Here is a 55,894-nt window from a genome sequence, read left to right as displayed (position 1 = left end):
GAAGGATGATCGATCGGGAAAGCGCGTCGTCCACCGGGCTCTTCATACTTCATTAATCTCTTTGAATGAGAGTCTTCAGTGTTTGTGGGTGGGCATTAGCCGGGTTCCTGGCATCGGGCAACCGACCCCCAGCCCATGGCGCTTTTCCCCGATTCCCACTCCGCCGATTCATCAGGCTTTTTCAAAGGCTTGATCCAGTCGGCGCGGCTTATCCTCACAGTTCGCCCGGAAGCGCGGAAGCGGCCCACAGCGGGCGGGAATGTGGATGGAATCCCCGGTCATCCCCAGCCGCCCCTTGCCAGCGTCCTGTGCGCATGTCTTGTTCCCAGCCTATGCACAGCCCTGTGGATGGCTCCGTGACCGACAGCGCCCGACCGGCCGAGAACTACTACCACCTGCATCTCGTGTCGGATTCCACCGGCGAGACGCTGATCAGCGTCGCCCGAGCCGCCGCGGCGCAATACAGCGGCATGAAGCCGATCGAGCACATCTATCCGCTGGTGCGCACCCACAAGCAGCTCGACAAGGTGATCGGCGATATCGACGAATATCCCGGCATCGTGCTGTACACGCTGACGGAACCGGAACTGCGCAACCGGCTGAAGGCCTATTGCCTCGACAACGGCATTCCCGTGCTTTCCGTGCTGGCGCCGGTGGTGCGGCTGTTCCAGGCCTATCTCGGCGGCGTGCCGACCCCCCGCGTCGGCGGTCAGCACCAGCTCGACGGCGAATATTTCCGCCGCATCGACGCGATGAACTTCACCGTCATGCATGATGACGGCCAGCACACCGAAGGGCTGGAAGCGGCGGACGTGGTGCTGCTCGGCATTTCCCGTTCGTCGAAGACGCCGACCAGCATCTATCTCGCCAATCGCGGCATCAAGACCGCCAACATCCCGCTGGTGCCCAACATCCCGGTCCCGGCGGGGCTGTCGGAGCTGAAGAGGCCTCTCGTCGTCGGCCTGGTGGCGAGCGCGGAACGCGTGGTCGAGATCCGCCGCAACCGTCTGATGGGATTGAACGCGGCCCAGCCCAACGATTCCTATGTCGACCGCGAGTCGGTCGCCGAGGAGATCGCCTTCTCGCGGCGCCTGTGCGCCCGCCATGGCTGGCCGGTGATCGACGTCACCCGGCGCTCGATCGAGGAAACGGCGGCGGCCATCATCGGGCTGCTGCAGGAACATCGCCGCAAGCTGGCGGAGGACAGGAACTGATGCCGGAGCGCGACAGCCGGGACGCCCCATCCCTGTGGCAGGGCACCGATGCGCTGGTGCTCGCTTCCAAGAGCATTGCCCGCCTGTCGCTGCTTGCCGCGGCGGGGCTGCCGGTGGAGACCGTCGGCATCGAGGTCGACGAGCGCGGCATCGAGGCACGGCTGCTGCAGGAAGGGGCCTCGCCCGCCCGGATTGCGGTGGAGCTTTCCATGGCCAAGGCGCTTGCCGGCAGCGCGCTGCGCCCGGGGCGCCTCGTCATCGGCGCCGATCAGACGCTGGCGCTCGGCGATGAACGCTTCCACAAGCCGGCGGATCTGGAGGCAGCCGCCCAGCAGCTGCGGCGGCTCGCGGGCCATACCCACGCTCTGCATTCGGGCGTCGCGGTGGCGCTCGATGGCGCCATCGTGTTCCGCACCGCGGAATCGGCGCTGCTGTCGATGCGCGAGCTGAGCGACAGGGCGCTTGCCGCCTATCTCGCCGAAGCGGGGCCGTCGGTATCCTCGAGCGTCGGCGGCTACCAGCTGGAAGGCCTCGGCATCCATCTGTTCGAGAAGGTGGCCGGCAATCACATGGTGATCCTCGGCCTGCCGCTCATTCCGCTGCTGGCCTTCCTCCGCGATCGGGGAGATCTGCTTTGACGCGTCACGTCGCGGTCATCGGCCATCCGGTGGCGCATTCGCGCTCGCCGCTGATTCATGGCCACTGGATCGCCGAGCACGGCATCGACGGCAGCTATGACCGGCGCGACGTGCCTCCCGCCGATATCGCCGGTTTCCTCGCGGATTTTGCCGCCAGCGGCCTTGTCGGCGCCAATGTCACGGTGCCGCACAAGGAAGCGGCCTTCGCCGCCGCGCAGCAGCGCGATCCCGTCGCGCAGGCGCTGGGCGCGGTGAACACGCTGTGGCTGGCGGATGGCCGGCTCCATGGCGCCAATACCGATGTGCACGGCTTCCTTGCCAATCTCGACACCGCGGCGCCGGAATGGGACCGGGCGCTCGACGAGGCGGTGGTGCTGGGGGCGGGAGGGGCGGCGCGGGCGATCGTCTACGGCCTGCTCAGCCGCGGCATCGGCCGCGTCACCGTGGCCAACCGTACCTTGTCGCGCGCCGAGGCGTTGCGGGCACAGTTCGGCGACCGGGTGCTGCCGGTGGATTGGCGCGATCTCGCCGGCACGCTGCCGAGCGCGCGGCTGCTGGTGAACACCACCTCGCTCGGCATGAAGGGCCAGCCGCCGCTCGATATCGACCTGTCGCTGCTCTCCCCCGATGCGGTAGTCACCGATGCGGTCTATGTGCCGCTGGAAACGCCCCTGCTGCGGGCGGCGAAGGCCCGCGGCTTGGCGGCGGTGGACGGGCTCGGCATGTTGCTGCACCAGGCGGTGCCCGGCTTCGAGCGCTGGTTCGGCGTCACCCCGCAGGTGACGCCGGCGCTGCGGGCGCTGGCCGTGGAGGATCTGCGTGCCAAGGGGCAACTTGCTTGATCGCGGCGACGGAGGACAACGCCGGCGTGCCGTTGTTCCGGCTAGGCCTCACCGGCTCGATCGGCATGGGAAAGTCGACGACCGCCGGGCTGTTCCGCGAGCTCGGTGTGCCCGTCCATGATGCCGACGCCGCCGTGCACGCCATCTATGGCGATGAAGGCGTCGCACCGGTGGAAGCCGCCTTCCCCGGGGTCGGCGTCGATGGACGGATCGACCGGGTGAAACTCGGCGCGCGCGTGCTGCACGATGCCGAGGCGATGAAGCGGCTGGAGGCCATCGTGCATCCGCTGGTGCGCCGGCGCGAGCAGGCCTTTCTGGAAAAGGCGCGGCTCGCCAGTGCTCCGCTCGCCGTACTCGATATCCCGCTGCTCTACGAGACCGGCGCGGAGGCACGCGTCGATGCGGTGGCCGTCGTCTCGGCGCCGACGGCGGTGCAACGCGAGCGGGTGCTGGCGCGGCCGGGCATGACGGAAGAGAAATTCCGGGCGATCCTTGCCCGTCAGGTTCCCGATTCGGAAAAACGGCGGCGCGCCGACTTTGTCATCGACACCGGAAGCGGTATCGAGGCGACCCGCAAGGAAGTGGCGGCGCTGGTCCGCCGGCTGACCGCAGCACAGGAGCGACGCGATGCGTGAGATCGTCCTCGACACCGAGACCACCGGCCTCGACCCGCTGCGCGGCGACCGGCTGGTCGAGATCGGCTGCGTCGAGATCTTCAACCGCATCCCGACCGGCCAGAATTTCCACGTCTACATCAATCCCGAGCGCGACATGCCGGTCGAGGCGTTCAACGTGCACGGGCTGTCGGCGGAGTTCCTCTCCGACAAGCCGCTCTTCGCGCAGGTGGTGGACGATTTCCTCGCCTTCATCGGCGATGCGCCGCTGGTGATCCACAACGCGTCGTTCGACATCGGCTTCATCAATGCCGAATTGTCGCGGACCGGCCGGCCGCCGCTCACCTTCGATCGCGTCGTCGACACGCTCGCCCTGGCGCGGCGGCGTCATCCCGGCGCGTCGAACCGTCTCGACGACCTGATGGCGCGCTACGGCATCGACGGTTCGCGCCGTACCAAGCATGGCGCGCTGCTCGATTCCGAATTGCTGGCGGATGTCTATGCCGAACTGGCCGGCGGTCGGCAGACGGCGCTGGGCTTCACCGTGGCCGAGGCGGTGGTGGAGGTGACGGCGGAAGGACTTGAGCCGGTCACGCTGGCGCGGCCGGCGCCCCTGGCGCCGCGCCTGTCGGAGGCGGAGACCGCCGCGCATGCCGCTTTCGTGCGGACGCTGGGCGAGGCGGCGATCTGGAACGACTATGCGCCGCCGCCGCAAGCGGACCAGCCGGGCTGACGCCCGGCTGCCTCTTCCCTCAGGAAGCGAGCACGTTGCTCGGCTGGGTCTTGGCCATGCGCTGGCGATACAGCGTCACGAAATCGACCGGGTCGATCATCAGCGGCGGGAAGCCGCCATTGCGCACGGTGTCGGCAACGATCTGCCGCGCGAAGGGGAACAGCATGCGCGGGCATTCGATCATGACGAAGGGATGCACCGTCTCCTGCGCCACGTTCTGGGCGCGGAACACGCCGGCGTAGAGAAGCTCCAGCGCGAACAGCGTCTTGTTCTGGATCTCCGCCTTCACCTCGATCTTCAGCTCGACCTCGTACTCGCCCTCGCGAACCGGGCGGGCGTTCACGCCGATCTGGATGCCGATCTGCGGCTGGCCCTGGGGCGCCAGCGATTCCGGCGCGCCGGGATTCTCGAAGGACAGGTCCTTGATGTACTGGGTCAGCACATGCAGGGTCGGCATGGCGGGGGTCGCGTCGTTCTCGGCCATTATGGTCTCCGTGCTCCGCCGTCCGGCGGCGCCTCGCGTCGGCGGGATGCGCTGCAGCGTCGGCATGATGCTGACGGCAGGGCCTGAAGGGCGAGAGTGGCTAACACGGTTGCCACCGGGTCACAAGGCGGCTCCACTTGAGGCTTGCCCGAAACCCGCCGTACTGCGGCGCGACTTTGCCGCGCGCGGGTCATGCTCTACTCTTTCATCGAATTGTCGGATAAGGACCTGAACACGATATGGTGTCGCTAGGTCAGCTTGCGACGCGCGGAGACTGGCGAAATCGCCGGGACGACGTAAATAGCCTGTAGGACGTCTCCCAAGTCGGGCGGGCGGCCGCGTGACACACCCATCGCTCCCGGTCCGCCGGAGCGACGAGCAACGGCGAAAAGCGAAGTGTTCGATATCTACACGATCATATTCCTGGCGCTGGCCGTCTTCATCTTCATCCGGCTGCGCAGCGTGCTCGGCCAGCGGACCGGTCGCGAGCGCCCGCCCTATGATCCCTATTCGCGTCGCGATGCCGCCAAGGCGCCGGCCGGGGTCGAGTCCGGCGCCGACAAGGTGATCAATTTTCCCGATCGCAAGGGCGATCCGGCGGGTGCGCCGGTGCCGGCGGAACCGGCCGACGAATCGGAGCCAGCGCCGCCGCGCTGGGCCGGGGTCGCCGAAATCGGTTCGGCGGTCGCCAATGGCCTCGATGCCATTGCCGCCCAGGACCGCGACTTCGACGCCAAGCATTTCGTCACCGGCGCGCGGGCGGCCTATGAGATGATCGTCGTCGCCTTCGCCGAGGGCGATCGCTCCACCCTGAAGGACCTGCTGGCCAAGGACGTGTATGACGGCTTTGCCGCCGCCATCGCCGAGCGCGAGCAGCGGGGCGAGAAGATGGAGACCCGTTTCGTCGGCATCGAGAAGGCGGATCTGGTCGAGGCGTCGGTGAAGGGCCGCACCGCGCAGATCACCGTGCGCTTCCTGTCGCAGCTGATCTCGGTGACGCGGGACCGCAATGGCCAGACGGTCGACGGCGACCCGGAAATGGTGGCTGACGTCACCGATGTGTGGACCTTCTCCCGCGATCTCGGCGCCCGCGATCCCAACTGGAAGCTCGTCGCAACCGAGGCGGCTTCCTGATACGCTAGCCGGGTGCCTGCATTCGCTCCCATCCTTCGGCCCCTGCTGATCGCGGGACTGGCCCTGTCGTCGCCGGCCGCGCATGCCGGGAGCGCGCCGCCGCCGCCGCTGTTCGGGGAGGCGGCGGTCGAGCCGCTGCGTTTCGCCGATCTTCCGGGCTGGCGAGACGACGATCCGCGCGAAGCCCTCGCCGCGTTTCGCCGCAGCTGCGGCAAGATCCGCTGGGGCCGCGATCTGGTCGAGCCGCCGCGTCCCGTCTTCACCGCGCTCAAACGCGTCTGCCGGCACGCGGGGCGCCTGCCGGCGCGGCCGGGCGAGAGGCAGGCTCGGGCCTTCTTCGAGCGGGAATTCCGACCCCTGCGCGTGGTTCCGCTTGATGCCCCCCAGGGCTTCCTCACCGGCTATTACGAACCCGAGGTCGCCGGCTCGCCGGTGCGGACCGACGACTATGCGACCCCGCTCTATCGCCGCCCGCCGGACCTCATCCTCGAGGCGCCGCCGCAGAATGGCGTCCCCGCCAATCGCGGCAAGGCCTTCCGCGAGGAAAACGGCGCGCGCGTGCCCTATTACGACCGGGCCGCCATCGAAGAGGGCGCGCTGGCCGGCAAGGGGCTCGAGGTCGTGTTCATCCGCGATCCGGCCGATGCCTTCTTCGCGGCGATCCAGGGCTCGGTGCGCGTCCGGTTGCCGGACGGCCGCTTGCTGCGCCTGAACTATGACGGCCATAATGGCCAGCCTTATACGCCGGTCGGCCGGATTCTCGTGGAGAGGGGCATCGTCCCACGGGAGAAGATGTCGATGGATGCCATCCGCGCCTACATCGCCGCCCATCCCGAGGAGGGACGGGCGCTGATGCGCGAGAACCGTTCCTACGTCTTCTTCCGCGTTGCCGACCAGCTGTCGGACAAGGACGGTGCCGTCGGTGCCCAGGGCCTGCCGCTGGTGGCGGAGCGGTCCATCGCCGTCGACCGGCGCATCCATGTCTACGGCACCCCGGTCTTCATCGATGCCGAGTTGCCTCTAGCGGCGGAGGGGGCGTTGCAGCCGTTCCGCCGGCTGACCATCGCGCAGGACACCGGCTCGGCGATCATCGGCCCGGCGCGCGCCGACATCTTCTTCGGCGCCGGCAGCGAGGCGGGCTCGCTCGCCGGCCGTATCCGGCATCCCGGCGACTTTGCCGTGCTGGTCCCGCGCGCGGTGGACCCGTTCCGCCCGCATCCGGCCCCGCATCCGCCGCGCCGCCCGACGGACATCTCCGGTCAATGAGCGCCGAGGATCCGCCTCCCCGCTCCTCCCGTCGCCGCAGGGGGCTGGCGGCCAAGGAAAAGGCCTTGTGGGAGCACGTCACGCGCTCGGTGCGCCGGCTGCGCCCGGAGCCTCCGGCGGCGGCGAAGCCGGCCCCCGACTTCAAGGAGTTGCTCGGCGAGGAGGAGCCGAAGCCGGCTTCCCCGGCCCCGGCGCCGTCCAGGCCCGCGGAACGGACCCGTCTTCCCGCCCCGCCGCCGCTGGCGCCGCTGGAGCCGAAGCTGCGGCGGCGCCTGTCGCGCGGCGCCGAGGTGGATGCGCGGCTGGATCTGCACGGACTGACGCAGGCGGCGGCGCATCACCGGCTGGCGGCCTTCCTGCGTTCGGCACAGGGACAGGGCCATGCGGTGGTGCTGGTGATCACCGGCAAGGGAGGTGGCCCGGCAACGAGTGGGGCGTCGCCGCTTTTCGGCGAGGGCGAGCGCGGGGTGCTGCGCCGCCTGGTGCCGCAATGGCTGGCGGAGCCGGCGCTGCGCCAGATCGTCATCGGCTTCGAGACCGCGAGCCGCGGCCATGGCGGCGAGGGCGCGCTCTATGTGCGCCTGCGCCGGGTGCGGGAGGTCCGGCGATGACCCCCTTCGGCCGCCGCATGCGGGAGATGCGCGCCGAGCGCGGCGTGACGCTCAGCCAGATGGCGGAGCAGATCGGCGTCTCCCCCGCCTATCTTTCGGCGCTGGAGCACGGCAAGCGCGGCCAACCCACCTGGCTGATGCTCCAGCGCATCATGGCCTATTTCAACGTCATCTGGGACGAGGCCGAGGCCTTGCGGATGCTGGCCGACATGTCCGATCCCCGCGTGGTGGTCGACACCGCCGGCCTGTCTCCCGAGGCCACCGAGCTCGCCAATCTGCTCGCCCGCGAGATCGCTACCCTGCCGCAGGAAGCGGTGGCGGAATTGCTGGGCCGGCTCAAGATCCTGAGCCGGCCCGGCTAATCCCCGGCTGATTCACGTGAAACCGCGGCCTACAGGATGAACCGGCTGAGATCGGCGTTCTGCGCGAGATCGGCGACGCGCTCGCGCACATAGCCGCCGTCGATCGTCACCACCTCGCCGGAGCGGTCCGGCGCGGTGAAGGAGAGATCGTCCAGCACCCGCTCGATCACCGTCTGCAGGCGGCGGGCGCCGATATTCTCCACCGTGGCGTTCACCTCCACCGCGAGGTCGGCGATGGCCTCCACCGCATCCTCGGTGATGTCGAGCGTCACCCCCTCGGTACCCATCAGCGCCACCGACTGCTTGACCAGGCTCGCCTCGGTCTCGGTGAGGATGCGCTTGAAATCCTCGCGGGTCAGCGCCTCCAGCTCGACGCGGATCGGCAGCCGGCCCTGCAGTTCCGGCAGCAGGTCGGAAGGCTTCGACACATGGAAGGCGCCGGAGGCGATGAACAAGATGTGGTCGGTCTTCACCGGCCCGTGCTTGGTCGAGACCGTGGTGCCTTCGATCAACGGCAGCAAATCGCGCTGCACGCCCTCGCGCGAGACGTCGGCGCCGCCGCGCCGCTCGGAGCCGGCGATCTTGTCGATCTCGTCGAGGAAGACGATGCCGTTCTCCTCCACCGAGCGGATCGCCTCCTGCACGATGGCGTCCTGGTCGATCAGCTTGTCCGCCTCTTCCGAGAGCAGCAGCGGGTGCGCGTCCTTCACGGTGACGCGGCGCGGCTTGGAGCGGCCGCCGAAGGCCTTGCCGAGCATGTCGCCGATGGAGATCGCGCCCATCTGCGCGCCGGGCATGCCGGGAATCTCGAACATCGGCATGCCCTGCCCGCCGCCGGACGCCACCTCGACCTCGACTTCCTTGTCGTCGAGCAGCCCGTCGCGCAGCTTCTTGCGGAAGCTCTCGCGGGTGCCCGGCGAGGCGCCGGCACCGACCAGGGCGTCGAGCACGCGTTCCTCGGCGGCCAGATGCGCCTTGGCCTCGACATCCCGGCGCTTGGCGTCCCGCACCAGGCCGATGCCGATCTCCAGGAGGTCGCGGGCGATCTGCTCGACGTCCCGGCCGACATAGCCGACCTCGGTGAACTTGGTGGCCTCGACCTTGAGGAAGGGCGCGCCGGCCAGCTTGGCGAGACGGCGGGAGATCTCGGTCTTGCCGACGCCGGTGGGGCCGATCATCAGGATGTTCTTCGGCAGCACCTCCTCGCGCAGCTGGCCTTCCAGCTGCTGGCGGCGCCAGCGGTTGCGCAGCGCGATGGCGACCGCCCGCTTGGCCTTGTGCTGGCCGACGATGTAGCGATCCAGTTCCGAGACGATTTCGCGGGGCGAGAAATTGTTCATGGGGTCAGGTCCTCTCGGCAGTCCGTGGCGCCGGGCGCACGGCGCCGATCCGGTGTCGGGCGGGAAGTGTCGATGGCGCGGGGCCGGCGATGCCGGGCTCAGGCGATGTCGAGCGTCTCGATGGTGAGGTTGCCATTGGTGTAGATGCAGATGTCGGCGGCGATCTCCAGGCTCCGGCGCACGATCGCCTCCGGGTCCTGCCCGCCATCGGCGAGCGCCCGGGCCGCCGCCAGCGCATAGTTGCCGCCCGAGCCGATGGCGGCGATGCCGTTCTGCGGCTCCAGCACGTCGCCGGTGCCGGTGAGGACCAGGGTGATCTTGGCGTCCGCGACGATCATCATCGCTTCCAGCCGGCGCAGATAGCGGTCGGTGCGCCAGTCCTTGGCGAGTTCGACGGCGGCGCGCTGCAACTGGCCGGGATACTGCTCGAGCTTGGCCTCGAGCCGCTCGAACAGGGTGAAGGCGTCGGCGGTGGCGCCGGCGAAGCCGCCGATGACGTCGCCCTTGCCGAGCCGGCGCACCTTGCGGGCATTAGACTTCATCACCGTGGCCCCGAGCGTCACCTGCCCGTCGCCGCCAATGGTCACGCGCTTGCCGTCGCGCACCGAGACGATGGTGGTGCCGTAGATGGTGTCGGGGGAATGCTGGGTGGGAAAGCCGCTGCTGTTCATGAAGGACTCCGGGACAGAGCCCTTACTTAGCTACGAGCGGCGGTTTCGCAACAGCCGCGTTCCCGCCCATGCCGGCGGCCGGGACGAGGCCCGCCAGCACGATCAGCCCGCCCGCCAGCAGGAAGGCGTCGCTGGAGAACAGGGTGAGCAGGCTGGTGAGCAGGCCGGCGACGAACACGCACAGCGCGACCCCGGCATTGGCGATGCCGAGCGCCCAGCCGCGCTCGCTCTCGTCGACGCAGGAGGAGATGGCCGCCAGGAGCGTGATGAAGGCGAAGATATTGGTGAAGGTGGACAGGAAGGCGAAGGCGATCTGTCCCCAGGCCGGCACCGGCAGGGAACTCGCCGCCACGAACAGCCCGCACAGGGCGAGGCCGATCAGCGTCACCGGCCGGTCGCTGGCGAACCGCGCCCGCAGCGCCTTGAATCCCCAGGCGGAAGAGACCACGCAGCCGATTCCCATCACCATGGAGAACAGGCCGAGCCCGGCGGTGGAGAAGCCGTAGGAGGCCTGCATCTCGACGAGGATGAAGGTGTAGTAGATCAGGAAGCCGAGCTGGAACAGGAAGAAGGCGGCGGCCGGCCGCTGGATGGCGGGCCGCTCGCGGAGGCGGGCCAGCAGGCGGAAGGGCTGCTTCCAGTCGAGCTGCAGGGCGCGGCGGACCTCGTCGCTCGCGAAATGCGCCCGGCGCAGCAGCGCGAGGGTCACGAGGCAGAGAGCCAGCGCGAGGCCGAGCGGCAGGCGGAAGTCCCAGTGGCCGAGCACGCCGCCGATCGCCGGCCCGGCCACCATGCCGAGCGTGTTGACCAGCACCACCTGCGCCATGGCGGCGCTGCGCTGGTCTTCGGGGGCGGCATCGACCACCGACGCCTGGGCGATCGGCGCCGTGCCGGCCATCAGCCCGCAGGCGAGGCGGCCGAGGAAGAACAGCCAGAGATGGCCGATCTCCAGCGCCGCCCACATCAGCCCGTAGCCGGCGGCGAGGCCGCCCATGCAGATCATCAGCGTCCGCCGGCGGCCGAGCGCATCGGACAGGTCGCCGAGCAGCGAGGCGCCGAAGAACATGCCGATCGGAAACAGCGCGAAGGCGAGCGACAGCAGGGCGTCGCGGGTCGCCGGCGCATAGGCCTGCGCCACCCAGCCGCCGCCGAACAGCGCGACGATCAGCGGGTACATCAGCCCGAAGGAGAAGATGTCGATGAAGACGGCGAGGAACAACGGCGCGCGGGCGCGCAGCGCAGCGGAATCCATGGGCTCGCTCCGGGATGGCGAAAAGCGATGATGACGGCAAAGTGGAAGCCCTGCCAGCCCCTTGGCGGGCGCGGGCGGCTTTGGGTGGCGCCGGGCCGGCAATGCTGCTAAGACGCCGGCTCTTCCGGGAGCCCGATCATGCGTAAGGCGTCCATTACCCGCGCCACCAAGGAAACAGATATCCGCCTCGCCGTGAACCTCGATGGTACCGGCAAGGCGTCGATTGCCACCGGCGTGGGCTTTTTCGACCACATGCTGGACCTGCTCGCCCGCCATTCGCGGATCGACATGGAGGTGGCGGCGAAGGGCGACACGCATATCGACTTCCATCATACGGTGGAGGATGTCGGCATCGCGCTCGGGCAGGCGGTGCGCCAGGCGCTGGGCGACATGCGCGGCATCACCCGCTATGCCAGCCTGCATATGCCCATGGACGAGACGCTGACCCGCGTCGCGCTCGATATTTCCGGCCGGCCCTTCCTCGTCTTCCGCACCGACTTCGCCGTGGCGAAGATCGGCGAGTTCGACACCGAGCTGGTGCGCGAGTTCTTCCAGGCCTTCGCCATCCATGCCGGCGTCACCCTGCATGTCGAGACGCTGTACGGCGCCAACGCCCACCACATCGCCGAGAGCTGCTTCAAGGGGCTGGCGCGGGCGCTGAGGACGGCGGTGGCGATCGATCCGGCGTCGGCGGGCGAGATCCCCTCGACCAAGGGCAGCCTCGGCGGCTGAGGCCGGAAGGACGGACGATGGCTGTGTGGACCGTATTCGAGCCCGAGGAGACCGTGACCGGCGAAGCCGGCTGGTCCGAGCGGGTGGTGCTGGTGCGCGAGGCGTTCGCCTGGCGGGCGCTGTTCTTCGCGCCGCTGGTGCTGCTGGCGAACCGGCTGTGGCTGGCGGCCTTCGCCTATGTGGTGATCGAGGCGGCGCTGCTGGCGGCTTATGTCAGATTCGAGCTCGGCACCGGCTTCCTCGCCGTGCTGCTGATCCCGCATCTGTTCGTGGCGCTGGAGCTGCCGACGCTGCGGCGCCTGAAGCTCGTCCGCCTCGGCTTCGAGGAAGCCGGGGTGGTGAGCGCCGATGGCGCCGAGGCCGCCGAGCGGCGCTTCTTCGAGACGCGGCTCGGCGGGAGCGTCGCGCCCGGCCCGGTGCTCGGCCTGTTCCCGGAGGCGGTACGTCGATGAACGATACGGTGGCGCTGATCGATTACGGCTCGGGCAACCTGCATTCGGCGGGCAAGGCGCTGGAGCGCGCCGCCCGCGAGAGCGGATCCGGCGCCCGGGTGGTGGTGACGAGCGATCCCGAGGTGGTGCGCCAGGCCGATCGCATCGTGCTGCCCGGCGTCGGCGCCTATGCCGATTGCCGCCGCGGCCTCGATGCGGTGGACGGCATGGTCGAGGCGCTGAACGAGGCGGTGATCGCGAAGGGCCGGCCTTTCCTCGGCATCTGCGTCGGCCTGCAGCTCATGGCGACGCGCGGCCTCGAGCACGGCGTGACGCCGGGCCTGGGCTGGATCGCCGGCGACGTGGTGAAGATCGTGCCGGGCGACGCGGCGCTGAAGATCCCGCATATGGGATGGAATGCGCTGAACCTCCGGCGCGCGCACCCGCTGCTCGACGGCATCCCCACCGGCGCGGAAGGGCTCGATGCCTATTTCGTGCATTCCTATCATCTCGCCGCGGCGCGGGAGGACGAGCTCGTGGCGACCACCGATTATGGCGGCAAGGTCACCGCGGTCGTCGCCCGCGACAACCTCGCCGGCACCCAGTTCCATCCCGAGAAGAGCCAGCGCCTCGGCCTCGCTCTGCTCGCCAATTTCCTGACGTGGACGCCGTGATCCTCTTTCCCGCCATCGATCTCAAGGACGGCAAGTGCGTGCGCCTGCAGCAGGGCGACATGGCACGCGCCACCGTGTTCAACCACGATCCCGCCCAGCAGGCGGCTGAATTCGAGGCGCAGGGCTTCCGCTACCTGCACATCGTCGATCTCGACGGTGCCTTCGCCGGCAAGCCGGTGAACGCCGAGGCGGTCGACCGCATTCTCGAGGCGGTGGGCATGCCCGTGCAACTCGGCGGCGGCATTCGCGACCTCGCCGGCGTCGAGGCGTGGCTGGGCAAGGGCGTCACCCGCGTCATCCTCGGCACGGCGGCGGTGCGCGACCCGGCCTTCGTGAAGGAGGCGGCCCGCCGCTTCCCCGGCCGGGTGGCGGTCGGGCTCGACGCCAAGGACGGCCGCGTGGCGGTCGAGGGCTGGGCGGAGACCTCCGACCTCGGCGCGCTCGAGCTGGCGCAGCGTTTCGAGGATGCCGGCGTCGCCGCCATCATCTACACCGACATTTCCCGCGACGGCCTGCTGAAGGGGCTCAATCTCGACGCCACCATCGCGCTGGCCGAGGCCATCTCGATCCCGGTGATCGCCTCCGGCGGCCTCGCCTCCATAGAGGATGTGAAGGCCCTGCTGGAGCCGCGCGCGAAAAAGCTCGAAGGCGCCATTACCGGCCGGGCCCTCTATGACGGAAGGCTGGATCCGCGCGCCGCGCTGGCGCTGGTGGCGGGGGTCTCGGCGTGAGCGGCGATTCCCTGCTGAAGGTCCGCGTCATCCCCTGCCTCGACGTGAAGGACGGGCGGGTGGTGAAGGGCGTGAAGTTCGTCGACCTGCGCGACGCCGGCGATCCGGTGGAGGCCGCCAAGGCCTATGACGCCGCCGGCGCCGACGAACTCTGCTTCCTCGACATCACCGCCAGCGTCGAGGCGCGCAGCACGCTGATCGACGTGGTGAGCCGCACCGCCGAGCAATGCTTCATGCCGCTCACCGTCGGCGGCGGCGTGCGCACGGTGGAGGATATACGTGCGCTGCTGAATGCCGGCGCCGACAAGGTGTCGATCAACACCGCGGCGGTGAACCGGCGGGAATTCGTGCGCGAGGCGGCGGAAAAGTTCGGCGAGCAGTGCATCGTCGTCGCCATCGACGCCAAGAAGGTGTCGCAGCCCGGCGAAGAGGATCGCTGGGAGATCTTCACCCATGGCGGGCGCAACCGCACCGGCATCGACGCGGTGGAGTATGCCCGCGAGGTGGTGGCGCTGGGGGCGGGCGAGATCCTGCTCACCTCCATGGATCGCGACGGCACCGGCGAGGGCTTCGACCTGAAGCTGACCCGCGCCGTTTCCGATGCCGTCACCGTGCCGGTGATCGCTTCCGGCGGCGTCGGCACGCTGGACCATCTGGTGCAGGGGATTCGCGACGGCGGGGCGAGCGCGGTGCTGGCCGCCTCGATCTTCCATTTCGGCACCTTCACCATCGGGGCCGCCAAGGACCGCCTCGCCGAGGCGGGCCTGCCGGTGCGGCGGGGCTGAGGAGGCCGGGGATGAGCAAGGCGAACAAGGACGACCGGCGCGTGACCCTGGACGATCTGGCCGATATCGTCGCCGAGCGGGTGGCCGGCGGCGGTCCGCCCTCCTACACCCGCTCGCTGGTGGAGAAGGGCGTCGCCAAATGCGCCCAGAAGCTCGGCGAGGAAGCGGTCGAGACCGCCCTGGCGGCGGTGGCGGCTGATACCAAAGCCGTCGTTTCGGAGAGTGCCGACCTCCTCTACCATCTCGTGGTGCTGCTCCATGCGCGGGGAATTTCCCTCGAGGACATCTATGCGGAGCTGGGTCGTCGTACCGCCCGTTCGGGCATCGAGGAAAAGGCGTCGCGTTCCGCCGGCTAGCCGCTCCCGCAGGGTGGGAGGCTGCCGGTATCCGACGAGGCGTGAACGTGGTATACGGTCGACCAACGTCCGGCAGGATCACGCCCGGACGACGACGGCATATGCCGTCCCGGGGAAACGCAGTCCATGGACATGAAGCTCGACCGCAGGGGGCTGTCCCCCTTCCGCAACTTCTCGCGTGCCGAATGGGCGGCGCTGCGCGCCGACACGCCGCAGCCGCTCACGCCGGAGGAGATCGCCCGGCTGCAGGGCCTCAATGACCGGCTGTCCCTGGCGGAGATCGAGCAGATCTACCTGCCGCTGTCGCGGCTCTTGTCCATCTATGTCGCGGCGACGCAGAAGCTGTTCCGCGCCATGCAGAAGTTCCTCGGCCCGGAGCAGGCCGGCAAGATGCCCTACATCATCGGCGTCGCCGGCTCGGTGGCGGTGGGCAAGTCGACCACCTCGCGCGTGCTGCAGGCGCTGCTCGCCCGCTGGGCCAACACCCCCAAGGTGGCGCTGGTCACCACCGACGGCTTCCTGCTGCCCAATGCGGTGCTGGAGCGCGAGGGGCTGATGCAGAAGAAGGGCTTCCCGGAAAGCTACGACCTGCCGGCGCTGCTGCATTTCCTCACCGACATCAAGGCGGGCCGGCATCCGGTGACCGCGCCGGTGTACAGCCATTTCAACTATGACGTGACGCCGAATGAGCGCGTCGAGGTGGACCAGCCCGACATCCTCATCGTCGAGGGGCTGAACGTGCTGCAGACCAGCCGCCCGCCGAAGGACGGCCAGGGCATCCCCTTCGTGTCGGACTTCTTCGACTTCAAGATCTATATCGACGCCGACGAGGCGATCCTGGAACGTTGGTATGTCGAGCGCTTCATGCGGCTGCGCGAGACCGCCTTCCGCGATCCGGCCGCCTATTTCCACCGCTATGCCGGCATCTCCGGGACCGAGGCCGACCAGACCGCCCGTTCCATCTGGCGTTCGATCAACCTGGTGAACCTGCAGGAGAACATCCTGCCCACGCGCCAGCGCGCCGACCTCATCCTGCACAAGGGCGGCGATCATGAGGTGGAAGCGGTGGCGCTGCGCAAGCTCTGAGGGCGTGCAATGGCCTCTCTTCCGCTCGAACTCGCGCCGGGGTGCCTGTGGTGGCAGGGCTATCTCGACCGCGCCGCGCAGGAAGCGCTGGTCGCCGATATACGCGACGTGCTCAGGGCGGCGCCGCTGTTCACCCCGCGCATGCCGCGCACCGGCAAGCCGTTCTCGGTGCGGATGTCGAATTGCGGGCCGCTCGGCTGGGTGTCGGACGAGGCGGGCTATCGCTACCAGCCGCTGCATCCGGTGACCGGCGCGCCCTGGCCGCCCTTCCCGGCCGCGTTGCGGCGGGCATGGGAAGAACTCGCCGGCACCGACCTGTCTCCCGAAGCCTGCCTGATCAACTGGTACGACCGCGAGGCCCGCATGGGGCTGCACCAGGATCGGGACGAGCAGGAATTCGCGGCGCCGGTGCTGTCGCTCTCGCTTGGCGATACCGCGATCTTCCGCATCGGCGGCACCGGGCGCCGCGACCCGACCCGCTCGATCCGCCTCGCCTCCGGCGATGCGCTGCTGCTGTCGGGGCCGAGCCGGCTGGCCTTTCACGGCATAGATCGTATTGTGGCGGGCACCTCGACGCTGCTCGGCCAGCCGGGGCGCATCAATCTGACGTTACGGCGCGTGCATCCGGCTCGCGGGGAGCGGGAAGCGGCGCTATGAGCAGACACACAATCCAAAGCTTTCCCATGGAAGGACATGCCATGCGCCGCCTCGTCCGCGCTGTCGTTCTGATCGCCGCGCTGGCCGGCTCTCCTCTCGCGGCACTGGCGGAGCCGGTTTTCCCCAATGACGGCTCGGTCGGGATGCAGCCGCCGGAGGGCATGACGCCCATCCCCGGCGTGGCGGGTTTCGAGGACCGTGCCGCCAAGGCGGCGATCGTGGTGATGGAAGTACCGCACGGCGATTTCGACACCATCGTCAAGACCTTCAACCGCGAGACGCTGCAGCAGCAGGGCGTGACGGTCGAGGGGCAGCGCGAGATCGCGCTCCCCGATGGCGGGCGCGGGCTGGTGCTGACCGGCTACCAGAGCGTCGGGGCGGTCGCCCTCAAGAAGTGGATCATGCTGGCCGGCGGCAAAAGCCAGACGGCCCTGGTGACCGCGCAGCTGCCTGAAGAGAGCTCCAGCCGCTATTCCGACGCCGCCATCGAGGCGACCCTGGCCAGCGTGGTGTTCCGCGCGCCGCCGACCCAGGAGGAGATGCTGGCGCGGCTGCCCTTCACCTTCCAGTCGCTGGAAGGTTTCAAGGTCATGCGGGTGCTCGGCAATTCGGCGGTGCTGCTGGTGAAGGGCGAGGAAGCGGCGCCGCAGGAGGGGCGTCCGATCTTCATTGCCGGCGTCGTGCCGGGCGAAGTCGGCGAGAGCGAACGCGAAAGCCTTGCCAAGCGGGCGATCGCCTCGGTGCCGGGCGTGCGCGACCTGCGGGTGGAGCGAGGGGGCCCGTTGCGCATCGGCGGCCAGCCGGGCATCGAGATCGTCGCCAATGCGGCGGACCTGCAGACGGGCAAGCCGATGAAGGTGGTGCAGTGGCTGCGTTTTGGCCGCACCAACTATATCCGCATGGTCGGCGTGCTGCCGGCCGACGATTTCGCCCGCGATTTCGACGGGCTGCGCGCGCTGCGCGACGGGCTGGAGCCGCGCTGAGGCGCCGCTCCAGCACCCACAAGGCCGGTCAGTTGGACGTGTTGCCCTGGGCGTCGGCCGGAGCGGCCTTCGGGCCGCCCTTGGAGACGCCGACCAGCGCCGGGCGCAGCACGCGCCCGCCAATGGTGTAGCCGGGCTGGATCACCTGCACCACGGTGCCGGAGGGCACCTCGGCATTCGGCACCTCGAACATCGCCTGATGCAGGTTGGGGTCGAACTTCGTGCCTTCGGCCTCGATCCGGGCGACGCCGTGCTTGGCCAGCGTCTGGTTGAGGCTGCGCGCCGTCAGCTCGATGCCGTCCAGCAGCGTCTTCAGCGTGCCCTCGGCGCCGGCGCGGGCGTCGGCGTCGATGGTGCCGAGCGCGCGCTCGAAATCGTCGGCCAGCGACAGCACGTCGCGCGCAAAGCCGGTGATGCCGTAGACCTTGGCGTCGGCGACCTCGCGTTCGGCACGGCGGCGCACATTGTCCGCCTCGGCGAAGGCGCGCAGGAACTTGTCCTTCAGGCTGGCGATCTCCGCCTCGTAGCGCTCGCGCTCGGCGGCGAAGCCATCCTCGCCATTCTCAGTCGCGCCGACGGTCTCTTCGCTCGGCGTACCGGCGACCTCGTCGGAAGCGTCCGCCGGCTTGCGGTTATCTTCGGTCATGACTGCCTCGTCGGGGGAAAAGGATTCCGGGCGCGGAGCGCCGCGGTCGCCCGCCATATCGGGTCGCGGCGGCAAAAAATCAAGCCGCGTCGAAATCCGGGCGGCCCAGGACCCGGCTCACCACCCGGGCGGTGAAATCCACCATCGGCACGATGCGCGCATAGTTGAGCCGCGTCGGGCCGATGACGCCGAGCACGCCGACGACCCGGCCCTGCCCGTCACGATAGGGTGCCACGATGGTGGAGGAGCCCGACAGCGAGAACAGGTTGTTCTCCGAGCCGATGAAGATGCGCAGCCCCTGCGCGTCCTGCGCGCGTCCCAGAAGATCGACCACCTCCTGCTTGGCCTCGAGGTCGTCGAACAGCCGGCGCACGCGCTCGAGATCCTCGATCGCCTTGAGATCCTGCAGCAGCCGGGTCTGGCCGCGCACGATCAGCCGCCGCTCGGCCTTGTCGCCGCCCGACCAGGAGGCGAGGCCGGCGGCGACGATGCGCGCGGTGACCTCGTCGAGCTCGGCGCGGTGGGCGGCCAGCGTCCGCTCCACCTCCGCCCGCAGTTCCGAGAGGGTGCGCCCGCGCGTGCGGGCATTGAGGAAATTGGTCGCCTCGACCAGGGCGGAGGGCGGCAGGCCGGCCGGCAGCGGCACCAGGCGATTCTCCACCTCGCCATCTTCCGAGACCAGGATCAGCAGGGCCCGCGAGGAATCGAGCGGCACGAATTCCATGTGCTTCAGCCGGGTGTCGCTCTTGGTCGCGGTGACGACGCCGGCGCCGCGCGACAGGCCCGAGAGCAGGTTCGAGGCTTCCGCCAGCACGCCCTCGACGGTCTGCCCCCGCGCGGCGGCCTTCACCTGCACCTCGATGGCGTTGCGTTCCTCTTCCGAGACGTCGCCGATCTCCAGGAGCGAATCGACGAAGAAGCGCAGCCCCCGCTCGGTCGGCAGCCGCCCGGCGCTGGTATGCGGGGCGAAGATGAGGCCGGCCGCCTCGAGATCGGCCATGACGTTGCGCACCGAGGCCGGCGACAGCGTCATCGGGATGAGGCGCGAAATGTTGCGCGATCCGGCCGGCTCGCCGGTGGCGAGATAGGTTTCGACGATCTGCCGGAAAATCTCCCGCGACCGCTCGTCGAGCTTGGCGAGGGAGGGAGAGGTGGAAGCGAGGATCGGGTCGAGAGGCATGGTCGTGCGCAACCGCCAGGGGACGTTTCATGTGAAACCTATAATCGGTGTTCGCCCCGGGTGGTTCAAGGCGCGGCGTTATGCGCTTGCGGTCGCGGGGCGCTGCCCCTTACAAGGAGCGCCCGAAGGCCGGCGCCCGATCGACGGCGCCTGCCGCCTGCGAGCCGATGTCCGTCTCGCCCGGAACTGCCTCATGGAGACTTCGACATGCGTCCCTCCCGCCGCGCCCCCGACGAGATGCGGGCCGTCAGCTTCGAGCGCGGCGTGCTGCGTCACGCGGAAGGCTCCTGCCTGGTGAAGTTCGGCGAAACCCATGTGCTGGTGGCGGCGACGCTGGAGGAGCGGCTGCCGCCCTGGCTGAAGGGGCAGGGCCGCGGTTGGGTCACCGCCGAATACGGCATGCTGCCGCGCGCCACCCATGAGCGCACCCGCCGCGAGGTGACCGCCGGCAAGCCGTCCGGCCGCACCATGGAGATCCAGCGGCTGATCGGCCGCTCGCTGCGCACCATCGTCGATCTCGAAAAGCTGGGCGAACGGCAGATCACCGTCGATTGCGACGTGATCCAGGCCGATGGCGGCACCCGCACCGCCGCCATCACCGGCGCCTGGATCGCGCTGCATGATTGCCTCGGCTGGATGAAGACGCGCGGCATGCTGCCGGCCATTCCGCTGCGCGACCATGTCGCGGCGGTGTCCTGCGGCATCATCGACGGCGAGCCGCGCCTCGACCTCGACTATGCCGAGGATTCCGACGCCGGCACCGACTGCAATTTCGTGATGACCGGCTCCGGCGGCTTCGTCGAGCTGCAGGGCACGGCCGAGAAGGTGCCCTTCACCGAGGAGGAGTTCAACGCCATGCTCGCCCTCGCCCGCAAGGGCATCGGCCGTCTGGTCGATCTGCAGAAGCTGGCGGTGGCCTGAGCCATGGACGAGGACCGTCACGCGCATCGCCGCCTCATCGGCAAGGTGGTGATCGCCACCCACAATCCCGGCAAGCTGATCGAGATGCGCGGGCTGATGGAACCCTATGGCGTCGAATTGGTCTCGGCCGGCGATCTCGGCCTGCCCGAGCCGGAGGAGACCGGGCTCACCTTCGAGGAGAACGCCCGCATCAAGGCCCGCGCCGCCTGCGAGGCGACCGGCCTGCCGGCCTTCGCCGACGATTCCGGCCTGTGCGTCGAGGCGCTGGGCGGGGCGCCCGGCCTCTTCACCGCCCGCTGGGCGGGGCCGGACCGTGACTGGGGCCACGCCATGGCCAGGGTCGAGGAGGAATTGCGCAAGGTCGACGCTCTCGATTCCGCGCAGCGCCGCGCCTATTTCATCTCCGCGCTCTGCGTCGCCTGGCCGGACGGTCATGTCGAGGATTTCGAAGGCGTCGTCTCCGGCGAGATGATCTGGCCGCCGCGCGGCGACAGCGGGCACGGCTACGATCCGATGTTCCTGCCGGACGGCTCCAGCCGCACCTTCGGCGAGATGACCGGCGAGGAGAAGCACGCCATGCCGCCGCTCGGGCGCGGCGGGTCGCACCGGGCGCGCGCCTTCATCAAGCTGGCGGAAGCCTGCTTCGGAGCGCGGTTTGATTGACAGGGCCGACAGGGCGCCGCCGCCGGTCGATCCCGGCTTCGGCGTCTATGTGCACTGGCCGTTCTGCAAGGCCAAGTGCCCCTATTGCGACTTCAACTCGCATGTGCGCCACGCCCCGCCGGACGAGGCGCGGTTTGTCGCCGCCTTTCGCGCCGAGATCGCGCATATGCGGGCCCGCACCGGGCAGCGGCGCACCCAGAGCGTGTTCTTCGGCGGCGGTACCCCCTCGCTGATGGCGCCGGCGACGGTGGAGGCCATCCTCGACGCGATCGATGCGGCGTGGCCGCTCGATGCCCGCGCGGAGGTGACGCTGGAGGCCAACCCGACCAGCGTCGAGGCCGGGCGCTTCCGCGGCTATCGCGCCGCCGGCATCAACCGCGTCTCGCTCGGCGTGCAGGCGCTGGACGATGCCTCCCTCAAGGCGCTCGGCCGCATGCACAGCGCCGCCGAGGCGCTGGAGGCGGTCGCCATCGCCCGCTCGGCCTTCGAGCGCTCGTCCTTCGACCTGATCTATGCCCGTCCCGGCCAGACGCCGGAAGATTGGGCGCGGGAGCTGAACCGCGCCATCGCGGAAGGCTGCGAGCATCTCTCGCTCTACCAGCTCACCATCGAGGACGGCACGCCCTTTGCCGCGCTCTATCGTGCGGGCAAGCTGAAGACGCCGGAGCCGGACGTCGCGCGCGCCCTGTGGGACGTGACGCAGGAGACCACCGCCGCCGCCGGCCTGCCCGCCTACGAGATTTCCAATCACGCCCGCCCCGGCGCCGAGAGCCGGCACAACCTGCTGTACTGGCGCTATGGCGAATATGCCGGCGTCGGGCCCGGCGCGCATGGCCGGCTCGACACGCCGGAAGGACGGCGCGCCACCTCGACCGAGCGCGGGCCGGAGGCGTGGCTGGAGCAGGTGGAGGCCGGCGGACATGGCCTGGTGGTCGATGAGGGATTGAGCCGGCCGGAGCAGGCCGACGAATATCTCATCATGGGCCTGCGCCTGGCGGAAGGTATCGACCGCCAGCGCTTTGCCGCCCTGTCCGGCCGCGATTTCGATGCGGGACGGGTGGCGGCGCTGATCGGCGAGGGCATGCTGGAAGAGCGCGCCGATGGCCGGCTGCGGGTCACGCCGCAGGGATTCCCGGTGCTCGACGCTATCGTCGCCGATCTGGCGGCGTAGTCCCGCCGTCAGATCCCCTGCTCGGCGAAGCTGCGCGGCGCCGGGCTGGCGATCTGGGTGCTGCCGCTGGCGATGCGCATCACCGCGAGGCCGCGCTGGTTGGTGCCGTCGGCGCGGAAGCGGAAAATGCCGTCTATGCCGCCGAAGCCCGAGGGATTCTGGATCGCGGTGTCGTTCAGGCCGGCCTCGCCGCCGGTATTGACCAGCGCCGCCATCAGCGACACCGCGTCATGGGCGAGCGTCGCGGTGCGCACCGGCTTGCGGCCGAAGCGGGCCTCGTAGCGCTGCGAGAAGGCGCGGAACCCGGCCGGATCGGGGGCCGCGAAGAGGCCCCCCTGCAGCTGCGGCGCGTTGAGGAGGGTCGGGCTGTCCCACAGGCCGGTGCCGATCAGCTGCTTGCCGGAGAGATTGATCCCCGCCCCCGACATCGCCTGCAGGACCTGCGGCACGGCCTCGCCGGAATCCGGCAGGAACAGCGCATCCGCCTGCGCCGCCGAGGGCGCGATGCGGCGGGCGGCCTCGGCATAGTCGCCGGCATTGCCGGGCGCGTAGCGCTCGAGGCCGACCACCCGGCCGCCGGCGGCCGGCACCGTCTCGCGGAAGGCGGCCTCGACCACCGAGCCATAGGCGTTGTCCGGCAGCATCGCGATATAGGCGCGCCGGCCGCTCGACGATGCGTAGCGCACCGCCCGCACCACATCGGTCTGCGGCAGGAAGGAGAGCAGGTAGACGCCGCGCGTCGCCACATTGGTGTCGGTGGAGAAGCCGACCAGCGGCACGTTGCGCGAGCGGGTCACCTGGCCGGCGGCGGCGACGGTATGGGCGAAGAGCGGGCCGATGACGGCGCGAGCGCCCTCGTCCATCAGTTGCTGGGCCGCGGTCTGGGCTCCCGGGCCGGTGCCGCCGTCATCCTTGACGATGAGCTGGATATTGGCGCCGGTGAATTCGGCGATCGCCATGTCCGCCGCGTTCTTCAGCGATTGCGCGGCGACGGCGGCATTGCCGCTGGCCCCCAGCGGCAGGATGAGGCCGATGCGCACCGTGCCGGTGCCGAGGACATTGGTCGGCTGCGCCGGTACCGCCGGTGCCGGGGGCAGGGCGGCCTGGGGAGGCGGCGAATCGGGTATCGAACCGCAGGCGGCGAGCGTGGCGCTGCCGGCCATGAGCAGGAAGCCGCGACGGCTGTGGCGAAGGGCGGCGCGGGCGCCGAGCTGTGCCGGTTTACGTGGCTCGGTCATCGCCTCATCGGGTGGCTGAGCGGGTATGTTCTCCTCTTGTAGGATGCCGAGGGGGCGCCTGTCACCCGCCGTGCCCCGGCATGGCACGCAAAAATGCCGACATATCCCCTTCCGGGCGACGATGCGGGCATGACGGCGCCGCGCGCGGCTTCTAGAATGGCGGCGCAATGACCCAGCCTTCCGCCGCCCCTGCGCGAACCTTCCGCCTTGCCGGCCAGAACGTGCCGGCGCCGCGCCCCGATGCGGGGCTGCATGTCGTGGCGACGCCGATCGGCAATCTCGGCGACGTGACCCTGCGCGCGCTGGAGACGCTGGCCGGCGCCGATCTCGTCGCCTGCGAGGACACGCGCGTCACACGGCGCCTGCTGGATCGTTACGGCATCGAAACGCCGCTCGTCGCCTATCACGACCACAACGCCGCCAGCATGCGCCCCCGCCTGCTGGCGCGGCTGGAGGAAGGTGCGGCGGTGGCGCTGGTGTCGGATGCCGGCACGCCGCTGGTCTCCGATCCCGGCTACAAGCTGGTGGAAGCGGCCATCGAGGCGGGGTTCCGCGTCGTGCCGATCCCGGGCGCCTCGGCCAGCCTCGCGGCGCTGGTGGCGGCCGGCCTGCCGACCGATCGCTTCCTGTTCGACGGTTTCCTGCCGCAGAAGGGTGGCGCCCGCCGCAGCCGCATCGCCGAGCTGTCGACCATCCCGGCGACGCTGGTGCTCTATGAGAGCGGCCCGCGCCTGCCGGAGAGCCTCGCCGATCTCGCCGCCGGGCTCGGGTCGCGCATGGCCGCGGTCTGCCGCGAACTCACCAAGACCTTCGAGGAGGTGCGGCGCGGACCGCTCGCCGAGCTGGCCGCGCATTATGCCGAGGCCGGCCCGCCGCGCGGCGAGATCGTGCTGGTGGTCGGCCCGCCGGCCGATGTGGAGACCAGCGACGCCGACATCGATGCCGCCTTGCGCCGGGCGCTCGCCAGCCTGTCGCTGAAGGATGCCGCCGCCACCGTCGCCGCCGCCACCGGCCGTCCGCGGCGCGATGTTTATGCGCGGGCGCTGGCCCTGCAGGCGGCAGCCGACGAATGACCCAGCCGAAGCCGACGGCGTTCTCCCGTGGCATGGATGCCGAGGACGCCGCGGCCAGGCTGCTCGCGCGGCAGGGCTTCGACGTGCTGGCGCGGCGCGTGCGCACCCCGCGCGGCGAGATCGACCTCATCGCCCGCCGCGGGAATCTGCTGCTGTTCGTGGAGGTGAAGGCGCGCGCGGGCCTGCGGGCGGCGGCCGAATCGCTGCTGCTGCGCCAGCGCCGCCGCATCGCCGCGGCGGCGGAGGTCTATCTCGCCGCCCATCCCGAGCTTGCCGGCCTCGACATGCGGCTCGATGTCGTCCTGCTGGCGCCGGGCCGGGCGCCGGTGCATCTGCCGGGTGCCTTCGAGGCGGAATGACGATGCGCCCGCCCCGCTTGGCGGCGCCGGGCACGAGGCGGTAAACAGGGAGCGAACGCCGCCCGTGCGGCCCCTCCTCCCTTGGGACGTCAGCATCCATGAGCCTCAACGTCGCCGTCCAGATGGACCCGATCGACCGCATCAACATTGCCGGCGATTCGACCTTCGCCCTCATGCTCGAGGCGCAGGCGCGCGGGCATGCGCTGAGCTATTACACGCCCGACACCCTCGCCATGCGCGACGGCGAGGTGTTCGCCACCGTGCAGCCGGTCGAGGTGCGCGACATCAAGGGCGACCATTTCACCCTCGGCGAGAAGCGGCGGGTGCGGGCCGACAGCTTCGACGTGATCCTCATGCGCCAGGATCCGCCCTTCGACATGCACTATGTCACCGCCACCCATCTGCTGGAGCGGGTGCATCCCCGGACCCTGGTGGTGAACGACCCGGCGCATGTGCGCAACGCGCCGGAGAAGATCTTCGTCACCGAGTTCCCCGAGCTGATGCCGCCGACGCTCATCACCCGCGATCTCGAGGAGATCAAGGCGTTCCGCGACGAGTTCGGCGACATCGTGGTGAAGCCGCTCTACGGCAATGGCGGCGCGGCGGTGTTCCGCCTCACCCGCGACGACCTGAATTTCGGCTCGCTCTACGATTTGTTCGCCACCACCTTCCGCGAGCCCTGGGTGGTGCAGCGCTTCATCCCCGAGGTGACACAGGGCGACAAGCGCATCATCCTGGTGGACGGCGTGTTCGCCGGCGCGGTCAACCGCGTGCCCAGCGCCGGCGATTTGCGCTCCAACATGGTGCGGGGCGGCGCGGCGCGGGAAACCGACCTGACCCCCCGCGAGCGGGAGATCTGCGCGGCGCTCGGACCGTCCTTGAAGGAAAAGGGGCTGCTGTTCACCGGCATCGACGTGATCGACGGCAACCTCACCGAGATCAACGTCACCTCGCCCACCGGCATCCGCGCCATCCGCCGTCTCGGCGGGCCGGACATTGCGGCCCTGATCTGGGACGCGATCGAAGCCAAGCGCAGCTGACCTGACAAGGCTACGGCTGAGCGAAAAAGGCGCCGTCCGCCGGACGGCGCCTTTCCGGGCAAATGAGGGTCAGTGCACGCTGACCATGACGAGCTCGTTCTGCATGGCGCTGGCGATGGCCGCTTCCCGGCTGTCGGTCAGCATCATCGGCGTGCCGTCGGCGGCATGCAGGGTGAACAGCTTGAGGCCCGGCTGCAGCTGCGCCTGCGGGAACAGGCGGCTCGCCTCCTCCGAATCGATGGGGCGCACATAGGCGATGTGGCCGCCGCCGAGGCTGGCGAAGTCTTCCGTCGTCAGGGCGCCGGGCGCGCCGTCGGCGGTGGGGTGGAGAGTGAATTCGTTGGTCATGGTCCGCGACTCCTTCCGTAGCTGTCGAGACCGGCTCGGGGCATGATCACTCGTCGGTTGCTATGGCGATACGCCTGACCACCCGTTCCGGTTCCGGCCGGATGAGATCAACCGAGAGAAGACCGTTCTTCAGTTCGGCGCCGATGACATGCATGCCCTCGGCCAGCACGAAGGTGCGCTGGAACTGCCGGGCGGCGATGCCTCGGTGAAGAAAGGTCCGCTGTGGCTCCTCGGCCTGGCGGCCGCGGATGACGAGTTCCTTTTCCTCGAGCGTCACATCCAGCTGGTCGCGGGCGAAGCCGGCGACCGCCAGCGTGATGCGCAACCGTTCCGGCTGGCCCGGTACGGCGATGCGTTCGACATTGTAGGGCGGATAGCCGTCCGAGCCCTTGGCGACCCGGTCCAGCGCCCGCTCCACCTCGTCGAACCCGAGCAGGAAGGGGCTCGACAGCGTGGGAATGCGCGACATGCTCCCAAAGTCCTTGTCCGAAGCGACTTTGCAGTGTGGGACCCCCTGGGGGCATCCCGTTGCTTCGAGATATGGGAAGGCCGCATCGCGGCGCAAGGTGCCTCGCCGCGCTGCCGGCAAAGATCGCGCGGCTCCGGGCCGGCTCAGGCGGCGTAGCGCTCGCCGTTCATGCCGAAATGGCCGAGATAGCGCGGGTCGATGCGCTCGATCGGCAGCACCATCAGCACGTCGGTGGTGCCGAACTGGCGATCCACCACCGCATCCTGGCCGATCTGCGCGCCGAGGCGCAGATAGCCCTTGATCAGCGGCGGCACCTCGTTGAGGGCCTTCCTCGCGTCGAGTTCGTCCTTGGCCAGCGTACCCATCGCCGAGGCGCGGCCGGCGCGGGCGCGCACGCACCATTCCGGGTCGGAAGGGGCGAAGTGGTGCAGGAAGGCCAGCGGCCGCTGCAGCGCCGTGAGGTCGGTTCCCTCCAGGCTGGCGCAGCCGAACATCACGTCGATGCCGTGCTGGCGGACATAGGCCCAGATGCCGTGCCAGAGCAGCTCCACCGTCCGCTTGGTGCGATAGGAGCCGAGCACGCAGGAGCGGCCCAGCTCCAGGAAACGGCGGTGCGGATGGCGGGCGAGGAGCGGCGCGATATCGAACTCGCCGGCGGTATAGAAGCCGCCATGGCGCAGGGCGATCTCCTGCCGCAGCAGCCGGTAGGTGCCGACCACCGTCGGTACCCGCCGGCCGCGGACCAGCCGGCAGGCATCGTGATCGATCACCAGGAGATGGTCGCAAATGGCGTCGAAGCCGTCGAAGTCACGGCGCGCGAGGCGGGCGGCGGCGCTGGGCAGGGCCGACATTTCCTCGTAGAACACCTGGTAGCGCAGGCGCTGCGCGCGTCGCACGTCGGCCGCGGTGCGCGCGAGCCGCACTTCCAGCGAGCCGATGCGGCCGAGGCTCTCCGGTCCCGGGGCGGCCCGGGTCTCGCGGTGGCGCAGCCCGGAATAGGAGCGCAGCGCCGGCATCAGGCGCGAGGGAGCCAGCGGCCCGGCCATGCGCCGCATGGGCGCGGCGATGTGGGGAGCGAGCGCCATGGGCAACACCAGACGCAACGCCGAAGCGAAGGCGTTCGGCGAGGGGCCGGCCGGGTCGTCAGCGTAGTAACGTGTCATGGCGTTGCCCTGAAACTCTCGGGTAACATAGTTTCAGGTGACGACAGAATCACGCTTTTCCAACGGCGATGTGACAGTAGGTCGCCTGGCGGATCGTTGGCGCGGGCGGGCATTGCGCGGTGGCACGCCCGGCGAGGGCGCCTTGGTCGCTATGGCCGGAAATATCCCTTTATATCAAATGATTGGGATTTATCGCCGATAGTGATTAGTCGGCTTATAAATGCCGACAAGGATCAAGCCGCTCCAGATCGGTCGGAATGCCGGGCGGTGTCTGCGCCGGCCGCGCGGCCCCGATCGAAGGCAGCAGCCAAGCACCGTCCCGCCAGCCCGCGTGATGTCACATCGCGTCGGTCGTGATGTCCGCGCCGCTGGCTGTCCGCGCAAGGCCGCCCATCCGTCGAACAGGCAGGGAATCCCGCGGGCGCGCATCCAACGCCCCGCAACCCGGCCGGCCGGGTTGCGGGGCGTGCCCATGTACCGGGACGATGTCCGCGGGGAATCAGTGTGTTTCCCAGTCCCGCTATTCTCGCTCGGTCCTTCTCTTCCTTGTCGACCTCGATGGAAACCCACCTGCCATCTGTCCGCTGCACCGCTCCGGTCTCCCCAAGACCGACCCGAGCGGCAGCATGTGTGCCTTCCAGACGGGATGTCAGGTGCGGTTTTCAGCTTGGCCGTCGCCGTGGGGCGGTCGTCCGGGATCGGCCGAACGGGTCTTTCGCGAGGAAACGAGGCGGCGTCCGTACCTCCGAACCCCGGACGACCCGGCCGAGCGTTGCAGCACCCCGGTGATAGCCGCGCGCCGAGGGACGCATGATGCGGGCAGCATCGGCCGGCAAGGCCGCGCCGCCGGTGTCGGGCGAGGCGATCTCCTCGATAAGCGTCCCTGCGGCCTCGGGGGGGCGGCTTGCTCCCCGCGTTACGCTGCCGCGCTCGTTCGGTCGGCACCGACGCGATAGGCGAGCGCCTCGGCGACATGGGGGGCGTCCCACCGTCTCGGCGCCGGCGAGGTCGGCAAGCGTGCGGGCCACCTGCAGCACCCGGTGATAGCCGCGCGCCGAGAGGCGTATGATGCGGGCGGCATCGGCCGGCAAGGCCGCGCTACCGGTGTCAAGCGAGGCGATCTCCTCAATAAGCGTCCCTGCGGCCTCGGGGGGCGGCCTTGCTCTCCCGTTTTACGCCGCCGCGCTCGCCCGGTCGGCGCCGACGCGATAGGCGAGCGCCTCGGCGATATGGGGGCGTCCCACCGTCTCGGCGCCGGCCAGGTCGGCAAGCGTGCGGGCCACCCGCAGCACCCGGTGATAGCCGCGCGCCGAGAGGCGCATGATGCGGGCGGCATCGGTCAGCAAGGCCGCGCCGCCAGTGTCGGGCGAGGCGATCTCCTCGAGCACCGGTCCGGCGGCCTGCGCGTTGGTGGTGAGGTCCGGCCGTCCGAGGGCGGCGAAGCGCTCGGCCTGGATCTCCCGGGCCGCGGCCACCCGCCGGGCGACGGTGGCGCTCGATTCCGCCGGGGCCGGCCGCACGAGATCGACCGCGGAGACGGCGGGCACGTCGAGATGCAGGTCGATGCGGTCGAGAAACGGCCCGGACAGGCGGGCCTGGTAGTCGGCGGCGCAGCGCGGCCCGCGCCGGCAGGTGAAGCCCGGCTCGCCGGCGCGCCCGCAGCGGCAGGGATTCATCGCCGCCACCAGCTGGAACCGCGCGGGATAGGTGACGCGGTGATTGGCGCGGGCGATGAAGGCATCGCCGGTTTCCAGCGGCTGGCGCAGCGCGTCGAGCACCGAGGGCTGGAACTCCGGCAATTCGTCGAGGAACAGCACGCCATTATGGGCGAGCGACACCTCGCCGGGCCGAGCGCGGTTGCCGCCGCCGACCATCGCCGCCATCGAGGCGGAATGGTGGGGGGCGCGGAACGGCCGCCGGTCGGTGAGCGCGCCGGAGTGCAGCGTGCCGGCCACCGAGGCGATCATCGAGACCTCCAGCAGCTCCGCCGGCGACAGCGGCGGCAGGATCGAGGGCAGGCGCTGCGCCAGCATCGACTTGCCGGCGCCGGGCGGCCCGGAGAACAGCAGGTTGTGGCTGCCGGCGGCGGCGATCTCCAGCGCCCGGCGGGCGGTTTCCTGCCCGCGTACCTCGCAGAGGTCCGGCAGCGCGGCGCCGGCGGTCTCCAGCCGCGGCTCCGGCCGCGTCAGGCGCTGCCGGCCGGTCAGGTGGCCGACCAGCTGGATCAGCGAGGAGGGCGCCAGCACCGGCATGTCCGGGCTCGCCCAGGCCGCCTCCTGCCCGCAGTCGGCGGGGCAGATCAATCCATGGTCGCGGGCATTGGCGCCGATGGCGGCCGGCAGCACCCCGGCCACCGCGGCGATCCGCCCGTCGAGCGCCAGTTCGCCGACCACGGTGAAGCCTTCCAGCGCCTCGGCCGGCACCGCGCCGATCGCCGCCATCAGCCCGAGCGCGATCGGCAGGTCGTAATGGCTGCCCTCCTTGGGCAGGTCGGCGGGGGCGAGATTGACGGTGATCCGCTTGGGCGGCAGCGCCAGGCCGGAGGCGATCAGCGCCGCGCGCACCCGTTCCTTGGCCTCGGTGACCGCCTTGTCGGCCAGCCCGACCAGGTTGAAGGCCGGCAGTCCCGGGCTGACCTGCACCTGAACGTCGACGGGCCGCGCCTCGATGCCCTCGAACGCCACTGTCGCCACGCGCTGGACCATGGAACTCCCGATCACGTCTTCGCGCGGGCTCGCCTGCCTTCCCGCCTCCGGATACCTCACTCTACGGCACGGAAGCGGCACGTCAAGAACATTAAGGGAACATGACGATCGGATCCGGCCGTTGCCGGTGGGATATCGTGTGTGTTCGATAGAACCTTTCTATCAAGGCACGGAACACCGGAATTGATTTCCGTCAAGTCAGGCACGATGTTCTCCATTGGAAAACTTTAAAAGAAGGTCCGGGAGAAGATGCCGCACTACGAGCCCTGGAGCGAGGAACGGGCGGAAGCCGTCATCGGCGAGTTCGCTCATCTCGAAGGCCCGCTCATGCCGATGCTCCACGCGGTGCAGGAGACCTTCGGCTATGTGCCGGACGCCGTGGTGCCGATGCTTGCCGAGCGCCTGAACGTGTCCCGCGCGGAAGTGCACGGCGTGGTGACCTTCTATCACGATTTCCGGCATGAGCCCGCCGGCCAGCACGTGCTGAAGCTGTGCCGCGCCGAGGCCTGCCAGGCCGCCGGCGGCGATGCGCTCGCCGCCCATGCCGAGCACAAGCTCGGCTGCAAGCTCGGCGAGACCACGGCGGATGGCCGCGTCACCGTCGAGCCGATCTACTGCCTCGGCCTGTGCGCCACCGCCCCTTCCGCCATGCTGGACGGGCGCATCGTCGCCCGCCTCAACGAGCGTCGCCTCGACGCGCTGATCTCGGAGGCGCAGTCGTGAGCACCAACTCCGTGACCGTTCGCATCTACGTTCCCAAGGACGCCTGCGCCATCGCCTGCGGCGCCGACGAGGTGGTCGAGGCCATCCAGGCCGCGGCGCTCGCCCGCAAGCAGCCGGTCGAGATCATCCGCACCGGCTCGCGCGGCATGCTCTGGCTGGAGCCCCTGGTCGAGGTCGCCACCCCCGAGGGCCGTATCGCCTACGGCCCGGTGGAGGAAGGCGACGTCGCGGGCCTGTTCGACACCGGCTTCCTCGCCGGCGGCGCGCATGCGCTGCGCATCGGCCGGCCGGAAGAGCACCCCTTCATGGCGAAGCAGACCCGGCTGACCTTCGCCCGCTGCGGCATCGTCGATCCCACCTCCTACACCGATTACGTCGCCCATGGCGGCTATAAGGGCCTGGAGCGCGCGCTGGCGCTCGGTCCGGTCGGGATCATCGAGGAGGTCAAGAAGTCCGGCCTGCGCGGCCGCGGCGGCGCGGGCTTCCCCACCGCCATCAAGTGGAAGACGGTGGCGGACGCCAGGGACGACCGCAAATACATCGTCTGCAATGCCGACGAGGGCGATAGCGGCACCTTCGCCGACCGCATGATCATGGAAGGCGATCCCTTCGAGCTCATCGAGGGCATGACCATCGCCGGCATCGCGGTGGGCGCCACCAAGGGCTACGTCTACACCCGCTCGGAATATCCGCACGCCATCGCCGCGATGGAGAAGGCGATCGAGGTCGCCCGCCAGCACGGCATGCTCGGCATCAACATCGCCGGCTCGACCCACAGCTTCGACATGGAAGTGCGCATGGGCGCCGGCGCCTATGTCTGCGGCGAGGAAACCGCGCTGCTGGACAGCCTCGAGGGCGGCCGCGGCACGGTGCGCGCCAAGCCGCCGCTGCCGGCGCACAAGGGCCTGTTCCAGAAGCCGACCGTCATCAACAACGTGCTGTCGCTGACCGCGGTGCCGCACATTCTCGCCGATGGCGGCGAGTTCTACGCCAATTTCGGCATGGGTCGCTCGCGCGGCACCATGCCGATCCAGATCGCCGGCAATGTGAAGCATGGCGGCCTGTTCGAGACCGCCTTCGGCATCACCCTCGGCGAGCTGATCAACGACATCGGCGGCGGCACCGCTTCCGGCCGCCCGGTCAAGGCGGCGCAGGTGGGCGGCCCGCTCGGCGCCTATGTGCCGACCTGGCAGTTCGACCTGCCCTTCGACTACGAGGCCTTCGCGGCCAAGGACGCGCTGATCGGCCATGGCGGCATCGTGGTGTTCGACGAGAGCGCCGACATGGTGAAGATGGCCCGCTTCGCGATGGAGTTCTGCTCGGTGGAGAGCTGCGGCAAGTGCACGCCCTGCCGCATCGGCTCCACCCGCGGCGTCGAAGTGATCGACCGCATTGTCGCCGGCGAGCGCCGCGAGAAGAATCTCGAAGTGCTCAAGGACCTCTGCCAGACCATGAAGCTCGGCTCGCTCTGCGCGCTCGGCGGCTTCACGCCCTACCCGGTCCTGAGCGCCCTCACCCATTTCCCCGAAGAATTCGGCGACACGCCCCGTCGCCTCGAAGCCGCTGAATGAGGAGGACTGACCATGTCTCTCGTCCATGAGATCGACTACGGTACGCCCGCCCCGAAGACCGACAAGATGGTGACGCTCACCATCGACGGCGTCGAGGTCACGGTCGCGGAAGGCACCTCCATCATGCGCGCGGCGATGGAGATGGGGACGCAGATCCCCAAGCTCTGCGCCACCGACATGCTGGACGCCTTCGGCTCCTGCCGCCTCTGCCTGATCGAGATCGAGGGTCGCAACGGCACCCCGGCCTCCTGCACCACGCCGGTGGCGCCGGGCATCAAGGTGCATACCCAGACGCCCCGTCTCGCGCAGCTGCGCAAGGGCGTGATGGAGCTCTACATCTCCGACCATCCGCTGGACTGCCTCACCTGCGCCGCCAATGGCGACTGCGAGCTGCAGGACATGGCCGGCGCGGTCGGCCTGCGCGAGGTGCGCTACGGCATGGAGGGCGCCAACCACTTCGCCCCCACCTCCGAGCTCGTCATGCCCAAGGACGAGTCGAACCCCTATTTCACCTATGACCCGGCCAAGTGCATCGTCTGCAATCGCTGCGTGCGCGCCTGCGAAGAGGTTCAGGGCACCTTCGCGCTGACCATCTCCGGCCGCGGCTTCGACAGCCGCGTGTCGCCCGGCCAGTCGGAAGCCTTCCTCACCTCGGAATGCGTGTCCTGCGGCGCCTGCGTGCAGGCCTGCCCGACCGCCACCCTCTCCGAGAAGCGGCTGATCGAGATCGGCACGCCGGAGCACTCGGTGGTCACCACCTGCGCCTATTGCGGCGTCGGCTGCACCTTCAAGGCGGAGATGCGCGGCCAGGAAGTGGTGCGCATGGTGCCGTGGAAGGAAGGCAAGGCCAATCGCGGCCATAGCTGCGTGAAGGGCCGCTTCGCCTGGGGCTATGCGATGCACAAGGATCGCATCCTCAACCCGATGATCCGCGCCAAGGTCACCGATCCGTGGCGGGAAGTGTCGTGGGAAGAGGCGATCACCCACACCGCCAACGAGCTGAAGCGCATCCAGGAGGCCTATGGCCGCCGTTCGGTGGGCGGCATTACCTCCTCGCGCTGCACCAACGAGGAAGCCTACCTCGTCCAGAAGATCATCCGCGCCGGCTTCGGCACCAACAATGTCGATACCTGCGCCCGCGTCTGCCACTCGCCGACCGGCTATGGCCTCAACCAGGCCTTCGGTACCTCGGCGGGCACGCAGGACTTCGATTCGGTCGAGGACAGCGACGTCATCCTGGTGATCGGCGCCAACCCGACCGACGGCCACCCGGTGTTCGGCTCGCGCATGAAGAAGCGCCTGCGCGACGGCGCCAAGCTGATCGTGGTCGATCCCCGCCGCATCGACCTGGTGCGCTCGCCGCACATCACGGCCGACTTCCACCTGCCGCTGCAGCCCGGCACCAACGTCGCCATCGTCACCTCGCTGGCGCATGTCATCGTCACCGAGGGCCTGGTCAACGAGCCCTTCGTGCGCGAGCGCTGCGACTGGGACGAGTTCCAGGATTGGGCCGAGTTCGTCGCCGACGAGCGCCACTCGCCGGAAGCGGTGGCGCAGTACACCGGCGTGCCGGCCGAGCTGATCCGCGGCGCCGCCCGCCTCTATGCCACCGGCGGCAATGCCGCGATCTATTACGGCCTCGGCGTCACCGAGCACTCGCAGGGCTCGACCACGGTGATGGCGATCGCCAACCTCGCCATGGCGACCGGCAATATCGGCCGCCGCGGCGTCGGCGTGAACCCGCTGCGCGGCCAGAACAACGTGCAGGGCTCCTGCGACATGGGCTCGTTCCCGCACGAGCTGCCCGGCTACCGCCACATCTCCGACGACGCCACCCGCGCGACGTTCGAAGCCATGTGGGGCCGCCCGCTCGACGCCGAGCCCGGCCTGCGCATTCCCAACATGCTCGACGCCGCCGTCGAGGGCACCTTCAAGGCGATCTACATCCAGGGCGAGGACATCCTGCAGTCCGACCCCGACACCAAGCATGTCGCCGCCGGCCTCGCCGCCATGGAGCTGGTCGTCGTGCAGGACCTGTTCCTGAACGAGACCGCCAACTACGCCCATGTCTTTCTGCCGGGCTGCACCTTCCTCGAGAAGGACGGCACCTTCACCAATGCCGAGCGCCGCATCCAGCTGGTGCGCAAGGTGATGGCGCCGAAGAACGGCTATGGCGACTGGGAAGTGACGCAGATGCTGGCCCGTGCCATCGGCATGGACTGGAACTACACCCACCCGTCCGAGATCATGGACGAGATCGCCGCGCTGACCCCGACCTTCGCCGGCGTGTCGTTCAAGCGCCTCGACGAGCTCGGCTCGGTGCAGTGGCCGTGCAACGACGCGAACCCGGAAGGTGTGCCGATCATGCACATCGAGACCTTCGCGCGCGGCAAGGGCAAGTTCGTCGTCACCGAATATGTGCCGACCGACGAGCGCTCCGGCGCCCGCTTCCCGCTGCTGCTCACTACCGGCCGCATCCTCAGCCACTACAATGTCGGCGCGCAGACCCGCCGCACCGACAATGTCGCCTGGCACCCGGAGGACCTGCTGGAGATCCACCCGCACGATGCCGAGCAGCGCGGCGTGCGCGACGGCGACTGGGTGCGCATCGACAGCCGCGCCGGCTCCACCACCCTGCGCGCGGAGATCACCGACCGCGTGGCGCCGGGCGTCGTCTACACTACCTTCCACCACCCGACGACCCAGGCCAACGTCGTCACCACCGACTTCTCGGACTGGGCGACCAACTGCCCCGAGTTCAAGGTGACGGCGGTGCAGGTCGCCCGCTCCAACGGGCCGTCGCAGTGGCAGGAAGACTACGACGCCTTCGCGCGCCAGAGCCGCCGCATCGCCGTCGAAGCGGCGGAGTGATAGCATCGGCTCATGATCGATCCGGCTGTTCGCGTTTCTCGTCTCGCCTGCACGCCCAGGGGCGTGCAGCGGGGCGAGCGCGTGATCCCCGAGGAGACGCCGGTCGCCATCGTCCATAACGGCTCCACCTATGCCGTGATGATGGCGACGCCGGCGGATCTTGAGGATTTCGGCATCGGCTTCAGCCTGACCGAGGGCGTGATCGGCGCGCTCGCCGATATCGAGGATCTGGAGATCCTCGAGCATGAGGAAGGCGTCGAGATCCGCCTGTGGATCAATGCCGACCGCGCCGGCCAGATGGTGGCGCGCCGTCGGCAGATCGCCGGTCCCACCGGCTGCGGCCTGTGCGGGGTGGAAAGCCTGGAGCTCGCCGTGAAGCCGGCGCGGTCGGTTGGCGAGGGGCGGGTGTTCTCGCCGGCCGAAATCTCGCGGGCCATCGCCTCGCTGGCGCCGGCGCAGCAGCTCAACCACGCCACCCGCGCGGTGCACGCCGCCGGCTTCTGGGAGCCGGAAGCCGGCTTGCTGGCGGTGCGCGAGGATGTCGGGCGTCACAACGCGCTCGACAAGCTGGTCGGCCATCTCGCGCGCGAGCGGCGGGAAGCGGCCGGCGGCATCGTGCTGCTGACCAGCCGGGTGTCGATCGAGATGATCCAGAAGACCGCCATGCTCGGTGCTTCGGTGCTGGTGGCGGTGTCCGCGCCGACCTCTCTGGCGGTACGCACCGCGCAGGCGGCGGGCATCACCCTCGCGGCGATCGCGCGCGACGACGGCTTTGAAATCTTTACCCATCCGCATCGCATTGCGACCGGCGGATCCAACACGGAGACCGTTCCCCATGTCGCATGATTCGCATGACAGCCTGCCGCGGCTGATCTACATGGCGAACCAGATCGGCGCCTTCTTCGCGACCCAGAAGCACGACAAGGCGGTGGTCGGCATCGCCAAGCACATCAAGGATTTCTGGGAGCCGCGCATGCGGGCCAAGATCGAGGACCACATCGCCGCCGGTGGCGAGGGGCTGCAGCCGCTGGTGCTCGAATCGCTTAAGACCCTGCCGCCGGTGAAGCGGGCCGACATCCCGGTGCCCCACGCCGCCGATAGCCTGCCCGCCCATCACTGACGGGCAGGCGGCCCCTGTTTCCTGTTGCCGGAAACGCGCGCATGGTTGCCGCCATGCGCGCGTTTCGCGTCGTTTTTCAGGGCGTTTCCGCTAGACGTCTTTAGTCCTTGCCCGAAAGGTGCTCCGATGGGCAGGGCGCCTTTCGGCCGCGTCGCGACCATCGTTCCGCCATGGCCGGGAGGCATCGGAGCAGGGGGGACGCGGCCGGTCGCGGAATGGAGTGAGCGGGATGCACGGGGAAGGATACGGGCTGCTGATCTCGGCGCTGGTATTCCTGGTGGCGCTGGTGGTCGCGGTCCCGGTCGCCCGCCGGCTCGGCCTCTCGCCCATCGTCGGCTATCTCGCCGCCGGCATCGCCATCGGCCCTTCCGGCCTGGGCGCCATCCGCGATCCCGAGCGCATCATCACCGTCGCCGAGATCGGCGTGGTGCTGCTGTTGTTCGTCATCGGGCTCGAGCTGAAGCTGTCGCGCCTGCTGGCGCTGCGCCGGGCGATCTTCGGCATCGGCACCGCGCAGCTGGTGTTCACCGGCGGCAGCATCGCCGTGCTGGCGCATTTTGCCGGCAAGGATTTCGACTGGCGCGCCGGCGCCATCGCCGGCCTGGCCCTCGCCTTGTCCGCCACCTCCATCGCCCTGCAATTGCTGGAGGAGAAGAACGGGCTGGCGCAGCCCTATGGCCAGCGGGCCTTCGCGGTGCTGCTGTTCCAGGACATGGCGGTGGTGCCGCTGATCGCCTTCATGCCGCTGATGGTGCCGGGCACGCATGAGGGGCAGTCGCTGCTGGATTCGCTGCGCGACGTCGCCATCGTCTTCGCCGCCGTGGCGGTGGTGATCGGCACCGGCCGCTACCTGCTCACCCCGCTGTTCCAGATCCTGGCCCGCAGCAACGCCCGCGAGGTGATGACCGGCGCCGCGCTGCTGGTGGTGCTCGGCGCCGGGGCGCTGATGGCGGCGGTGGGCATGTCCATGGCGATGGGCGCCTTCCTCGCCGGGGTGATGCTGTCGGAATCGAGCTTCCGCCACGAGCTGGAAGCCAATGTCGACGCCTTTCGCGGCCTGCTGATCGCGCTGTTCTTCATGAGCATCGGCATGTCGATGAATCTCGACGTGGTGCTCGCCAATGCGCCGCTGCTGATCCTGGGAACGCTGCTGATCACCTTGGTGAAGGCGGTCTCGGTCTGGGCGGTGTTCCACCTTTCCGACGGCTCGGAAGCCGATTCCGTGCGTGCCGCCTCGGTGCTGACCTCGGCCGGCGAATTCTCCTTCGTGCTGTTCCCGCTCGGCCTCAGCCTCGGCCTGCTCACCTCGCAGCAGGCCGACCTGCTGTCGGCCTGCGCGGCGATGACCATGATGCTGGGGCCGCCGGTGGCGCTGATCGGCGAGCGGATCGCCCGCCGGCTGGAGCGGCGCGACGCCACGGTGCCGAAGCCGGACGATTTCTCGGATGCGCACGGCTCGGTGCTGGTGGTCGGCTTCGGCCGCTTCGGGCAGATCGTCTCGCAATGCCTGCTGACGCAGGGCCTCGAGGTGACGATCATCGACAATGACGTGGAGATGATCCAGAGCGCCGGGCGCTTCGGCTTCCGCATCTATTACGGCGACGGCACCCGGCTGGACGTGCTGCGGGCCGCGGGTGCGGAGCGCGTGCGGGTGGTCGCGGTGTGCGTCGACCGGCGCGAGACCGCCGATCGCATCGTCGAGATCCTCAAGGCCAACGTGCCGCATGTGCAGCTGCATGTGCGGGCCTATGACCGCACGCACAGCCTGGCGCTCAAGGCGAAGGGGGTCGATTTCGAGATCCGCGAGACCTTCGAATCGGCGCTGGCCTTCGGCAATGCGACCTTGCGGGCCAACGGCGTGGCGGTTGACGCCGCGCGCCATGTCATCGCCGAGGTGCGCGAACTCGATCGCCAGCGCCTGCAGCTTCAGATGGAGGGCGGCGTCGATTACGGTCCCGGCCGCATGGCCGCCGAGCCGGAGCCGCTGGTGCCGCCCGAGCGCGAGGCGCATCCGCTCAATCCCGAGGCGGAGGACGCGCTGCGCCACGAGACCGAATTCTCCGGCTAGAGGCGTCCCCCGGCCGGCAGGGCGGTCTCAGCCGGTGGCGGCAGCCTCCGCCGCCGCCTTCTCGGCGAGATCGTTGGCGGCCTTGCGGCTGGCCGCCGCCGCGGCGCTCTGGTCGCCGCCCAGCGATTGTACGGAGACGGTGTTGTTGGCGAATTCGATCCCCTGCTGCGGCAGGATGCGGATCATCCGCTTCACCGCCTCGCGCTGGATCACCGTCGGCCGCGTCGGCTTCACGGTGAACTTGAACCGCACGACAAGGGCGCTGTCGGCGATGTCGGCCACGCCCTGCATCTTCAGCGGCATCAGGAAGTCCTCCTTGTATTCGGGGTCTTCCTGCAGCTCGATGCCGATCTTCTTCACCGTCTTGCGCAGCTTTTCGAGATCGGTGTCGCGGGTGAAGCGCAGGTTGAACTTCAGCGTCGACCAGTCGCGGCTGAAATTGGTGATCTGGCCGAGCTGGCCGAAGGGAATGGTGTGCACCATGCCGTTCTGGTGGCGCAGCTTGAGCGAGCGCAGCGTGAAGCCCTCGACCGTGCCCTTGGCCTTGCCGCAATCGATATATTCCCCCACCCGGAAGGCATCGTCGACGAGATAGAACACGCCGGAAACGATGTCCTTCACCAGCGTCTGGCTGCCGAAGGAGATGGCGAGGCCGACGATGGAGGCGCCGGCGATCAGCGGCGTGATGTTGATGCCGAGCTGGGAGAGCACGGTCAGCGCCGCCATGACGACGATGGCCAGCAGCATCGTGACCCGCAGCAGCGGCATCAGCGTGCTCATGCGCGAGGCGGTGGTGGGCGCGGCGGTGTCCTCGGTGTCCTGGTGGCCGGGGAGGCCGCCGGCGGCGGGCGCGGCGTAGAGCTGGGTGAAATATTCCACCGCCTGCCAGGCGCAATAGGCGCCGAGCAGGATGGCGCCGGCGGGCAGCGCCGCCGCGGCCATGGCGTTGTAGCCGCTCATGTCCATCATGCCGACGCCGTGCACCGCCCAGATGCGGAACAGCAGGGTGAGGGCGCCGAGCAGGATCGCCACCCGCACGCAGCGCATCAGCGCCTCGATGGCGCGCTCCCGCCGGGAATGGGTGATCTCGATGTCGGCCTGCATCAGGCGGCAGACCTTGTCCATGAAGGATTCGAGGATGAGGAGGCCGATCAGCACGTTCATCGTCATCACGATCGCCTCGTGCAGGCTGTTGGCGGTGGTCAGGGCGCCGTAGACGCGGGCCATGCCGAGCACGAGGAAAAAGGGAATGGCGAGGATCAGCCAGAACCGCGCAAGGCCGGCCACCAGCGGCCCCGGCCTTCCGCCCTGGCTGATGCCGTGGAACCACTTCGCCACCGGCTCGCGGATGGCGATGGCCGCGGCGATGAGCAGGCCGGTGAGCAGGAGCGAGTTGATCAGCGTGGCGCAGGCGACCACCAGCGGCGGCGAATGTATGCCGTCGAGGATGCGGCGGAAATCGGCGAGGACGATGGCCGCCAGTATCAGCGCCGAGGCCCAGCGATAGACCTTCAGTGCCTCGGCATCGTTGATCTCGGCGAGCCGGGCCTGCGGCATGTTCGGCCGCAGGGCGATGCGGAACACCAGGACATAGAGGCGCCAGTAGAAGACGCTGGTGAGGACGAGATAGCCGAGATGCGCCTGTGGTATCTGTCCCTCGAAGAAGCCGACGATCATCGCATGCGTCACCAGCCACACGCCGGCGAGGATCAGCACGTCGAGGCTGACGAGGGCCGCCAGCGCCCAGAGCGAGGCGGCGCCGGTGACGCGGTTGGCCAGGTGTCGCCGCGGCGGCCGCAGGGCGTAGCGCAGCAGCTTTTCCGTGGCGAGCGCGACGGCCACGCAGGCGGCCAGCAGCAGCAGGAAGCGCCCGAGCGACCGGCCATTGTTCATCTCGGCATCGAGCAGGCGCGGAATCCGGCCGCTCTGTTCGATCAGCGCCGGCAGCTCCGCCAGCACGTCGTCGCTGCGGTCGAGCACCTCGATGAACTTCTCGCTCATCGGCTCTTCGCTCGCCATCCGCATCATCGGCGCCGGGGCCGGCTCGGAGGCGGGCACGGCAGCGGGGGGCGAAGCGGCCGCCGGGGAGGGCGCGGCCTCGGCCTTCGGCGCCGCCGGTTCGGTGGCGGCTGTCGCCGGGCCGTTCTTCAGCCGCTCCGCCACCGCCTTGCTGAGGGAATCCACCAGCTGGTCGAATTGCTGCTGGCTGAGCGGTGCGGGTGCGGGGGTCTGGGCAGTGGCCGGGGCGGCGCACAGCAGCAGGAAAAGGGCGAGGACGGCGCGACGCAGACGATTCATGGAGGTTTGGCCGGGCAAACGACCGCCATGACAAACGCTCAAGCCGGAGAATGCCCCGCGCGGAACGACGCGGGCAAAGCCCCGAACTCAGCGGGTCGCTTCGAGGCAGTCATCATCGGCGCGACCGCCGCACTATCGGTTGCGCCGGTTCGGCTGTCCATCGGGAAATCCGAGGTTTTTCCTTCGGGAAAGCCGCGCGCGGCGCCGGAAACCGGAGTCGATCCCGGCTTCCGGCCGCGGTTCACGCCGCCTTGGCTTCGCGGCGCCGGCGGTGGAGGATGAACTCGGTATAGCCGTTGGGCTGCCGGCGGCCCTCGAAGACGAGATCGCGTGCGGCCCGGAACGCGAAGCCGTCATAGGCCGGGGCCATCGGCCGGTAGGCCGGATCGCCGGCGTTCTGGGCATCCACCACCCCGGCCATGCGCCGGAGCGTCTCCTCCACCTGCTCGGGCGTCACCACGCCGTGCAGCAGCCAGTTGGCGACATGCTGCGAGGAGATGCGCAGGGTGGCGCGGTCCTCCATCAGCCCGACATCGTGGATGTCCGGCACCTTGGAGCAGCCGACCCCCTGGTCGATCCAGCGCACCACATAGCCGAGGATGCCCTGGATGTTGTTGTCGAGCTCCTCCTGCACCGCGGCGGGCTCCCAGTTGCCGCGGTCGACCACCGGCACGGTGAGCAGGTCGCGGCGGGAGGCCGGCTTGCGATGGCGCAATTCCGCCTGACGAGCGAAGACGTCCACCTTGTGGTAGTGCAGCGCATGCAGCGTCGCCGCGGTCGGCGAGGGCACCCAGGCGGTATTGGCGCCGGCCAGCGGGTGGGCGATCTTCTGCGCCAGCATGTCGGCCATGCGGTCGGGCATCGCCCACATGCCCTTGCCGATCTGGCCCCGGCCGTCGAGATGGGCGGCCAGGCCCGCATCGACGTTGTTGTCCTCATAGGCCTTGATCCAGAGCTGCGCCTTCATCTCGTTCTTGCGGACCATGGGACCCGCCTCGATCGAGGTGTGGATCTCGTCGCCGGTGCGGTCGAGGAAGCCGGTGTTGATGAAGACCACCCGGTCGCGGGCCTCGTGGATGGCGGCGGCGAGATTGACGCTGGTGCGGCGCTCCTCGTCCATGATGCCGATCTTCAGCGTGGTCGGCGCCATGCCGAGCAGCGCCTCGACACGGCCGAACAGCTCGACCGCGAAGGCGACTTCCTCCGGCCCGTGCATCTTCGGCTTGACGATGTAGACCGAGCCGGTCCGGCTGTTGCGCAGCGGTCCGGTGCCCTTGATGTCGTGCAGGGCGATGAGCGAGGTCACGGCGGCGTCGAGAATCGTCTCCGGGATCTCGCGGCCATCCGCATCGTGCACCGCATCAGTCATCATGTGATGGCCGACATTGCGCACCAGCAGCAGGCTGCGCCCGTGCAGAACCTTGTCGCCGCCGTCCGGCGCGGTATAGACGCGGTCGTCGGCGAGGTGGCGCTCCACCGTCGCCCCGCCCTTGTCGAAATGGGCGCTGAGCGTGCCCTTCATCAGCCCGAGCCAGTTGCGGTAGATGACGATCTTGTCGGCGGCATCCACCGCCGCGACGCTGTCCTCGCAATCGATGATGGTGGTGACCGCCGCCTCGACGATCACGTCGGCGACGCCGGCGGCATCGGTGGCGCCGATGCGGCTGGTGCGGTCGATCTTCAGTTCGACATGCAGGCCGTGATTGACCAGCAGCACCGCGGTCGGCGCGGCGGCGTCGCCGGTATGGCCGGCAAACTGGGCGGTGTCGGCCAGCCCGGCGACGGCGCCGGAGGCCAGTGTCACCTTGAGCGCGCCGCCGTCGACGGCATAGGCGGTGGCGTCGCGATGCGAGCCGGCGGTCAGGGGGAAGGTTTCGTCGAGGAATTCCCGCACCTTGGCGACCACCGCCGCCGCCCGCACCGGGTTGAAGCCGCCCGAACGGGTGGCGCCGTTGTCCTCCGGCAGCGCGTCGGTGCCGTAGAGCGCGTCATAGAGGCTGTTCCAGCGCGCATTGGCGGCGTTCAGCGCGTAGCGGGCATTGGTGATCGGCACCACCAGCTGCGGGCCGGGAATGCGGGCGAGCTCGTCGTCGACATTCTGCGTCGCCACCGAAACGGCGTCCGGCTCGGGAAGCAGATAGCCGATATCGCTGAGGAAGGTCTCGTAGTCGGCCGGATCGATGGTCCGGCCCTTGCGGGTGCGGTGCCAGTCGTCGATCACCGTCTGCAACGCGTCGCGCTTGGCAAGCAGCTTGCCGTTGCGGGGGGCGAACTCGCCGACGATGTCGGAGAGGCCCTGCCAGAAGGTGGCGGGATCGATGCCGGTGCCGGGAATGGCCTCGTCGTTCACGAAGGCATGGAGATCGGCGTCGATGCGCAGGCCGGCGATGTCAACGGTGCTCATGATTGGCGTACTCCGAGCATTGGCCGGCATCCAGACCGGCACATCATTCGTTTTGCTATGCAGCAACCACGGAGTGCAGCGCAATATCGCACATAGTCGGGTATGACACTCCTCTGACAGGAGGCCCGGCGCGGGTCCCTTCGTTCTAAAGCTTTGGAAAGGCGGGATGTTCCGCGCATGCCTTTGCGGAAGACGACGGCTTCTAGTCCCTTGCCAGCGCGGCGACGGGATCGAGTTGCGAGGCGTTTCTCGCCGGCAGGAAGCCGAAGGCGATGCCGATCAGGCTCGAGCACAGCACCGCCGCGACGATCGAGGTCGTCGAATAGATGAAGCTGAAGCCGGAGCCGAGCACGCCGGCCAGGACCCCGAGGCCCAGCGCCGCCGCGATGCCGAGCACGCCGCCGATCAGGCAGACCAGCACCGCCTCGATGAGGAACTGCTGGAGAATGTCGGCGCGCCGCGCCCCCACCGCCATGCGCACGCCGATCTCGCCGACCCGCTCGGATACCGACACCAGCATGATGTTCATCACCCCGATGCCCCCGACCACCAGCGAAATGACCGCGATGGCGGCGATCAGCAAGGCGAGCGTCTGGGTGGTGGCGGTGATGGTCTTGCGGATGTCGTCGGTGTTGAGGATGAAGAAGTCCTTGGTGCCGTGGCGTTGGGTGAGGAGGCGCGTCACCGCCTGTTCGGCGAGGTCGGTCGATACGTCGTCGGCGACCCGCACGGTGATCGAGCGCAGCGAGGAGCTGCCGAGAAACCGCGCCTGCACCGTGGTGTAGGGCAGATAGAGCGAGAGGTTCTGGCTGGAGCCGAAGCCGCCCTGCTGCGGCTGGGTGACGCCGATCACCCGGGCGGGGACGTTGCCGATGAACACCACCTCGCCGACGGGGCTTCGGGTGGAGCCCTCGAACAGCGTCTTGCGGGTGTTTTCGTCGATGACGACGTCCTGGGCGAGGGTACGCACGCTGGTGGCGTCGAACAGGCGCCCGTCCGCGAGATGAGTGCCCTTGGCCGTGAAATATTGATCGCCGACGCCGTTCACCAGCGCGTTCGCCTCCTTGGAGCCGTAGCGGACGGTGGTGGAGGTCGAGACGGTCGGCGTCACCGCCGCCACATAGGGTTGGCCGGCCAGTGCGGCGGCATCCGCCACCACCAGGGTGGTCACGCGGCCGGAGCGGGTGTCGCCGAAGTCCCGGCCGGCGAAGATCTCCAGCGTATTGGTGCCGAGGCTGGAGATGTTGGCGAGCACGCGCTGCTGCGAGCCCTGTCCCAGTGCGACCACGCTCACCACCGACGCGATGCCGATGATGATGCCGAGCATCGTCAGGAAGGTGCGCAGCCCATGCGCCCGCATCGCCAGCAACGCCATGCGGAAGGCTTCGCGGAACCGGTCGGCGAAGGCGCCTATCCCGCCGCGCGCCGGCGGGGCTGCCGGCTCGCCGGCCGGCGTGTCGGCCGGCGGCGCGACGCGGCGATCGGAAAGGATTTCGCCGTCGCTGATCTCGATGATGCGGCCGGTGCGGTTCGCCACCTGCATGTCGTGGGTGACGATGATGACGGTGCGCCCCTCGGCGTTGAGCTCAGAGAGGATGCGCAGCACTTCCTCGCCGCTGTGCTTGTCGAGCGCGCCGGTCGGCTCGTCGGCGAGGATCACGTTGGCGTTGTTCATCAGCGCGCGGGCGATGGAGACGCGCTGCTGCTGGCCGCCGGAAAGCTGGCTGGGCCGGTGGCCGGTGCGATCGCCCATGCCGAGCCGGCCGAGCAGCGCGGCGGCGCGGGTGCGGCGCGCGCCCGGCGATTGCCCGGCATAGATGGCGGGAATCTCGACATTGCCCAGGGCGGTCAGCTCGGACAGCAGGTGATAGCGCTGGAAGATGAAGCCGAAATGCTCGCGCCGCAGCGCCGCCAGCTCGTCGGCATCGAGATCGGCGACGTCGCGGCCGGCGACGCGATAGGTGCCGGAGGTGGCGCGGTCGAGACAGCCGAGAATGTTCATCAGCGTCGACTTGCCGGAGCCGGACGCGCCGACGATCGCCACCATCTCGCCCGCCTCGATGGCGAGGTCGATGCCGTTCAGCACCTTGATGCTGCGCTCGCCGGACGGAAACTCGCGGCTGAGATCGCGGACCTCGATGAGCGGCCTGCCCATGGTCACAGGCCCATGGGCGGGCCGGGCCGGCGCGACGACGAGGCGGCCGTCTGGCCGTTTGCCTGGTCGATGACGACGCGCTCGCCTTCCTCGAGGCCGGACAATACCTGCGCGGTGATCTTGTTGTTCAGGCCGATCTCGACCGTTCGCGTCGAGACGCTGTCGTTCGGGCCGGCGATCCGCACCTGGTAGCGGCCCTCGCCGTCGCGCTCGCCGAGCGCGGAGGCCGGGATGGTGAGCACGCCCTTCGCGCTGCCCAGCACGATGTGCACCTCGGCAGTCATGTAGGTGCGCAGGCGCCCGTCCGGGTTGGGCACGTCGAACACGCCATTGTAATAGATGGCTTCCGACGAGGAGGACGAGGAACTCGAGCTCGAGGTGGTCGAGCTGGAGGAGGAGAAGCTGGAATCGCTGCGGATCGATTCCGGCGCCGGCTCGATGAAGCCCAGCATGGCATCATAGCGCCGCTCCGGCTCGCCGAGCACGGTGAAATAAAGCGGCTGGCCCTGCTTTACCCGCACGATATCCGCTTCGGAGATCTCGGTGCGCACCGTCATGGTGTCGAGATTGCCGAGGATGACGATGGTCGGCGCCGATTGCACGGCGTTCACCGTCTGGCCCTGCTGGCTGACGATGGACAGCACCGTGCCGTCGGTCGGCGCGGTGATGCGCGTATAGCCGAGATTGGCCCGGGCGGTGTCGACCGCGACCTGCGCCTCGACGATCTGCGCCGACAGCGCATCGATCTGCGCACGGGTGATGTCCACATCGGCCTCGGCGGTGTCGAAGTCGGCGCGCGATACCGCGTTCTGGTCCACCATGCGCTTCTGGCGGGCGAGCGTGGTCTCGTTCAGCCTGAGCGTCGCCTGCTTCTCGGCGCGCTGGGCGGTGACGTTGGCGAGCGCCGCCTCGGCGGTGCGCAGGTCGTTCTGTTGCGTCACCGAATCGATTTCGGCGAGCAGGTCGCCGGCGCGCACGACGTCGCCGAGCTTCACCTTCACCGTGGTGATCCGCCCGGAGGCCTGGGCGCCGACCGCCACCAGCTTCACCGGCTTCAACGTGCCGGTGGCGAGCACGGTTTCCTCTATGTCGCCGCGCGTCACCGGCGCGGTGATCAGCGTCGGCACGGCGGCGGCGCTGCGTTGCTGCCAGGCATAGGTGCCGGCGCCGGCCAGAAGGAGCAGCAGCGCGGCCGTACCGATGAAGCGCGTGCGGCGGCTCACCGGCGGCTCCCCAGGGGATCGGTGACGCACGGGCATGGAAGGAGGGTCATGGCGTGGGGGCGGATGGCTGGCGTGGAGACGGGGCGACCGCGACATGCGGCCCGGTATTGGTATCTACCACTTCCGGCTTCGAAGAATCGACCGTTCCGTCCCAGCCGCCGCCGAGCGCCTTGTTGAGGGCGACGTAGTCGGTGGCGATGGCGGCGCGGCTCTCGATGAGCGAATCCTCGGCCGAATAGAGCGAGCGCTCGGAATCCAGCACGTCGAGGAAGCTCGACGAGCCGGACTGGTACAGCGCGCGGGAAAGCCGCGTCGCCTCGCGATAATGCTGCACGGAGCGCGACAGCGTACCCTGGCGGATGCGTTCCTGGCCCAGCGCGACGGTGGCGTTCTCGACGTCTTCCAGCGCGGTGAGCACCGAGGCGCGATAGGCGATGAAGGACTGGTCGCGCTGCGCCTCCGTCACGTCCACCGCAGCGCGGAGCTGGCCACCATTGAAGATGGGCACGGTCAGCGACGGGCCGAACGACCAGCTGATCGACGAACTCTTGGCGAGGTCGCCGATCTTGGTGCCGGTGGAGCTGACCGAGCCGGTGAGGCTGATGCTCGGATAGAGCGCCGCCTCCGCCTCGCCGATCAGCGCGGTGGACTGGGCGTATTGCCGTTCGGCGACCCGCACGTCGGGGCGCGCCAGCAGGATGTCGGCCGGGATGCCGGTGGGGATCGGCAGCCGGGGCGTCGGGATCGGCCGCACCGCCTTCATCCGCGCCGTCAGCGCGGCCGGCGGCTGGCCGGTGAGCACGGAAAGCCGGTGCACCGCCTCGGCATAAGCAGCCTCATAGGTCGGGATGTTGGCCTCGGTGCTGGCCGCCTGGCCGGAGGCGTTCGCCACGTCGACGCCCGATGCCGAGCCGGCATTGTACTGGGTGCGGGTGAGCGCGGCGGTCTCGCGCTGCGAGGCGGCGGTGCGGCGCGCGAGGGCGGCGCGGGCCTGCGCCGAGCGCGCCTGGACGTAATAATTGGCGACGTCGCCGACCAGGGTCAGCAAGGTCGCGCGCAGATCCTCCTCGGCGGCGTCGAGCCCGTAGCGGGCCGCCTCGACCGCCCGCCGGTTGGCGCCGAACAGGTCGACCTCCCAGCTGGCGTCGAGACCGGCCTGATACTGGGTGAACGGGCCGGAAATGGTCACGTCGCCATCGCTCGACACGTTCGAGCCGTTGTCGTTGCGCGTGGCGGACCCCGAGCCGTCCACGGAGGGCAGCAGCGTGCCGACCGCCTGGCGATAGGAGGCGCGGGCCTCGCGAATCTTCGCCTTGGCGGTGGCGACGTCGAGATTGCCGGCGACGGCCTCGTCGATGAGACCGTCGAGCGTCGGGTCGCGCAGCCGCTTCCACCACTGCGCCAGTTCGGGCGGGCGTGGCGCGGTCTTGGGCTTGCTGCTCCCCCAGTGCGCCGGCATATCCAGATGCGGCGTCTTGTAGTCGGGACCGACGGCGCAACCCGCGAGCAGCAGCGCGCCGAGGACGATGACGGCCGGCCGGCCGAAGCGAAGGGGCGGCACGCGGATCAACTCCGTTCCGCCGGCACGCTGGCGCGGAAGTGAAGGGGTGGTATGGAAAGGCTGACGTTGGGAAGGGAGAACAGGAGCAACACCAGCCGATCCTTATTTACAAAACTTCAACGTTTCTATAATCGATGAAGTTGCCGGATGTCAAACCCGGGGGATCGGCTTCGATCCGTCCGTTTCCGGCACGGCCGGGCTCCTGAAAATGTCGAGGGTGGACAAGGTGGAGGTGCATCAGCAGCCGGAAAGGCGCGGTCGCGGACGGCCCAAGACGCGGTCCGACGACGAGCAGGCCGCGGCGATCGTGGCGCAGGCGCGCGCCCTGTTCCTGGCCGGGGGCTATGGCCGCACCACCATGGACGAGATCGCCGCCGCGTGCCGGATTTCCAAGCGCACGCTTTACCGGCTGTTTCCCGCCAAGATCGACCTGTTCGCGGCGATCATCGAGGAGCACCGCTTCTCCATGCTGGCGCTGCCGGGCGATTATGACCAGCTCTCGCTGGTCGACGCCATCGCCGCCATTTTCAGGGTCGACATCGGCGACGCCGAAAATCGCGAACGGATGGCGCTGGTCGGCTTCGTCCTGTCGGAGATGCGGCAGTTTCCCGAGCTCGGCAAGGTGGTGCACGTCCATGGTGCGGAGCCCTCGCGGGCCATGCTCGCCGCCTGGCTCGCCCGTCAGGCCGAGCGTGGGCGCATCCGCATCGCCAATCCCGGCTACACCGCGCGGATGCTGATGGACCTGATCTTCGGCGCCATACCCTTGAAGCACAGCGACCTGCCCGAATGGCCGGAAGAACACGATCGCAGCAATTATCTGCGCGAGGCCATACGGCTGATGGTGGAGGGCATGGTTCCGCGCTGAAACCGCCGCGAGCGATGCCGGCACCGGCCTCGCACCTTGACGAGGGTCGGCGCCGGGCGTCATGAGGTCGGTGGCGGACCGGCGAGCTTCCCGGTAGGATTTCCCCGGTCTTTCACACGGGTGGCATTCGGGCGATGGGCCCGCGGGGGAATGTGCGGACATGTTCGGTGCGCTTGCGGGAACATGGCATGGCGGGCTTCCTTCCGGGCGGCGCGAGCGTGCCCGCGCCGGCGCCGGTGCGGGGCAGATCTGGCCCGCCCTCCTGCTTCTGGTCGTGAGCATCCCGGCGATCGGCCTCGCCGCGCTTGGGGCCGGTGCCGGCACCGATCATGTCGCCGTGGTGGCGCCTCCCTGGTATGGACCGGCCCAGACCCTGGCATTGGTCGACCGGGCCGGTGGGCGTTTCGTCGACGTCGGACGGTACGGTAACGTCGTGGTAGCGACCGTCGGCGAGGGCGACAGGCGGATGTTTCTCGATGCCTTGAGCCGGGAGGGGGCGTGGCTGACGCTCGACGCGGGTTCCCTTGCGGGATGCACCGGCCGCTAAGGCTTTACGTTCATTGCTTTTATGCCATTGTTTGCGGCGCGGCGAACGGCATGACGAAACCCGTGCCATGTGCAAAGTTTCCATAGGATGAGGCCATGATCGAGATCGAGCGTCTGCGGGTCCGCTTCGGTTACCTGCTGCTGGCCCTGCTGTGGCTGCATTTGCCCGTCGCGCTGATCGTCGCCAATGCCGTCGGGCGCGACATGGTGGCCCCGGCGCTGATCGTCGCCTTGCTGGCCGGCGCCTACACGCTCTCCTGGCTGCTGTACGGGGTGCAGCCGGTCACTCGCTATGTGTCGGCCGTGGCGCTGATGGGCATGCCCTCGCTGTTCGTGTTCCTGCTGGCGGGGCACGGCTGGCAGATGGACCTGCACATGTATTTCTTCGCCTCGCTGGCGCTGATGATCGGATGGTGCGACTGGCGCCCCATCCTCATGGCGGCGACGGCGGTGGCGCTTCACCATCTGGCGCTGAACGTTGCATTTCCCGCGGCGGTGTTTCCGGCCGGGCAGGATCTCTCTCGTGTCTGGCTGCATGCCGGCATCGTCGCCTTCCAGACGGTGATCCTGGTGTGGATCTGCGAAATGCTCGTCGGCGGCTTCAATCGCGTCCAGGCGATGAGCGAGGAGATCATGCTCAGCAACGAGACGCTGGAGCACAAGGTTGAGGAACGGACCCGCGAGGCGCAGGCCGCCAATGCCGCCAAGGGCCTGTTCCTGGCCAATATGAGCCACGAGATCCGCACGCCGATGAACGCCATTCTCGGCTTCACCCATCTGGCGCTGCGCGGGGACCTGCCGCCCAAGCAATTCGAATATCTCACCAAGATCAGGCAGGCGAGCACCGCGCTGCTGGCCTTGATCAACGACATTCTCGACTTCTCCAAGATCGAGGCCGGAAAGCTGGTGCTGGAGAAGTCCTGCTTCGACATTCGCGAGGAGGTCGATACCGCCATCGGCATCGCCATGCTGAAGGCGACGGAGAAGGGGATCGACCTGCGGGTTTCCTTCGCGCCGAACGTGCCGGACATGGTGGTGGGGGATGCGCTGCGCCTCAACCAGATCGTGCTCAACCTCGTCGGCAACGCCGTGAAGTTCACGGAACGCGGCGAGGTGCAGATCGCGATCCGTCGCCTGCCCGATCCCACGCCGTCCAAGGCGGTGCTGGAGATCGCGGTGCGCGATACCGGCGTCGGAATGGACGCCGAGCAGCAGGCCAACCTGTTCCGTTCCTTCGCCCAGGCGGACAGTTCGACCACGCGCAAATTCGGCGGCACGGGGCTGGGCCTCGCCATCACCAAGCAGCTCGTGGAGCTGATGGGCGGCTCGATCGGCGTGCAGAGCGCGCCGGGGCTCGGCAGCGTCTTCACCGTCTCCCTGCAGCTGGAAGAAGGCAGCGCGGCCCGTCCGGCGAAGGCTTTCGCCCTGCCGCCGGACATGCAGGGCCTGCGGGTGCTGATCGTCGACGACAATCCGGGCGCCCGCGAGATCCTGGCCGCCATTTTCGCCGGGTGGTCCCTGCAGGCGGAGCTCGCGGCGTCGGCGCCCGAGGCCCTGGCGGCCCTCGAGGCCGCGGCCGAGCAGGGATCGCCCTTCGACCTCATGCTGGTGGACTGGAAGATGCCCTCGGTGAGCGGGGTCGATCTGGTTCGCGAGCTGGAGCACAATCCGAAGCTGACCCGGCCGCCGGTCGCGCTGATGGTCAGCGCTTATGCGCGCGAGGACGCCATGACCGCGGCCCAGGACGTCGGCATCGCCGCCTTCCTGGTCAAGCCGATCGATGGCGGCATGCTGCTGGACACCATCGTCGATCTGTTCAGGGCCAAGGAAGGAAAGGCGCTGCCCGCCGATCCGCCCGCCACCGGCAACCAGGACGCGGTGCCCATGGTCTCGGCCGGCGTGCGGGGCGCCCGGGTGCTGCTGGTCGAGGACAATGAAATCAACAGCGAGGTGGCGTTCGAGATTCTCACCGATGCGGGCCTGATGGTGGAGCTGGCCGGCAATGGCCGCATCGCCTGCGAGATGGTGCTGCAAGCCGGCCGCCAATACCAGGCGGTGCTGATGGACGTCCAGATGCCGGAGATGGACGGGCTGGAGGCCACGCGCCGCATCCGCCAGAGCCTTTCCTCCGCGCAATTGCCGATCATCGCCATGACGGCGCACGCCTATGAGCGCGAGCGGCGGGCCTGCATCGAGGCTGGGATGGACGATCACATCGCCAAGCCCGTCGATCCCGAGCGGCTGATCGCGACGCTCGATCGCTGGATCGGCGAGCGGCTGGCTGGCGGTGCTGCGACCGGCGAGGTGGCGGCGCCCGCCGTCGCGGCCCGGCCGGCCCGGGCGCCCGAGCTGCCCGACGCCTTGCCTCCCTTCGACATTGCGACCGCTCTCGTCCGGGTCAACGGCAAGCGCTCGCTGCTCATGAAGCTGATCGTCAGCTTCGGCGAGAAATATGCGGACGTGGTGGCGCAGCTGGGCGACCAGATCGCCCGGGAAGATGTCGACGAGGCTCGCCGCCTGGCGCATTCGCTCAAGGGCGTCGCGGGGTCGCTGGAGCTGCGGCACGTCGCCGAAGCGGCGCGCCAGCTGGAAGACGCCCTCACGCATCGCGAGACGGATTCCTTCCAGATCAGGCTTTCGAAGCTCGACCAGGCCATGCTACCAGCGCTCGCGGCGGCCCGTTCTCTGACTCCGGGTTCCGGGACGCAGGCGCCCCCAGCCGGGCCTGCGCCGGATGCCGCGGAAGCGGCGGACAGGCCGGTGCTCGGCGAGCCGGCGCTCGAACTGGTGACGACCCTCGTCACCCAGCTCGAGCGTCGCAATCTGGGCGCCCGCCGGACCTTCGAGCAGCTGGAGCGGGTCGTCGGGGCGGACATGCCGGCGCTCGCTCCGCTGAGAGCCGCGCTGACACGCCTCGATTTCAATGCCGCCCTGATCGTCGCCCACCAGCTCGGCGACGCGACCAAGACCGAGGAGACGCAATCTTGAACGAGCGCCAATCGGTGTTGATCGTCGACGACGAGGTATCCAACATCGAGATTCTCTCGGCCGCGCTGGAAGACGACTACGAGATCTTTTTCGCGACATCCGGCGAGGAAGCCGTGGACCTCGCGCGCACCAACATGCCCGATCTCATCCTGCTGGACGTGCTGATGCCCGGTACCGACGGCTATGTCGTCTGCAGCACGCTGAAGGCCGACCCGCTGGTCGGCGACGTGCCGATCATCTTCACCACCGCTCTCGGCGACCGCGACGCCGAGGTCCGGGGCTTGATGCTGGGGGCGATCGACTACATCACCAAGCCGATCAGCCCCATCGCGGTGCGCGCGCGCGTGCGCAACCATCTCGACATGAAGCGCATGCGCGACCAGCTGGCGGAGATGGCGGTCACCGATGCCCTCACCGGCCTTGGCAACCGCCGGCGGCTGGAGCGGGTGCTCGACCAGTCGGCGGTGCGCCTTGCCATGAACGGCGCGCTGCTGTCCCTGATCATCGTCGATATCGATTTCTTCAAGCGCTACAACGATGCCTATGGCCACACGGCGGGCGACCGCTGCCTGTCCATGGTGGCGTCGGCGCTCAAGCGGGCCATGCAGCGCACGGCCGACGTGGCGGTGCGCTATGGCGGCGAGGAGTTCGCCTGCGTCCTGCCGGAATGCTCCCATGCCGAGGCGATGGAGGTGGCGCGGCAGATCCATCAGCGCGTGCAGTTGCTCGACATTCCCCATGCCGCTTCCGAGGCGGCGGCCTTCGTCACGGTCAGCGTCGGCGTCGCGACGGCGGCCTGCATCCCGGGCGGCGCGCCCGAGGCCTGGGTGCGTGCGGCGGACGAGCAGCTCTACCTCGCCAAGTCGGCCGGCCGTAACCAGGTGATGGGAATAGAATTTTCCGTGCAGGCCTGACCGCCGCCGTCGCAACATGGCTGGACGCAGGCGCGACAGGCCGTGCCGTGGCGGGCCGCCTGATCGTTCGCCCGCCTTGGGGAAGGCCATGCGGGAAGTTCGGGCAAGCCGCGAGAGCCGGCCGATGCACCGGCGCTATTTTTCAGGAATTGTCGCGATCACTTCCCAAGCAGCCGAAGGGTCTCCGCATCCGGTTCGCCTGCGAAAAAGCGATCGAGCGCTCGTTGAAACGGTGCGATGCCCGGTCCTCTGGCTGCGATCGTGAACAGTGTCATCGACGATCGAAATTTCATGTCGTCGGGGGAGCCGAAGATCGCGTGCGCCGAGTTGACGTCGGCAGTCAGGACCGCCGCCGTCGCGAGCCGCAGTCTTTCACCGAGTACCGGATCATCGAGGTAGGCTCGAGCCTCCTCGATCGAAGCCATCCCATAGAAGTGAGCCGTCGGCGAGCGGCCCAGGCCGCGTAGCTGCGGGAAGACGAACCACATCCAGTGCGAGCGCTTGCGGCCGGCCCGGAGCTCTGCCAGGGCCGCGGCGAAAATCGGATTTTGCGCCGTTCGGAATCGCGCGAGGTCGAACGGGTCTGCTTGGCTCATCGCCGTTACTCCGCGCCGGCCGGGTTCGGCCCGGCTCTCATTATCGGCCGCCGTCGAGAGACGCCCGACGATCCGGCATGAGGTATAGGGCGAGCGACGGGGGCGGCCTTGCCTCGGATGTCGGCTCCCGGATAGAGAAGCACGGCGCAGCCGGCCTGCGTCTCGTCACTCCGGCCGGGGATCGCCCGGCCCTTCTGTCCGGCCCTCGAAGGAGCCTCGCTATGGCTGCCCCTGGCGGACATCTGCGAACGACCCGCGACCGCATCCGCCACGCCGTTCTCTTCGAGATTGTCGCTCTCGCCATCGTGGCGCCGATCGGCGCGCTCGTGTTCGACGTGCCGGTGGACGATTTCGGTGTGGTCGCCATTGTCAGCACGACCATCGCGATGGTTTGGAACTACGTCTACAATCTGGCCTTTGATCACGCCATGCTCAAGCTATGGAAACATACGCGGAAGACGCTGGGGACAAGGCTGATCCACGCCGCGCTGTTCGAGGCGGGCCTGCTGTGCGCGCTGGTCTCCTTCATCGCCTGGTATCTTGGCGTGGGGCTGTGGCAAGCCTTGGTCATGGACGTCGCGCTCGCAGGTTTTTACGTGGTCTACGCTTTCCTGTTCAACTGGGGATACGACCACGTCTTTCCGTTGAAGCCCGGGCTGTCTTCGATCTGACCCTGCGGGGTCAGGCAGGAAGACCGGCCTGTTCGGCGGCGGCAAATGACACCGCACGGAAGGCGCCGATCGGGACCAGGGCATCCAGTATCATGTGCCGCCGACTGGTGCAGGGGTGTTCAGAGAAGCCTTCCCGCCGACTGTCCGCCAGAAAGCGGGCCGCGCTTTCGACGGCTGGAGCGCCGCAGGCAAGGACGGCAGAAACCCTAAATCGGTGAACCGCCGCTCGTCTCGCGCCGGTCCGCCCTGCGCTCCGGTCAGGTGATCAGGAAGTTGCTCGTGGTGAGGTCGGCCAGCTTGGCGTTCTGCAGCACGATGCCGTCCTGGCCGTCCCAGATCACCACGTCGGTGCCGTTCTGGAACGCCGCATCCATCGCCGCGCCGATCGAGGCGAAGATGGCGCTGTCGAACACCACCCGGTCGCGGGTGACGTTCCAGTCGACGAAATAGTCGACCCCGCCGCCTTCCTCGAGGATCGCATAGTCGTAGCCCAGCCCGCCATAATAGGCGTCGGTGCCCTTGCCGCCGGTCATGTAGTCGTTGCCGTCCTCGCCGAACAGCCGGTCGCTGCCGTCATGGCCGTACAGGCTGTCCGCACCGCCGCCGCCATAGAGGTTGTTGTTCAGCCCGTTGCCGGAGACGATGTTGCTCTTGCCGTTGCCGCCAGCATCGGTCGCCGTGCCGAACAGCACGATGTTCTCGAAATCGGCGTCCAGCCCGCGATTGACCGAGGTCCACAGCGTGT

General features: G+C 69.0%; 54 protein-coding genes and 1 pseudogene (1 of these 55 cut by a window edge). 35 read left to right on the top strand and 20 right to left on the bottom strand.

Annotated elements, in window-relative coordinates:
* Positions 1-46: the 5' end (the start) of a uroporphyrinogen decarboxylase gene (gene hemE / locus KHC19_RS10935; RefSeq protein WP_213352389.1), read on the bottom strand. 1,010 nt of this gene lie to the left of the window's left edge; only the first 46 of its 1,056 coding nucleotides appear in the window; its start codon is at positions 44-46; its stop codon lies beyond the left edge, outside the window.
* 286 nt (positions 47-332) lie between these two features.
* On the opposite strand from hemE, the gene KHC19_RS10930 reads away from it, so the two are divergent.
* The 5 genes from KHC19_RS10930 to dnaQ are packed head-to-tail and all read left to right on the top strand — an operon-like array spanning position 333 to position 4,041.
* The gene (locus KHC19_RS10930; RefSeq protein ID WP_213352388.1) at positions 333-1,214 is read left to right on the top strand and encodes a pyruvate, water dikinase regulatory protein; all 882 of its coding nucleotides are present in this window, start codon (positions 333-335) and stop codon (positions 1,212-1,214) included.
* Positions 1,214-1,852, top strand: coding sequence for a Maf family protein (locus tag KHC19_RS10925; protein WP_213352387.1), 639 nt, complete (start codon positions 1,214-1,216; stop codon positions 1,850-1,852). The genes KHC19_RS10930 and KHC19_RS10925 overlap by 1 nt, the downstream gene beginning before the upstream one ends.
* The gene (locus KHC19_RS10920) at positions 1,849-2,694 is read left to right on the top strand and encodes a shikimate dehydrogenase (protein ID WP_213352386.1); all 846 of its coding nucleotides are present in this window, start codon (positions 1,849-1,851) and stop codon (positions 2,692-2,694) included. The genes KHC19_RS10925 and KHC19_RS10920 overlap by 4 nt, the downstream gene beginning before the upstream one ends.
* A gap of 32 nt (positions 2,695-2,726) precedes the next feature.
* Positions 2,727-3,329, top strand: coding sequence for a dephospho-CoA kinase (coaE, locus tag KHC19_RS10915; protein ID WP_213352549.1), 603 nt, complete (start codon positions 2,727-2,729; stop codon positions 3,327-3,329).
* On the top strand, positions 3,322-4,041 hold the full coding sequence (gene dnaQ / locus KHC19_RS10910; protein ID WP_213352385.1) for a DNA polymerase III subunit epsilon: 720 nt from the start codon (positions 3,322-3,324) through the stop codon (positions 4,039-4,041). The genes coaE and dnaQ overlap by 8 nt, the downstream gene beginning before the upstream one ends.
* Positions 4,042-4,060: 19 nt before the next feature.
* On the opposite strand, the gene secB is transcribed toward dnaQ, so the two are convergent.
* Positions 4,061-4,525 carry a protein-export chaperone SecB gene (secB, locus tag KHC19_RS10905; protein ID WP_213352384.1) on the bottom strand — a complete coding sequence of 155 codons (465 nt, stop codon included), beginning with the start codon at positions 4,523-4,525 and terminating at the stop codon, positions 4,061-4,063.
* Between the two features lie 396 nt (positions 4,526-4,921).
* On the opposite strand from secB, the gene KHC19_RS10900 reads away from it, so the two are divergent.
* The 4 genes from KHC19_RS10900 to KHC19_RS10885 are packed head-to-tail and all read left to right on the top strand — an operon-like array spanning position 4,922 to position 7,898.
* Complete coding sequence (locus KHC19_RS10900) at positions 4,922-5,659, top strand: Tim44/TimA family putative adaptor protein (protein ID WP_213352383.1); 738 nt, start codon at positions 4,922-4,924, stop codon at positions 5,657-5,659.
* 12 nt (positions 5,660-5,671) lie between these two features.
* The gene (gene mltA / locus KHC19_RS10895; RefSeq protein WP_343207689.1) at positions 5,672-6,925 is read left to right on the top strand and encodes a murein transglycosylase A; all 1,254 of its coding nucleotides are present in this window, start codon (positions 5,672-5,674) and stop codon (positions 6,923-6,925) included.
* Complete coding sequence (locus KHC19_RS10890; protein ID WP_213352382.1) at positions 6,922-7,536, top strand: Smr/MutS family protein; 615 nt, start codon at positions 6,922-6,924, stop codon at positions 7,534-7,536. Before mltA ends, KHC19_RS10890 begins: the two co-directional genes overlap by 4 nt.
* The gene (locus KHC19_RS10885) at positions 7,533-7,898 is read left to right on the top strand and encodes a helix-turn-helix domain-containing protein (RefSeq protein WP_213352381.1); all 366 of its coding nucleotides are present in this window, start codon (positions 7,533-7,535) and stop codon (positions 7,896-7,898) included. The genes KHC19_RS10890 and KHC19_RS10885 overlap by 4 nt, the downstream gene beginning before the upstream one ends.
* 29 nt (positions 7,899-7,927) lie before the next feature.
* Here the strand turns inward: KHC19_RS10885 and hslU are convergent, their stop codons facing one another.
* The 3 genes from hslU to KHC19_RS10870 all read right to left on the bottom strand — a co-directional run bounded on the left by hslU (position 7,928) and on the right by KHC19_RS10870 (position 11,161).
* Positions 7,928-9,238, bottom strand: a complete 1,311-nt coding sequence (gene hslU / locus KHC19_RS10880; RefSeq protein ID WP_213352380.1) for an ATP-dependent protease ATPase subunit HslU — start codon at positions 9,236-9,238, stop codon at positions 7,928-7,930.
* 98 nt (positions 9,239-9,336) lie between these two features.
* Positions 9,337-9,909, bottom strand: a complete 573-nt coding sequence (gene hslV / locus KHC19_RS10875; RefSeq protein ID WP_213352379.1) for an ATP-dependent protease subunit HslV — start codon at positions 9,907-9,909, stop codon at positions 9,337-9,339.
* A 22-nt stretch (positions 9,910-9,931) separates the two neighbouring features.
* Entirely contained in the window at positions 9,932-11,161 is a 1,230-nt protein-coding gene (locus KHC19_RS10870; protein WP_213352378.1) for an MFS transporter, read from the bottom strand.
* 138 nt (positions 11,162-11,299) lie between these two features.
* Here KHC19_RS10870 and hisB point away from each other — a divergent pair, with 138 nt between their 5' ends.
* From hisB to KHC19_RS10825, 9 genes are all read left to right on the top strand, one after another.
* The gene (gene hisB / locus KHC19_RS10865) at positions 11,300-11,893 is read left to right on the top strand and encodes an imidazoleglycerol-phosphate dehydratase HisB (RefSeq protein ID WP_213352377.1); all 594 of its coding nucleotides are present in this window, start codon (positions 11,300-11,302) and stop codon (positions 11,891-11,893) included.
* Between the two features lie 17 nt (positions 11,894-11,910).
* Positions 11,911-12,345 (top strand): DUF2628 domain-containing protein, encoded by a 435-nt coding sequence (locus KHC19_RS10860; protein WP_213352376.1) that lies wholly within the window; start codon positions 11,911-11,913, stop codon positions 12,343-12,345.
* Positions 12,342-12,998 carry an imidazole glycerol phosphate synthase subunit HisH gene (gene hisH / locus KHC19_RS10855; RefSeq protein ID WP_213352375.1) on the top strand — a complete coding sequence of 219 codons (657 nt, stop codon included), beginning with the start codon at positions 12,342-12,344 and terminating at the stop codon, positions 12,996-12,998. Before KHC19_RS10860 ends, hisH begins: the two co-directional genes overlap by 4 nt.
* Positions 12,995-13,729, top strand: coding sequence for a 1-(5-phosphoribosyl)-5-[(5-phosphoribosylamino)methylideneamino]imidazole-4-carboxamide isomerase (gene hisA, locus KHC19_RS10850; protein ID WP_213352374.1), 735 nt, complete (start codon positions 12,995-12,997; stop codon positions 13,727-13,729). Before hisH ends, hisA begins: the two co-directional genes overlap by 4 nt.
* A gap of 11 nt (positions 13,730-13,740) precedes the next feature.
* Entirely contained in the window at positions 13,741-14,514 is a 774-nt protein-coding gene (gene hisF, locus KHC19_RS10845) for an imidazole glycerol phosphate synthase subunit HisF (protein ID WP_213352547.1), read from the top strand.
* 11 nt (positions 14,515-14,525) lie between these two features.
* On the top strand, positions 14,526-14,870 hold the full coding sequence (locus KHC19_RS10840; protein ID WP_213352373.1) for a phosphoribosyl-ATP diphosphatase: 345 nt from the start codon (positions 14,526-14,528) through the stop codon (positions 14,868-14,870).
* 126 nt (positions 14,871-14,996) lie between these two features.
* Positions 14,997-15,956 carry a type I pantothenate kinase gene (coaA, locus tag KHC19_RS10835; RefSeq protein WP_213352372.1) on the top strand — a complete coding sequence of 320 codons (960 nt, stop codon included), beginning with the start codon at positions 14,997-14,999 and terminating at the stop codon, positions 15,954-15,956.
* Positions 15,957-15,965: 9 nt separating this feature from the next.
* Positions 15,966-16,613: an alpha-ketoglutarate-dependent dioxygenase AlkB family protein gene (locus tag KHC19_RS10830; RefSeq protein WP_213352371.1), complete on the top strand. Its 648-nt coding sequence runs from the start codon at positions 15,966-15,968 to the stop codon at positions 16,611-16,613.
* Positions 16,614-16,654: 41 nt separating this feature from the next.
* Entirely contained in the window at positions 16,655-17,596 is a 942-nt protein-coding gene (locus tag KHC19_RS10825) for a hypothetical protein (RefSeq protein WP_213352370.1), read from the top strand.
* A 28-nt stretch (positions 17,597-17,624) separates the two neighbouring features.
* Here the strand turns inward: KHC19_RS10825 and grpE are convergent, their stop codons facing one another.
* Both grpE and hrcA read right to left on the bottom strand, forming a co-directional pair.
* Positions 17,625-18,242, bottom strand: coding sequence for a nucleotide exchange factor GrpE (gene grpE / locus KHC19_RS10820; protein WP_213352369.1), 618 nt, complete (start codon positions 18,240-18,242; stop codon positions 17,625-17,627).
* Between the two features lie 79 nt (positions 18,243-18,321).
* Positions 18,322-19,422 (bottom strand): heat-inducible transcriptional repressor HrcA, encoded by a 1,101-nt coding sequence (gene hrcA, locus KHC19_RS10815; RefSeq protein WP_213352368.1) that lies wholly within the window; start codon positions 19,420-19,422, stop codon positions 18,322-18,324.
* 207 nt (positions 19,423-19,629) lie between these two features.
* On the opposite strand from hrcA, the gene rph reads away from it, so the two are divergent.
* From rph to hemW, 3 genes are read left to right on the top strand one after another with little or no spacing between them, the layout of a single operon-like run.
* A complete protein-coding gene (gene rph, locus KHC19_RS10810; protein WP_213352367.1) occupies positions 19,630-20,343 on the top strand; it encodes a ribonuclease PH in 714 nt (237 codons plus the stop codon).
* Positions 20,344-20,346: 3 nt separating this feature from the next.
* The gene (gene rdgB, locus KHC19_RS10805; protein ID WP_213352366.1) at positions 20,347-21,006 is read left to right on the top strand and encodes an RdgB/HAM1 family non-canonical purine NTP pyrophosphatase; all 660 of its coding nucleotides are present in this window, start codon (positions 20,347-20,349) and stop codon (positions 21,004-21,006) included.
* On the top strand, positions 21,002-22,177 hold the full coding sequence (hemW, locus tag KHC19_RS10800; protein ID WP_213352546.1) for a radical SAM family heme chaperone HemW: 1,176 nt from the start codon (positions 21,002-21,004) through the stop codon (positions 22,175-22,177). The genes rdgB and hemW overlap by 5 nt, the downstream gene beginning before the upstream one ends.
* Positions 22,178-22,185: 8 nt before the next feature.
* Here hemW and KHC19_RS10795 read toward each other — a convergent pair whose 3' ends face one another.
* On the bottom strand, positions 22,186-23,415 hold the full coding sequence (locus KHC19_RS10795) for a penicillin-binding protein activator (RefSeq protein ID WP_213352365.1): 1,230 nt from the start codon (positions 23,413-23,415) through the stop codon (positions 22,186-22,188).
* 167 nt (positions 23,416-23,582) lie between these two features.
* On the opposite strand from KHC19_RS10795, the gene rsmI reads away from it, so the two are divergent.
* The 3 genes from rsmI to gshB all read left to right on the top strand — a co-directional run bounded on the left by rsmI (position 23,583) and on the right by gshB (position 25,887).
* Complete coding sequence (gene rsmI, locus KHC19_RS10790) at positions 23,583-24,488, top strand: 16S rRNA (cytidine(1402)-2'-O)-methyltransferase (RefSeq protein ID WP_213352364.1); 906 nt, start codon at positions 23,583-23,585, stop codon at positions 24,486-24,488.
* Positions 24,485-24,847, top strand: coding sequence for a YraN family protein (locus tag KHC19_RS10785; RefSeq protein WP_213352363.1), 363 nt, complete (start codon positions 24,485-24,487; stop codon positions 24,845-24,847). The genes rsmI and KHC19_RS10785 overlap by 4 nt, the downstream gene beginning before the upstream one ends.
* A 98-nt stretch (positions 24,848-24,945) precedes the next feature.
* Positions 24,946-25,887, top strand: a complete 942-nt coding sequence (gshB, locus tag KHC19_RS10780; protein WP_213352362.1) for a glutathione synthase — start codon at positions 24,946-24,948, stop codon at positions 25,885-25,887.
* Positions 25,888-25,956: 69 nt separating this feature from the next.
* Here the strand turns inward: gshB and KHC19_RS10775 are convergent, their stop codons facing one another.
* The 5 genes and pseudogenes from KHC19_RS10775 to KHC19_RS10755 all read right to left on the bottom strand — a co-directional run bounded on the left by KHC19_RS10775 (position 25,957) and on the right by KHC19_RS10755 (position 30,572).
* The gene (locus tag KHC19_RS10775; protein ID WP_213352361.1) at positions 25,957-26,235 is read right to left on the bottom strand and encodes a BQ00720 family protein; all 279 of its coding nucleotides are present in this window, start codon (positions 26,233-26,235) and stop codon (positions 25,957-25,959) included.
* 46 nt (positions 26,236-26,281) lie between these two features.
* Positions 26,282-26,704 carry an Hsp20 family protein gene (locus tag KHC19_RS10770; protein WP_213352360.1) on the bottom strand — a complete coding sequence of 141 codons (423 nt, stop codon included), beginning with the start codon at positions 26,702-26,704 and terminating at the stop codon, positions 26,282-26,284.
* A gap of 143 nt (positions 26,705-26,847) precedes the next feature.
* Complete coding sequence (olsB, locus tag KHC19_RS10765; RefSeq protein WP_378295785.1) at positions 26,848-27,867, bottom strand: l-ornithine N(alpha)-acyltransferase; 1,020 nt, start codon at positions 27,865-27,867, stop codon at positions 26,848-26,850.
* Between the two features lie 916 nt (positions 27,868-28,783).
* Positions 28,784-29,000 (bottom strand): annotated as a pseudogene (locus KHC19_RS26545) (magnesium chelatase subunit ChlI family protein); the annotation flags it as partial.
* 39 nt (positions 29,001-29,039) lie between these two features.
* A complete protein-coding gene (locus KHC19_RS10755) occupies positions 29,040-30,572 on the bottom strand; it encodes a YifB family Mg chelatase-like AAA ATPase (protein WP_213352359.1) in 1,533 nt (510 codons plus the stop codon).
* Positions 30,573-30,821: 249 nt separating this feature from the next.
* Here KHC19_RS10755 and KHC19_RS10750 point away from each other — a divergent pair, with 249 nt between their 5' ends.
* The 6 genes from KHC19_RS10750 to KHC19_RS10725 all read left to right on the top strand — a co-directional run bounded on the left by KHC19_RS10750 (position 30,822) and on the right by KHC19_RS10725 (position 38,925).
* Complete coding sequence (locus KHC19_RS10750) at positions 30,822-31,295, top strand: formate dehydrogenase subunit gamma (RefSeq protein WP_213352358.1); 474 nt, start codon at positions 30,822-30,824, stop codon at positions 31,293-31,295.
* Between the two features lie 11 nt (positions 31,296-31,306).
* Positions 31,307-32,866: a formate dehydrogenase beta subunit gene (locus KHC19_RS10745; protein ID WP_213352544.1), complete on the top strand. Its 1,560-nt coding sequence runs from the start codon at positions 31,307-31,309 to the stop codon at positions 32,864-32,866.
* A gap of 12 nt (positions 32,867-32,878) precedes the next feature.
* The gene (gene fdhF, locus KHC19_RS10740; protein ID WP_213352357.1) at positions 32,879-35,737 is read left to right on the top strand and encodes a formate dehydrogenase subunit alpha; all 2,859 of its coding nucleotides are present in this window, start codon (positions 32,879-32,881) and stop codon (positions 35,735-35,737) included.
* A gap of 12 nt (positions 35,738-35,749) precedes the next feature.
* Complete coding sequence (gene fdhD / locus KHC19_RS10735; RefSeq protein ID WP_213352356.1) at positions 35,750-36,583, top strand: formate dehydrogenase accessory sulfurtransferase FdhD; 834 nt, start codon at positions 35,750-35,752, stop codon at positions 36,581-36,583.
* Positions 36,573-36,857 carry a formate dehydrogenase subunit delta gene (locus KHC19_RS10730; protein ID WP_213352355.1) on the top strand — a complete coding sequence of 95 codons (285 nt, stop codon included), beginning with the start codon at positions 36,573-36,575 and terminating at the stop codon, positions 36,855-36,857. Before fdhD ends, KHC19_RS10730 begins: the two co-directional genes overlap by 11 nt.
* Positions 36,858-37,086: 229 nt before the next feature.
* Positions 37,087-38,925 carry a monovalent cation:proton antiporter-2 (CPA2) family protein gene (locus KHC19_RS10725; RefSeq protein ID WP_213352354.1) on the top strand — a complete coding sequence of 613 codons (1,839 nt, stop codon included), beginning with the start codon at positions 37,087-37,089 and terminating at the stop codon, positions 38,923-38,925.
* 27 nt (positions 38,926-38,952) lie between these two features.
* Here KHC19_RS10725 and KHC19_RS10720 read toward each other — a convergent pair whose 3' ends face one another.
* From KHC19_RS10720 to KHC19_RS10700, 5 genes are all read right to left on the bottom strand, one after another.
* Positions 38,953-41,223 (bottom strand): mechanosensitive ion channel family protein, encoded by a 2,271-nt coding sequence (locus KHC19_RS10720; protein WP_213352353.1) that lies wholly within the window; start codon positions 41,221-41,223, stop codon positions 38,953-38,955.
* 241 nt (positions 41,224-41,464) lie between these two features.
* A complete protein-coding gene (locus tag KHC19_RS10715) occupies positions 41,465-43,627 on the bottom strand; it encodes a malate synthase G (protein WP_213352352.1) in 2,163 nt (720 codons plus the stop codon).
* Between the two features lie 202 nt (positions 43,628-43,829).
* Complete coding sequence (locus KHC19_RS10710; RefSeq protein ID WP_213352351.1) at positions 43,830-45,782, bottom strand: MacB family efflux pump subunit; 1,953 nt, start codon at positions 45,780-45,782, stop codon at positions 43,830-43,832.
* Between the two features lie 2 nt (positions 45,783-45,784).
* On the bottom strand, positions 45,785-47,041 hold the full coding sequence (locus tag KHC19_RS10705; RefSeq protein ID WP_213352350.1) for an efflux RND transporter periplasmic adaptor subunit: 1,257 nt from the start codon (positions 47,039-47,041) through the stop codon (positions 45,785-45,787).
* A gap of 10 nt (positions 47,042-47,051) precedes the next feature.
* A complete protein-coding gene (locus tag KHC19_RS10700; protein WP_343207687.1) occupies positions 47,052-48,566 on the bottom strand; it encodes an efflux transporter outer membrane subunit in 1,515 nt (504 codons plus the stop codon).
* Positions 48,567-48,774: 208 nt separating this feature from the next.
* Between KHC19_RS10700 and KHC19_RS10695 the strand changes: the two genes are divergently transcribed.
* The 4 genes from KHC19_RS10695 to KHC19_RS10680 all read left to right on the top strand — a co-directional run bounded on the left by KHC19_RS10695 (position 48,775) and on the right by KHC19_RS10680 (position 53,882).
* Entirely contained in the window at positions 48,775-49,434 is a 660-nt protein-coding gene (locus KHC19_RS10695) for a TetR/AcrR family transcriptional regulator (RefSeq protein WP_213352349.1), read from the top strand.
* 160 nt (positions 49,435-49,594) lie between these two features.
* Positions 49,595-49,981: a hypothetical protein gene (locus KHC19_RS10690; RefSeq protein WP_213352348.1), complete on the top strand. Its 387-nt coding sequence runs from the start codon at positions 49,595-49,597 to the stop codon at positions 49,979-49,981.
* Positions 49,982-50,076: 95 nt separating this feature from the next.
* Positions 50,077-52,968, top strand: a complete 2,892-nt coding sequence (locus tag KHC19_RS10685) for a hybrid sensor histidine kinase/response regulator (RefSeq protein ID WP_213352347.1) — start codon at positions 50,077-50,079, stop codon at positions 52,966-52,968.
* Positions 52,965-53,882, top strand: coding sequence for a diguanylate cyclase (locus tag KHC19_RS10680; RefSeq protein WP_213352346.1), 918 nt, complete (start codon positions 52,965-52,967; stop codon positions 53,880-53,882). Before KHC19_RS10685 ends, KHC19_RS10680 begins: the two co-directional genes overlap by 4 nt.
* Positions 53,883-54,040: 158 nt before the next feature.
* Here KHC19_RS10680 and KHC19_RS10675 read toward each other — a convergent pair whose 3' ends face one another.
* Positions 54,041-54,478, bottom strand: coding sequence for a DUF1810 domain-containing protein (locus tag KHC19_RS10675; protein WP_213352345.1), 438 nt, complete (start codon positions 54,476-54,478; stop codon positions 54,041-54,043).
* 242 nt (positions 54,479-54,720) lie between these two features.
* Here KHC19_RS10675 and KHC19_RS10670 point away from each other — a divergent pair, with 242 nt between their 5' ends.
* On the top strand, positions 54,721-55,149 hold the full coding sequence (locus KHC19_RS10670; RefSeq protein ID WP_213352542.1) for a PACE efflux transporter: 429 nt from the start codon (positions 54,721-54,723) through the stop codon (positions 55,147-55,149).
* Positions 55,150-55,406: 257 nt separating this feature from the next.
* Here the strand turns inward: KHC19_RS10670 and KHC19_RS10665 are convergent.
* On the bottom strand, positions 55,407-55,894 hold a 488-nt coding region (locus KHC19_RS10665; RefSeq protein WP_425514515.1), incomplete at its 5' end, for a calcium-binding protein.

The sequence above is a fragment of the Ancylobacter oerskovii genome (assembly GCF_018390555.1).
Taxonomy (GTDB): domain Bacteria; phylum Pseudomonadota; class Alphaproteobacteria; order Rhizobiales; family Xanthobacteraceae; genus Ancylobacter; species Ancylobacter oerskovii.
The sequence above is the reverse complement of the archived record's forward strand: the minus strand, read 5'-3'. Positions and strand labels throughout refer to the sequence as shown.

Bases quoted from the DNA above. Each gene is read 5' to 3' on its own strand.
- KHC19_RS10930 (WP_213352388.1), top strand. From the start codon at position 333: ATGCACAGCCCTGTGGATGGCTCCGTGACCGACAGCGCCCGACCGGCC.
- KHC19_RS10925 (WP_213352387.1), top strand. From the start codon at position 1,214: ATGCCGGAGCGCGACAGCCGGGACGCCCCATCCCTGTGGCAGGGCACC.
- dnaQ (WP_213352385.1), top strand. From the start codon at position 3,322: ATGCGTGAGATCGTCCTCGACACCGAGACCACCGGCCTCGACCCGCTG.
- secB (WP_213352384.1), bottom strand. From the start codon at position 4,525: ATGGCCGAGAACGACGCGACCCCCGCCATGCCGACCCTGCATGTGCTG.
- KHC19_RS10890 (WP_213352382.1), top strand. From the start codon at position 6,922: ATGAGCGCCGAGGATCCGCCTCCCCGCTCCTCCCGTCGCCGCAGGGGG.
- KHC19_RS10885 (WP_213352381.1), top strand. From the start codon at position 7,533: ATGACCCCCTTCGGCCGCCGCATGCGGGAGATGCGCGCCGAGCGCGGC.
- hslU (WP_213352380.1), bottom strand. From the start codon at position 9,238: ATGAACAATTTCTCGCCCCGCGAAATCGTCTCGGAACTGGATCGCTAC.
- hslV (WP_213352379.1), bottom strand. From the start codon at position 9,909: ATGAACAGCAGCGGCTTTCCCACCCAGCATTCCCCCGACACCATCTAC.
- KHC19_RS10870 (WP_213352378.1), bottom strand. From the start codon at position 11,161: ATGGATTCCGCTGCGCTGCGCGCCCGCGCGCCGTTGTTCCTCGCCGTC.
- hisB (WP_213352377.1), top strand. From the start codon at position 11,300: ATGCGTAAGGCGTCCATTACCCGCGCCACCAAGGAAACAGATATCCGC.
- KHC19_RS10860 (WP_213352376.1), top strand. From the start codon at position 11,911: ATGGCTGTGTGGACCGTATTCGAGCCCGAGGAGACCGTGACCGGCGAA.
- hisH (WP_213352375.1), top strand. From the start codon at position 12,342: ATGAACGATACGGTGGCGCTGATCGATTACGGCTCGGGCAACCTGCAT.
- KHC19_RS10840 (WP_213352373.1), top strand. From the start codon at position 14,526: ATGAGCAAGGCGAACAAGGACGACCGGCGCGTGACCCTGGACGATCTG.
- coaA (WP_213352372.1), top strand. From the start codon at position 14,997: ATGGACATGAAGCTCGACCGCAGGGGGCTGTCCCCCTTCCGCAACTTC.
- KHC19_RS10830 (WP_213352371.1), top strand. From the start codon at position 15,966: ATGGCCTCTCTTCCGCTCGAACTCGCGCCGGGGTGCCTGTGGTGGCAG.
- KHC19_RS10825 (WP_213352370.1), top strand. From the start codon at position 16,655: ATGCGCCGCCTCGTCCGCGCTGTCGTTCTGATCGCCGCGCTGGCCGGC.
- grpE (WP_213352369.1), bottom strand. From the start codon at position 18,242: ATGACCGAAGATAACCGCAAGCCGGCGGACGCTTCCGACGAGGTCGCC.
- hrcA (WP_213352368.1), bottom strand. From the start codon at position 19,422: ATGCCTCTCGACCCGATCCTCGCTTCCACCTCTCCCTCCCTCGCCAAG.
- rph (WP_213352367.1), top strand. From the start codon at position 19,630: ATGCGTCCCTCCCGCCGCGCCCCCGACGAGATGCGGGCCGTCAGCTTC.
- rdgB (WP_213352366.1), top strand. From the start codon at position 20,347: ATGGACGAGGACCGTCACGCGCATCGCCGCCTCATCGGCAAGGTGGTG.
- KHC19_RS10795 (WP_213352365.1), bottom strand. From the start codon at position 23,415: ATGACCGAGCCACGTAAACCGGCACAGCTCGGCGCCCGCGCCGCCCTT.
- rsmI (WP_213352364.1), top strand. From the start codon at position 23,583: ATGACCCAGCCTTCCGCCGCCCCTGCGCGAACCTTCCGCCTTGCCGGC.
- KHC19_RS10785 (WP_213352363.1), top strand. From the start codon at position 24,485: ATGACCCAGCCGAAGCCGACGGCGTTCTCCCGTGGCATGGATGCCGAG.
- gshB (WP_213352362.1), top strand. From the start codon at position 24,946: ATGAGCCTCAACGTCGCCGTCCAGATGGACCCGATCGACCGCATCAAC.
- KHC19_RS10775 (WP_213352361.1), bottom strand. From the start codon at position 26,235: ATGACCAACGAATTCACTCTCCACCCCACCGCCGACGGCGCGCCCGGC.
- KHC19_RS10770 (WP_213352360.1), bottom strand. From the start codon at position 26,704: ATGTCGCGCATTCCCACGCTGTCGAGCCCCTTCCTGCTCGGGTTCGAC.
- olsB (WP_378295785.1), bottom strand. From the start codon at position 27,867: ATGACACGTTACTACGCTGACGACCCGGCCGGCCCCTCGCCGAACGCC.
- KHC19_RS10755 (WP_213352359.1), bottom strand. From the start codon at position 30,572: ATGGTCCAGCGCGTGGCGACAGTGGCGTTCGAGGGCATCGAGGCGCGG.
- KHC19_RS10750 (WP_213352358.1), top strand. From the start codon at position 30,822: ATGCCGCACTACGAGCCCTGGAGCGAGGAACGGGCGGAAGCCGTCATC.
- fdhF (WP_213352357.1), top strand. From the start codon at position 32,879: ATGTCTCTCGTCCATGAGATCGACTACGGTACGCCCGCCCCGAAGACC.
- fdhD (WP_213352356.1), top strand. From the start codon at position 35,750: ATGATCGATCCGGCTGTTCGCGTTTCTCGTCTCGCCTGCACGCCCAGG.
- KHC19_RS10730 (WP_213352355.1), top strand. From the start codon at position 36,573: ATGTCGCATGATTCGCATGACAGCCTGCCGCGGCTGATCTACATGGCG.
- KHC19_RS10725 (WP_213352354.1), top strand. From the start codon at position 37,087: ATGCACGGGGAAGGATACGGGCTGCTGATCTCGGCGCTGGTATTCCTG.
- KHC19_RS10720 (WP_213352353.1), bottom strand. From the start codon at position 41,223: ATGAATCGTCTGCGTCGCGCCGTCCTCGCCCTTTTCCTGCTGCTGTGC.
- KHC19_RS10715 (WP_213352352.1), bottom strand. From the start codon at position 43,627: ATGAGCACCGTTGACATCGCCGGCCTGCGCATCGACGCCGATCTCCAT.
- KHC19_RS10710 (WP_213352351.1), bottom strand. From the start codon at position 45,782: ATGGGCAGGCCGCTCATCGAGGTCCGCGATCTCAGCCGCGAGTTTCCG.
- KHC19_RS10705 (WP_213352350.1), bottom strand. From the start codon at position 47,041: ATGCCCGTGCGTCACCGATCCCCTGGGGAGCCGCCGGTGAGCCGCCGC.
- KHC19_RS10695 (WP_213352349.1), top strand. From the start codon at position 48,775: ATGTCGAGGGTGGACAAGGTGGAGGTGCATCAGCAGCCGGAAAGGCGC.
- KHC19_RS10690 (WP_213352348.1), top strand. From the start codon at position 49,595: ATGTTCGGTGCGCTTGCGGGAACATGGCATGGCGGGCTTCCTTCCGGG.
- KHC19_RS10685 (WP_213352347.1), top strand. From the start codon at position 50,077: ATGATCGAGATCGAGCGTCTGCGGGTCCGCTTCGGTTACCTGCTGCTG.
- KHC19_RS10675 (WP_213352345.1), bottom strand. From the start codon at position 54,478: ATGAGCCAAGCAGACCCGTTCGACCTCGCGCGATTCCGAACGGCGCAA.